General features: G+C 35.5%; 51 protein-coding genes and 9 pseudogenes (2 of these 60 running past the window's edge). 7 read left to right on the forward strand and 53 right to left on the reverse strand.

Annotated elements, in window-relative coordinates; all coding sequences use genetic code 11:
- The 28 genes and pseudogenes from sigG to LC087_RS05665 form a co-directional block, all read right to left on the reverse strand.
- Positions 1–717 carry the 5' portion of an RNA polymerase sporulation sigma factor SigG gene (gene sigG, locus LC087_RS05535; protein ID WP_226538418.1) on the reverse strand. It extends 63 nt beyond the left edge of the window, so 717 of the gene's 780 nt are visible here — the first part of the coding sequence; the start codon lies at positions 715–717; its stop codon lies off the left edge, out of view.
- 231 nt (positions 718–948) lie between these two features.
- Positions 949–1,662, reverse strand: a complete 714-nt coding sequence (gene sigE / locus LC087_RS05540) for an RNA polymerase sporulation sigma factor SigE (RefSeq protein WP_226538419.1) — start codon at positions 1,660–1,662, stop codon at positions 949–951.
- A gap of 48 nt (positions 1,663–1,710) precedes the next feature.
- A complete protein-coding gene (spoIIGA, locus tag LC087_RS05545; RefSeq protein ID WP_226538672.1) occupies positions 1,711–2,622 on the reverse strand; it encodes a sigma-E processing peptidase SpoIIGA in 912 nt (303 codons plus the stop codon).
- A 499-nt stretch (positions 2,623–3,121) separates the two neighbouring features.
- Positions 3,122–4,252: pseudogene (gene ftsZ, locus LC087_RS05550) on the reverse strand (cell division protein FtsZ).
- 44 nt (positions 4,253–4,296) lie between these two features.
- Entirely contained in the window at positions 4,297–5,589 is a 1,293-nt protein-coding gene (gene ftsA / locus LC087_RS05555) for a cell division protein FtsA (RefSeq protein ID WP_226538421.1), read from the reverse strand.
- 161 nt (positions 5,590–5,750) lie between these two features.
- The gene (locus tag LC087_RS05560; protein WP_226538422.1) at positions 5,751–6,119 is read right to left on the reverse strand and encodes a small basic family protein; all 369 of its coding nucleotides are present in this window, start codon (positions 6,117–6,119) and stop codon (positions 5,751–5,753) included.
- Complete coding sequence (locus LC087_RS05565; RefSeq protein ID WP_226538423.1) at positions 6,119–6,841, reverse strand: DUF881 domain-containing protein; 723 nt, start codon at positions 6,839–6,841, stop codon at positions 6,119–6,121. Before LC087_RS05565 ends, LC087_RS05560 begins: the two co-directional genes overlap by 1 nt.
- A 16-nt stretch (positions 6,842–6,857) precedes the next feature.
- Entirely contained in the window at positions 6,858–7,592 is a 735-nt protein-coding gene (locus LC087_RS05570) for a DUF881 domain-containing protein (RefSeq protein ID WP_226538424.1), read from the reverse strand.
- Entirely contained in the window at positions 7,546–8,346 is an 801-nt protein-coding gene (locus tag LC087_RS05575) for a cell division protein FtsQ/DivIB (RefSeq protein WP_226538425.1), read from the reverse strand. The genes LC087_RS05570 and LC087_RS05575 overlap by 47 nt, the downstream gene beginning before the upstream one ends.
- Positions 8,347–8,478: 132 nt before the next feature.
- A complete protein-coding gene (gene murB, locus LC087_RS05580) occupies positions 8,479–9,393 on the reverse strand; it encodes a UDP-N-acetylmuramate dehydrogenase (RefSeq protein ID WP_226538426.1) in 915 nt (304 codons plus the stop codon).
- A 39-nt stretch (positions 9,394–9,432) separates the two neighbouring features.
- Complete coding sequence (gene spoVE, locus LC087_RS05585; RefSeq protein ID WP_226538427.1) at positions 9,433–10,533, reverse strand: stage V sporulation protein E; 1,101 nt, start codon at positions 10,531–10,533, stop codon at positions 9,433–9,435.
- A 76-nt stretch (positions 10,534–10,609) separates the two neighbouring features.
- Positions 10,610–11,959, reverse strand: a pseudogene (murD, locus tag LC087_RS05590) (UDP-N-acetylmuramoyl-L-alanine--D-glutamate ligase).
- Complete coding sequence (gene mraY / locus LC087_RS05595) at positions 11,960–12,934, reverse strand: phospho-N-acetylmuramoyl-pentapeptide-transferase (protein WP_306020282.1); 975 nt, start codon at positions 12,932–12,934, stop codon at positions 11,960–11,962.
- 104 nt (positions 12,935–13,038) lie between these two features.
- Positions 13,039–14,507 (reverse strand): annotated as a pseudogene (locus LC087_RS05600) (UDP-N-acetylmuramoyl-L-alanyl-D-glutamate--2,6-diaminopimelate ligase).
- 174 nt (positions 14,508–14,681) lie between these two features.
- The gene (locus tag LC087_RS05605) at positions 14,682–16,598 is read right to left on the reverse strand and encodes a stage V sporulation protein D (protein ID WP_306020284.1); all 1,917 of its coding nucleotides are present in this window, start codon (positions 16,596–16,598) and stop codon (positions 14,682–14,684) included.
- Between the two features lie 615 nt (positions 16,599–17,213).
- Positions 17,214–18,605: a penicillin-binding protein gene (locus LC087_RS05610; protein ID WP_306020286.1), complete on the reverse strand. Its 1,392-nt coding sequence runs from the start codon at positions 18,603–18,605 to the stop codon at positions 17,214–17,216.
- A complete protein-coding gene (locus tag LC087_RS05615; protein ID WP_306020288.1) occupies positions 18,580–19,341 on the reverse strand; it encodes a penicillin-binding protein 2 in 762 nt (253 codons plus the stop codon). The genes LC087_RS05610 and LC087_RS05615 overlap by 26 nt, the downstream gene beginning before the upstream one ends.
- 15 nt (positions 19,342–19,356) lie before the next feature.
- On the reverse strand, positions 19,357–19,716 hold the full coding sequence (locus LC087_RS05620; RefSeq protein ID WP_226538433.1) for a cell division protein FtsL: 360 nt from the start codon (positions 19,714–19,716) through the stop codon (positions 19,357–19,359).
- Between the two features lie 43 nt (positions 19,717–19,759).
- Positions 19,760–20,698: a 16S rRNA (cytosine(1402)-N(4))-methyltransferase RsmH gene (gene rsmH, locus LC087_RS05625; RefSeq protein WP_226538434.1), complete on the reverse strand. Its 939-nt coding sequence runs from the start codon at positions 20,696–20,698 to the stop codon at positions 19,760–19,762.
- A 44-nt stretch (positions 20,699–20,742) separates the two neighbouring features.
- Complete coding sequence (gene mraZ, locus LC087_RS05630) at positions 20,743–21,174, reverse strand: division/cell wall cluster transcriptional repressor MraZ (protein WP_226538435.1); 432 nt, start codon at positions 21,172–21,174, stop codon at positions 20,743–20,745.
- A gap of 128 nt (positions 21,175–21,302) precedes the next feature.
- Positions 21,303–21,824: a bacillithiol biosynthesis protein BshC gene (locus LC087_RS05635; RefSeq protein WP_306020292.1), complete on the reverse strand. Its 522-nt coding sequence runs from the start codon at positions 21,822–21,824 to the stop codon at positions 21,303–21,305.
- Positions 21,825–21,833: 9 nt separating this feature from the next.
- A pseudogene (locus LC087_RS19890) lies at positions 21,834–21,881 on the reverse strand (hypothetical protein); the annotation flags it as partial.
- The gene (gene bshC / locus LC087_RS05640) at positions 21,865–22,464 is read right to left on the reverse strand and encodes a bacillithiol biosynthesis protein BshC (RefSeq protein WP_306020293.1); all 600 of its coding nucleotides are present in this window, start codon (positions 22,462–22,464) and stop codon (positions 21,865–21,867) included. The gene bshC (LC087_RS05640) and the pseudogene LC087_RS19890, both read right to left, overlap by 17 nt.
- Positions 22,421–22,984 carry a bacillithiol biosynthesis protein BshC gene (bshC, locus tag LC087_RS05645; RefSeq protein WP_306020294.1) on the reverse strand — a complete coding sequence of 188 codons (564 nt, stop codon included), beginning with the start codon at positions 22,982–22,984 and terminating at the stop codon, positions 22,421–22,423. The genes bshC (LC087_RS05640) and bshC (LC087_RS05645) overlap by 44 nt, the downstream gene beginning before the upstream one ends.
- 154 nt (positions 22,985–23,138) lie before the next feature.
- Positions 23,139–24,044 carry a 2-dehydropantoate 2-reductase gene (locus LC087_RS05650; protein ID WP_226538437.1) on the reverse strand — a complete coding sequence of 302 codons (906 nt, stop codon included), beginning with the start codon at positions 24,042–24,044 and terminating at the stop codon, positions 23,139–23,141.
- 507 nt (positions 24,045–24,551) lie between these two features.
- Positions 24,552–26,081 carry an acyl-CoA carboxylase subunit beta gene (locus tag LC087_RS05655; protein WP_226538438.1) on the reverse strand — a complete coding sequence of 510 codons (1,530 nt, stop codon included), beginning with the start codon at positions 26,079–26,081 and terminating at the stop codon, positions 24,552–24,554.
- Positions 26,081–26,305, reverse strand: a complete 225-nt coding sequence (locus LC087_RS05660; RefSeq protein ID WP_226538439.1) for an acyl-CoA carboxylase biotin carboxyl carrier protein subunit — start codon at positions 26,303–26,305, stop codon at positions 26,081–26,083. The genes LC087_RS05655 and LC087_RS05660 overlap by 1 nt, the downstream gene beginning before the upstream one ends.
- Before the next feature lie 38 nt (positions 26,306–26,343).
- Positions 26,344–27,690: an acetyl-CoA carboxylase biotin carboxylase subunit gene (locus LC087_RS05665; RefSeq protein WP_226538440.1), complete on the reverse strand. Its 1,347-nt coding sequence runs from the start codon at positions 27,688–27,690 to the stop codon at positions 26,344–26,346.
- 173 nt (positions 27,691–27,863) lie between these two features.
- Here LC087_RS05665 and LC087_RS05670 point away from each other — a divergent pair, with 173 nt between their 5' ends.
- Positions 27,864–28,331 (forward strand): N-acetyltransferase, encoded by a 468-nt coding sequence (locus tag LC087_RS05670; RefSeq protein ID WP_226538441.1) that lies wholly within the window; start codon positions 27,864–27,866, stop codon positions 28,329–28,331.
- Positions 28,332–28,372: 41 nt separating this feature from the next.
- On the opposite strand, the pseudogene LC087_RS05675 reads toward LC087_RS05670, so the two are convergent.
- The 4 genes and pseudogenes from LC087_RS05675 to LC087_RS05690 all read right to left on the reverse strand — a co-directional run bounded on the left by LC087_RS05675 (position 28,373) and on the right by LC087_RS05690 (position 30,718).
- Positions 28,373–28,971: pseudogene (locus tag LC087_RS05675) on the reverse strand (RsfA family transcriptional regulator).
- A 170-nt stretch (positions 28,972–29,141) separates the two neighbouring features.
- Positions 29,142–29,873: an enoyl-CoA hydratase/isomerase family protein gene (locus LC087_RS05680; RefSeq protein ID WP_306020772.1), complete on the reverse strand. Its 732-nt coding sequence runs from the start codon at positions 29,871–29,873 to the stop codon at positions 29,142–29,144.
- 100 nt (positions 29,874–29,973) lie between these two features.
- Positions 29,974–30,148 (reverse strand): annotated as a pseudogene (gene rpmF, locus LC087_RS05685) (50S ribosomal protein L32).
- Between the two features lie 42 nt (positions 30,149–30,190).
- Positions 30,191–30,718 carry a YceD family protein gene (locus LC087_RS05690; protein ID WP_226538445.1) on the reverse strand — a complete coding sequence of 176 codons (528 nt, stop codon included), beginning with the start codon at positions 30,716–30,718 and terminating at the stop codon, positions 30,191–30,193.
- Positions 30,719–30,882: 164 nt separating this feature from the next.
- On the opposite strand from LC087_RS05690, the pseudogene LC087_RS05695 reads away from it, so the two are divergent.
- Positions 30,883–32,128, forward strand: a pseudogene (locus LC087_RS05695) (nucleotidyltransferase).
- A gap of 53 nt (positions 32,129–32,181) precedes the next feature.
- Here LC087_RS05695 and LC087_RS05700 read toward each other — a convergent pair.
- A complete protein-coding gene (locus tag LC087_RS05700; protein ID WP_264189758.1) occupies positions 32,182–33,195 on the reverse strand; it encodes a SepM family pheromone-processing serine protease in 1,014 nt (337 codons plus the stop codon).
- 375 nt (positions 33,196–33,570) lie between these two features.
- Between LC087_RS05700 and ylbJ the strand changes: the two genes are divergently transcribed.
- Positions 33,571–34,773, forward strand: coding sequence for a sporulation integral membrane protein YlbJ (gene ylbJ / locus LC087_RS05705; RefSeq protein WP_226538447.1), 1,203 nt, complete (start codon positions 33,571–33,573; stop codon positions 34,771–34,773).
- An 81-nt stretch (positions 34,774–34,854) separates the two neighbouring features.
- Here ylbJ and coaD read toward each other — a convergent pair whose 3' ends face one another.
- From coaD to LC087_RS05720, 3 genes are all read right to left on the reverse strand, one after another.
- Complete coding sequence (gene coaD, locus LC087_RS05710) at positions 34,855–35,340, reverse strand: pantetheine-phosphate adenylyltransferase (protein WP_226538448.1); 486 nt, start codon at positions 35,338–35,340, stop codon at positions 34,855–34,857.
- A gap of 1 nt (position 35,341) precedes the next feature.
- Positions 35,342–35,908 (reverse strand): 16S rRNA (guanine(966)-N(2))-methyltransferase RsmD, encoded by a 567-nt coding sequence (gene rsmD, locus LC087_RS05715; protein WP_226538449.1) that lies wholly within the window; start codon positions 35,906–35,908, stop codon positions 35,342–35,344.
- Positions 35,909–36,283: 375 nt separating this feature from the next.
- Positions 36,284–36,556 (reverse strand): YlbG family protein, encoded by a 273-nt coding sequence (locus LC087_RS05720; RefSeq protein ID WP_226538450.1) that lies wholly within the window; start codon positions 36,554–36,556, stop codon positions 36,284–36,286.
- A gap of 339 nt (positions 36,557–36,895) precedes the next feature.
- Between LC087_RS05720 and LC087_RS05725 the strand changes: the two genes are divergently transcribed.
- On the forward strand, positions 36,896–37,219 hold the full coding sequence (locus LC087_RS05725) for a hypothetical protein (protein WP_226538451.1): 324 nt from the start codon (positions 36,896–36,898) through the stop codon (positions 37,217–37,219).
- Here the strand turns inward: LC087_RS05725 and LC087_RS05730 are convergent.
- The 5 genes from LC087_RS05730 to LC087_RS05750 all read right to left on the reverse strand — a co-directional run bounded on the left by LC087_RS05730 (position 37,216) and on the right by LC087_RS05750 (position 40,027).
- Positions 37,216–37,665, reverse strand: a complete 450-nt coding sequence (locus LC087_RS05730; RefSeq protein WP_371932685.1) for a YlbF/YmcA family competence regulator — start codon at positions 37,663–37,665, stop codon at positions 37,216–37,218. The genes LC087_RS05725 and LC087_RS05730 overlap by 4 nt on opposite strands.
- Positions 37,666–37,726: 61 nt before the next feature.
- Positions 37,727–38,131 carry a hypothetical protein gene (locus LC087_RS05735; RefSeq protein ID WP_226538452.1) on the reverse strand — a complete coding sequence of 135 codons (405 nt, stop codon included), beginning with the start codon at positions 38,129–38,131 and terminating at the stop codon, positions 37,727–37,729.
- A gap of 78 nt (positions 38,132–38,209) precedes the next feature.
- A complete protein-coding gene (locus tag LC087_RS05740) occupies positions 38,210–38,449 on the reverse strand; it encodes a YlbE-like family protein (protein WP_226538453.1) in 240 nt (79 codons plus the stop codon).
- Positions 38,450–38,464: 15 nt separating this feature from the next.
- On the reverse strand, positions 38,465–38,827 hold the full coding sequence (ylbD, locus tag LC087_RS05745; protein ID WP_226538454.1) for a YlbD family protein: 363 nt from the start codon (positions 38,825–38,827) through the stop codon (positions 38,465–38,467).
- Positions 38,828–38,947: 120 nt separating this feature from the next.
- A complete protein-coding gene (locus tag LC087_RS05750) occupies positions 38,948–40,027 on the reverse strand; it encodes a CAP domain-containing protein (RefSeq protein ID WP_306020306.1) in 1,080 nt (359 codons plus the stop codon).
- Between the two features lie 274 nt (positions 40,028–40,301).
- Between LC087_RS05750 and LC087_RS05755 the strand changes: the two are divergent.
- Together LC087_RS05755 and ytvI are read left to right on the forward strand one after the other, a co-directional pair.
- Positions 40,302–40,662 (forward strand): annotated as a pseudogene (locus tag LC087_RS05755) (YugN family protein).
- Positions 40,663–41,451: 789 nt separating this feature from the next.
- Positions 41,452–42,510 carry a sporulation integral membrane protein YtvI gene (ytvI, locus tag LC087_RS05760; protein ID WP_226538457.1) on the forward strand — a complete coding sequence of 353 codons (1,059 nt, stop codon included), beginning with the start codon at positions 41,452–41,454 and terminating at the stop codon, positions 42,508–42,510.
- Between the two features lie 65 nt (positions 42,511–42,575).
- Here the strand turns inward: ytvI and LC087_RS05765 are convergent, their stop codons facing one another.
- The 8 genes and pseudogenes from LC087_RS05765 to cyoE form a co-directional block, all read right to left on the reverse strand.
- Positions 42,576–43,739: a GNAT family N-acetyltransferase gene (locus LC087_RS05765; RefSeq protein WP_226538458.1), complete on the reverse strand. Its 1,164-nt coding sequence runs from the start codon at positions 43,737–43,739 to the stop codon at positions 42,576–42,578.
- A gap of 116 nt (positions 43,740–43,855) precedes the next feature.
- Positions 43,856–44,316 (reverse strand): annotated as a pseudogene (locus LC087_RS05770) (DUF420 domain-containing protein).
- A gap of 29 nt (positions 44,317–44,345) precedes the next feature.
- Positions 44,346–45,236, reverse strand: a complete 891-nt coding sequence (gene ctaG, locus LC087_RS05775) for a cytochrome c oxidase assembly factor CtaG (RefSeq protein WP_226538460.1) — start codon at positions 45,234–45,236, stop codon at positions 44,346–44,348.
- Between the two features lie 244 nt (positions 45,237–45,480).
- On the reverse strand, positions 45,481–45,813 hold the full coding sequence (gene ctaF / locus LC087_RS05780; protein ID WP_226538461.1) for a cytochrome c oxidase subunit IVB: 333 nt from the start codon (positions 45,811–45,813) through the stop codon (positions 45,481–45,483).
- A gap of 3 nt (positions 45,814–45,816) precedes the next feature.
- Positions 45,817–46,440 carry a cytochrome c oxidase subunit III gene (gene ctaE, locus LC087_RS05785; RefSeq protein ID WP_226538462.1) on the reverse strand — a complete coding sequence of 208 codons (624 nt, stop codon included), beginning with the start codon at positions 46,438–46,440 and terminating at the stop codon, positions 45,817–45,819.
- Positions 46,440–48,311 carry a cytochrome c oxidase subunit I gene (gene ctaD, locus LC087_RS05790; RefSeq protein ID WP_226538463.1) on the reverse strand — a complete coding sequence of 624 codons (1,872 nt, stop codon included), beginning with the start codon at positions 48,309–48,311 and terminating at the stop codon, positions 46,440–46,442. Before ctaD ends, ctaE begins: the two co-directional genes overlap by 1 nt.
- 24 nt (positions 48,312–48,335) lie before the next feature.
- Positions 48,336–49,409, reverse strand: coding sequence for a cytochrome c oxidase subunit II (gene coxB / locus LC087_RS05795; RefSeq protein ID WP_226538464.1), 1,074 nt, complete (start codon positions 49,407–49,409; stop codon positions 48,336–48,338).
- Between the two features lie 179 nt (positions 49,410–49,588).
- Positions 49,589–50,527: a heme o synthase gene (cyoE, locus tag LC087_RS05800; RefSeq protein WP_226538465.1), complete on the reverse strand. Its 939-nt coding sequence runs from the start codon at positions 50,525–50,527 to the stop codon at positions 49,589–49,591.
- Between the two features lie 543 nt (positions 50,528–51,070).
- On the opposite strand from cyoE, the gene LC087_RS05805 reads away from it, so the two are divergent.
- Positions 51,071–51,973 (forward strand): COX15/CtaA family protein, encoded by a 903-nt coding sequence (locus LC087_RS05805; protein WP_226538466.1) that lies wholly within the window; start codon positions 51,071–51,073, stop codon positions 51,971–51,973.
- Between the two features lie 37 nt (positions 51,974–52,010).
- Here the strand turns inward: LC087_RS05805 and pyc are convergent, their stop codons facing one another.
- The 4 genes from pyc to glsA all read right to left on the reverse strand — a co-directional run.
- Positions 52,011–55,451 (reverse strand): pyruvate carboxylase, encoded by a 3,441-nt coding sequence (gene pyc, locus LC087_RS05810; protein ID WP_226538467.1) that lies wholly within the window; start codon positions 55,449–55,451, stop codon positions 52,011–52,013.
- Positions 55,452–55,513: 62 nt separating this feature from the next.
- Positions 55,514–56,686, reverse strand: coding sequence for a putative lipid II flippase FtsW (ftsW, locus tag LC087_RS05815; RefSeq protein ID WP_226538468.1), 1,173 nt, complete (start codon positions 56,684–56,686; stop codon positions 55,514–55,516).
- 298 nt (positions 56,687–56,984) lie between these two features.
- Positions 56,985–57,266 (reverse strand): Fpa/YlaN family protein, encoded by a 282-nt coding sequence (locus tag LC087_RS05820; protein WP_226538469.1) that lies wholly within the window; start codon positions 57,264–57,266, stop codon positions 56,985–56,987.
- 83 nt (positions 57,267–57,349) lie between these two features.
- Positions 57,350–57,671, reverse strand: the 3' portion of a protein-coding gene (gene glsA / locus LC087_RS05825) for a glutaminase A (RefSeq protein WP_226538470.1). Its footprint extends 608 nt past the window's final position; 322 of the gene's 930 nt are visible here — the last part of the coding sequence; the start codon falls outside the window, past its right edge — the gene reads right to left on this strand; the stop codon is at positions 57,350–57,352.

A 57,671-nucleotide genomic window follows, 5' to 3' on the forward strand; every position in this document is an offset into this window, starting at 1 on the left:
TTGAGAAATTCCTATTTCCTCTGCTACTTCCATTTGAGTTTTCCCTTGAAAAAAACGTTTTCTTAATATTAATTTTTCTCGATCATTTAACCTTCTCAATCCTTCTTTTAAAGCGATTTCCTCAATCCATTGTATATCCTTATTTTTTTCATCTCCTATTTGATCCATGACAAAGATTGGATCTCCTCCATCGTTATAAATAGGTTCAAATAAAGAAACAGGATCTTGAATGGCATCAAGAGCGAAAACAATCTCTTCATGTGGAACATCTAACACTTTTGAAATTTCTACTGCTGTTGGCTCCCTTGAGGTTTCACTCATTAGCTTCTCCCTTACTTGAAGAGCTTTATAAGCAATATCTCGTAGTGACCTTGAGACTCGAATGGGATTGTTATCACGTAAATATCTCCGAATCTCACCGATAATCATAGGAACGGCATAAGTTGAAAATTTCACATTTTGTCCTAAATCAAAATTATCTATTGATTTCATAAGACCGATACAACCAACTTGAAAAAGGTCATCAACATATTCTCCTCGATTATTAAACCGTTGAATGACGCTAAGAACAAGACGCAAATTACCATTTACTAGCTTTTCTCTAGCTGATAAGTCACCGCTTTGCATTTGTCTAAATAGTTTTCTCATTTCTTCATTTTTTAAGACAGGGAGCTTTGATGTATCTACTCCGCAAATTTCTACCTTGTTTCTTGTCACATCTTTCCCTCCCAGTAGTACGGTTGCTGTCAAAAATAAGTATCTCCTTAGGAAGGAAAAATATGCATAGGTATGATTTATAAAAAAACTTCATTAATGAGAAATTGACTATTAGTACGTGTTGAAAAAGTAGGGAAAAAGGACGGTGAATCGAAAAGCTAAAGCCTTCTTTCTTATTTTTTGTAAAAAATAGTCTATAAACATTTTTTATTGTCTAACATGTGTCATTAATCAAACCATCTTGTTAAATTCCTTTCTTAACCTTTTAATAATACGTTTCTCTAACCTTGATATATAAGACTGAGAGATCCCTAACATGTCGGCCACATCTTTTTGCGTTTTTTCTTCTTCTCCTTGCAATCCGAACCTTAATTCCATTATTTGTTTCTCTCGATCATTAAGCTGGTCTAACGCTTTTACCAATAATTTCTTATCTACATTTGCTTCAATATCTTTTGTAATAATATCATCGTCTGTCCCGAGAACATCAGAAAGCAATAGTTCGTTTCCATCCCAGTCAATGTTTAACGGTTCGTCAAAAGAAACTTCCGAACGTACTTTATTATTCCTTCTTAAATACATGAGGATCTCGTTTTCAATACATCTTGATGCATATGTAGCAAGTTTTATTTTCTTTTCCGGATTAAAAGTATTGACAGCTTTGATTAATCCGATAGTCCCTATACTAATTAAATCTTCGATATTTATCCCTGTATTTTCAAACTTCCTAGCTATATACACAACTAAACGAAGGTTTCTCTCAATTAATATTGACCTAGCAGCTTCGTCCCCTTTAGGTAATTTTATTAGTAAAATCTCTTCTTCTTCCTTTGATAAAGGAGGAGGAAGCGCCTCACTTCCGCCTATGTAATAAATTTCATCTGTTTTTATTCCAAGCTTTATAAGAATTTTGTACCACCAATATGTAAACTTAATCTTTTTCATGATGGACTCCCTTCTATTTTATTAATTTATGAGTAAACTATTAATAAGTTAAAGATGTGGTCCTACTTGGGCATCTTGAATCATTTTAGGATGAATAATACATGAAAATTCTTCATTAGAGGACATTTTGACAGAAGACAATCCGATAAGCCCTCTTTTCACATGATGCATTTCTCCGTTATGAATAATCATAAAAGAAGTAGGTTTTACAGCTAATAAAAACTGATTTTCTTGACCTACCACTCTATATGGAATGACCCGTACTTTATCCATCCAAAATGACATATCTTCAGAGATTAAATCTAAATCATTGGTTTTAGCTAAATGAACGAGTGGATCTGGAATTTGTTCGACCTTATTAACGTCAAGAATAGCAACTGGAGCTCTTGTGATGGGGTCATGCAACTGATTTCCAGAATCAATTAACCCACGAATATTCATTTTGAAGTGTTCCACTTCAATAATGACGTCTACGATTTGGTCATAAAAAATTTTTTTCGTTTCTACCTCTTTCATTCGTCTATGTGCAAAAAACCAAGCTAGCGGAAACCCAAGCACAACAAAAAACCAACTTACAGGGTCTCCAATAGAGGAAGAAGACTGCGAATAAAAAGTTGTTGTAAAAGGATCCGCTTGAAAAAAAAAGTACATCCCAAGCAAGGTCCCTCCCACAATAAAAGAAACAAAATAAAATGATAATAGAGCCTGGAAGAAGCCTCTCCACTGTCTAATACCAAAACAAATGATTACCATAACTACGGAAACAAATATTTTTATTACAGGGTGGTTCACTACATTAGAATAAGGTGTAAACAAAAAGATAACAGCAATGACGCCAACTAAAGACGCTAAAAAGACTCTATATGTTTTTACTTTCCTCTTTAATAATAGTGACGTTAAAAAAAGGAGCATTCCATCAAATAAAAAATTTAAAAGTAAAATTAGATCTAAATAAATCACCAATGATTTGACGTTCCTCCTCTTTAATGTGTCACTAATAAAAATCTTTGTTAATTGGCATTCACCCATTTGAATCTTTATATGAAGATAAAAACTTAATAAAGTTTGAATTGAATACAGTATAAATGAACTTCAAAAAGGAATCTGTCATATGTTGGCGAAATCATCAAATAATTTTTGGAAGATTTATAGGAAGAAGAATATAAGGAATTTAATTAAAGAAAAGCGCAAGCACCCGTTTAGCAACGAAGGGGCTTGAGCACTCCGTATGAGATAAAGGAAACACGAAAAGCCGCAGGCTTCGATGTTGACTTATCATAAGGAGGAGGGCGAAAACTTACGAGTTGCTGGGCAATGGAGCTAGACAAGAATTAAAACCGCAAGCTAAATAAGGACCTATTTATATACTTTCTTACTCTGAAAAAAACAATGAGAATTATTTTCCCATGCTAAAAACACCTCAGCCAACATGATTGGGTGAGGTGTTTTGGTCGATTACTTATTTTCTCTTATTTCGGTTTCTCAAGAAAGTTGGGATATCAAGCGTATCTTCTGCATTTTGAGAAGCTCTTGAAATCATTTCTTCAGAATCCTCTTCTTGTTGTTGATACTTCGCTTCTCTCTTAGGAGAAGAAGATCTATTTGGGATGGATCGACCGACTGACTTTGTGACTTCTGCTTCTACAAAACCAGTAGCGATGACTGTCACAACAATTTCATCTTTTAAATTTTCATTAATGACGGAACCGAAGATCATATTCACATCTTGATCAGATGCGGAGGCAACAATATCTGCTGCTTCCTGAACTTCAAATAAACTCAAGTTTGTTCCACCTGTGATATTCATAATGACACCTTGTGCACCATCAATAGCTGTCTCAAGAAGTGGACTTGAAATAGCCTTCTTAGCTGCTTCTTGTGCACGATTTTCACCAGTAGCTACTCCAATACCCATTAAAGCGGATCCTTTATTAGACATAATCGTTTTAACATCTGCAAAATCCAAGTTGATTAGACCAGGAGTTGCAATGAGATCTGAAATCCCTTGAACACCTTGTCTAAGTACATTGTCAGCCTCACGAAAAGCTTCTAACATTGGTGTGTTTTTATCAACAATTTCTAACAATCTATCATTCGGAATAACAATCAATGTATCTACCGCTTCTTTCATAGATGCAATTCCACCAGCAGCTTGGGTACTCGTTTACGACCTTCAAACGTAAATGGTCTAGTAACTACTCCTACCGTTAATGCGCCAAGCTCTTTCGCTACTTCTGCAATAACTGGAGCAGCACCTGTTCCAGTACCACCACCCATTCCAGCAGTTACAAAGACCATATCTGAACCTTTTAATGCTTCTTCTAACTGTTCTTTACTCTCTTCTGCGGCTTTTTTTTCCTATTTCAGGATTTGCACCTGCACCTAGACCACGAGTTAATTTTGCACCAATCTGCATCTTAGTATCAGCTTTAGATAAATTAAGTGCTTGTGCATCTGTATTTACAGCAATAAAATCAACGCCTTGAACACCATGTTCAATCATTCGGTTTACAGCATTATTGCCTCCACCGCCAACTCCGATCACCTTTATTGTAGCTAGTCCTTCAACATTTGTATCAAATTCCAACATTCGAAATCCTCCTAATCCATCAAATGACTCCATTTCCGTTCTTATTACTCAAAAAAGTAGCCAAAAAAATCTTTAAGCTTTCCACCAATTCGATTGTCTTCTTTTTTTGGATTCCGCTTTACTTTTTGTTTTTTTGGTTGTTGGTTTGGGATATTGCCTGCATGTACTGCTTCTGCTTCAATCGGAGAGCCTATCGTTCTTCCTTGTAATTTTGCATTTTTATAGGCAAACTGAATTAAGCCAACTCCTGTCATAAATTGCGGTTCTCTTATACCTATATAATCTGGAACTGCTATCCGAACATTATTTCTAAAAACATCCTGTGCAAGCTCCAAGACACCTGGTATATTAACAGAACCTCCAGTTAATACAAACCCACCTGAAATATCCTTTACTCCCATCCTTTTAAGTTCACGATGGACCATATCAAATATCTCTTCCAACCTTGCCTCTATTATATTTGATATTTCTTTCTGGTTAAACGATTGTAATTGATCTGAACCAATCATGGAAACTTCGAATAACTCATCCTCTGAAGCATAGTGATAAAAGGCGTGTCCATGTTCTAATTTCACTCGTTCAGCATCTTCAGTCGATGTTTTTAATCCAATCGATATATCTTTTGTGATGTGTTCTCCACCAACTGGAATTACTCGAAAATCTTGTAGTAATCCATTTTCAAAAAAAGAAATGGTCGTAGAACCTCCTCCTACATCAATAAGAGCAACTCCTAAGTTTTTCTCATCCTTTGACAAAGCAACAGATCCTGTTGCTAAGGGTTGCAGGGCAATATCCGTAATTTCTAGGCCAGCCCTTTCAACACATCTAAGTAAATTATGTAAAATTGTTCTTGATCCAGAGATAATCGTCCCTTGCATTTCAAGCCTTACACCAAGCATCCCTCTAGGGTCTGTAATTTCATCTAATCCGTCTACAATAAATTGTTTAGGTATGACATCGATTATTTCTCTTTCAGGGGGTACTGATATTACTTGAGCCGCTTCAATCACCCTATGAACATCTTCATTTGAGATTTCTCGACTCTCACTTGATACAGCAACAACTCCATGACATTCTTGTAGTTGAACATGATTACCTGTCACTCCAACAATTACTTTATTAATTGGGAAATTAATCATTCTTTCAGCTTGTTCGACCGTTTTTTTTATAGAATGAACCGTTTCATCTATATCAACAATCGAACCTTTTTTTATTCCACTCGATCTGCAATTCCCCACACCAATAATATTTAAAGAATCTTTATTCATTTCACCAATAATCACTTTTACATTGGATGTACCGATGTCAAGACTAACATAAATTTCATTGTTGTTCATTCTATGGCACCCCCTTAAATTCATTTTACCAACAATTATGTTAATCAAATCAAGAACTATATTTGAGATGGCTACTTCAAAATTGTTTCTTTATGTTATTTGTTATTTGAACACTTACTATCAGTAAATTCAACAAATATATAATATTCCCTTTTAAATTCTCAACTTTTTTTTGCATTTTTTCTTATTAATTGCCATTTTGAAATGAGCATTCTTCTTATTACTGCTATGTTTCGAAAAAGCCTCATTCCAAAAGCAAACACTGCTACTAAATACAAGTCTACACCAAGATGTACGCCTAGAAAAGCTAAACTTATTGCCAATAGCATATTGAATAAGAAGCCCGTTATAAAAATGATTTCATCATAAATATTTTGCAAATATGCACGAACTCCACCAAACAGAGAATCTAGACATGCAAGAATAGCAATTAACAAATAGTTAGAGTACTCGGAGGGTAACTGGATATCCGTTATTAATCCTAGAGCAATCCCAATCATTAATCCTACGATGGGTAATATCCAAACCATCAACTTTCCCCCCCTTCAGAAAGAGGCGATAAGTATTTGACAGTAATTGGTTCATCATACGCAGGGATCATGATTTGCTCGATTGGTTCAGTAATTTCAATTGATAGATTATCAACGGCAAAATCCTCCTCAATAGTCGAAGCTAAAAACCTATTAGAAAGTTTTTCAACATCATCCGTCAAAATGTTTATCTGAATTGGAAAGGAATTGAGACCATATCCATCTAATTTCGTTACGCCATTTATATCCCTTATAACAGTAGAATTGACAACTCTTCTATTATTAACGGCGATTTCTTCAGCACCAAAAGAATTCAACTCATTAATTAACTTTTGCATGATTTCCGGAGAAACGTAACTTACTTGCATTCCTAATTGTTCATTGAACAACGAATCGATGGTAACTTTAACCCCTTCCCCTTCGACTTGAGTAAGACCTGCTTCAACCTTTAGCTGTTCTAGAGTTTCCTTTAGCGCTTTTTCAGGGCTATCATTCATTTGCGTTTCATAATTCGCAATAAGTTGTTCATACTTATAAATATCTTGTTCAAGAGTTCGACTTCTCTCTTGTTCTTTCAATAAGTCCTCTCGTAATTGCCAAATATTCCTTGTATCTCTAATCTCAGGTTGATTTACAGAATAAAATTGGACAACGAATAAGAATCCAACGACTGTTGATAATAAAGAGAAAGTTATCAATTTTCTGATCTTCGCACGTTCCAAAACACATCACATCTCATCAATTTCTATTTTCCACTGGATTCATATGTACTTCTTTCACTTGTTCAACTTTAACAGCAATATTGTCATAAGTAAGTTGATCTACAACTCCCCCCGATATTTCCAATGCTGCATCTAAGGTTTCTACATCTCCAATTGCAGATATAGTAAAAGGGGCTGAATATTGATTCCCATCTATCGTAACTACGGGTCCATTGCAAAATAAATAAGAATCATGAACAATTCTTTGACCGTTTACAGACACCGCATTTGCACCTGAAATGATTAATTCATTGATCACTTGAAAAATATGACCTTCATGTACAATGTAGTTATTAACATTATCTCCTTCGGGAATGTATGAAGAATCTTCTAAAGTTACTTTCACACCTTGGCCTGTAACAGCGATATCTCCTAAATACATACGATATCGTTCCACCTCTTCAACAAGGTTATAATATAGCTTCTCTTCATCCTTTAACGTATCTTCAATATCTTTTACTTCTTTTTGTTTTTCAATTAACTCCTTTTCTAGCTCCTTATTTTTTTTCTCTTGTTTTATTAAAAGCTCCCTTTCCTCATACTCTTTTTGCCATTGCTCATTTTTCAACTCATCAATTGGTTGCTCCTCTTTCATAGACTGATAAGAAAATGAAACGACAAATCCAAATACAAGAAAAGAAAACGACAATGCCACGAAAGTTCTATTACGTTTCACCGTCACCCTCCTCTTGATTATCAAGATCAATTTCATTTCCTCGATCTAGAGGGGTGTATATCTGGCCTACCTGTAGATCAATAACTCCTGGTTGCAAATAGCCCTTCTCATCCACGATTTGCTGTAGAAATAAAGGATATGCAATCATTTGGGAGGAAAGATCACGGACATAGACTTTCACTTCTATCTGCTCATTCATATATATAGATATAAAGTTCGGGTCTTTATCCGAGAAACTAATTTCAGACATAGAATTACGTACACTTATAGGGGTTTTTATTAATTGACTTGCTAGTTCTTGTAATTGCTCATTACTTGTCCACTTTTGTACGATTGGCCCATTTTTAGTTTGAGATTGTTGTTCACTAAGCAATTGACCATTCTCTAATATCGGCCATTTTTCATTATCTTTTACTACAAATCCTACAACTTGATATTCATCTATTTGGATTTCCACAGTATGGAGAAGTTTTTTTGTAGCGGTCACCTTTTTTATAACCTCAAGTCTACTTATATCATTTTCAATGGTAGCCTCTTTTAAATTCCAAAAACCTGATTGATTAATATGTATATTACTTGTTTCTAGGATCGTTTCCTGATCAATCATATCATTTCCACTTATAATCACTTCCCCAACCTTGCTAAAGGGGGAATTTAAATAAATAATAGCTATCAGAAGTAGAAAGAAAACGGATAAAAAAGCAATAAACCGTCTATTGGCTTTTTGTTTTCGTTGTTGTTTAAGTTTCGGGAGACGATCCTCTAACAAAATTACTTTTTCTTTTTCCAATTTTCACCAATCCTCATTTTAAAGAAACAAATCGGCTGACTCCTATAATTTCCAAGAGCAACCGCCCTGATCCGAGTCAGCCTATTATATAGGTCATTATATCACAAGATAGGTAAAAAAAGGGGAGGATATTCAGGATTTCCTCCTTACAATTTCCACCTCTGTTTCCATGCTAATGTTGTATTTATCCTTAACTACTTGTTTAATGTATTCGATAAGGTCTATTACATCTTTAAATGTTGCATTTCCCGTATTAACGATAAAATTTGCGTGCATTTCAGAAACCATGGCACCACCCATTTTCAATCCTTTTAAACCAGCTTTTTCAATTAATTGACCAGCAAAGTAAGGAAGTGGATTTCTGAATATACTTCCGGCACAAGGTAAATTCCAAGGCTGTGTTTCTTTTCGATAATCCTTGTTCTTTTGCATATCCGACTTAATCTTTGTTACTTCCCCTTTTTCTAATTGGAAAACTGCTTGTATACATATTCCAGGTTTCTTCTGTTGTAGGATCGATGTTCGATACGAAAATTCCATTTCCTCATTGGTTAACCATTCTATTGAGCCATCCTCAAATAAAATTTGAGACTTGACTAAAATATTAGATATATCAGAGCCATGCGCTCCTGCGTTCATATAAACAGCTCCACCTACTGAGCCCGGTATCCCACTGGCAAATTCTAAACCTGAATATCCTTTTCGACTGAGGAGTGTTGACAAAGTAATGATAGAGAAACCACCACCAACTGTAACAATCCCTTCTTCTGAAAGCTTTAAGTGATCAATGCCATTTGAAAGTTTAATCACAACACCCTCTATTCCCAGATCGTCTACTAGTAAATTCGATCCTCTACCAATTACCCTCCACTTAATGTTGTACTTATGTAGTATTTTCATCATAATTGGAAAAGAATCAACATTCACAGGCTCGATAAATAAGTCTGCAGGACCTCCAATTTTCATAGTTGTATGCTGACTCATAGGCTCATTTACTAAAAGGTTGCCTATATTAGCTTCACGAAGTTCATTCAATAATTCTTTCATAATGACCTCCAAATAAAGACAGAGTTTACACTTGCACATTTAAAAACGAGAATATCGACTAACATTGAGTAAAACACCGACAGCCATCAGCATTAATGTTAGAGAAGAGCCGCCATAACTTAAAAAAGGAAGCGTTATACCAGTAACAGGCATTAAACCCGTTACCACTCCTATATTGATCATAACTTGAATAGCAATCATTGCAATAATGCCAACTGCAATAAAGGTTCCATATAAATCTGGAGCTCCGAGGGCAATGCGAATGCCTCTCCAAAGCAATATACTAAACAATAAAATGACAAACGTCCCACCAATAAATCCAAGCTCTTCTGCTAAAATCGCGAAGATAAAATCTGTTTGCGGTTCAGGTAAATAAAAAAACTTTTGTCTACTTTGTCCAAGACCAAGACCAAGTAAACCACCCGGACCGATCGCATAAAGAGATTGAATGATTTGGAATCCGGTATTTAATGGATCCTCCCATGGATCAAGAAATGAGGTAATTCTCTTCATTCGATATGGAGCAGAAATAACCAGACCAATAAACCCAATGATCCCACAAACACCAAGGAACATAAAATGACTTAATCTCGCTCCTGAAACGAAGATCATCGTTACACAAGTTCCTACCATGACCGTTCCTGTCCCTAAATCTGGTTGTAGCATGATCATAGCAAATGCTAAGAATACAAAAGACAAAGCTGGGGTTAAACCTTTTTTAAAAGACGTTATTTTCTTTTGATTCTCAGATAAATATTTTGCTAAAAAGGCAATCATCGCCAGCTTCATAAATTCAGAAGGTTGAATTGAAAAAGCACCAACTCCGATCCAACTTCTCGAACCGTTCCTTTCCATCCCGATTCCAGGGATTAAAACAAGAATAAGTAATAAAAAACAGACTAAAATAAGGGCGGTTGACCAAGATCTCCATGTCCAATAATCAACATTCATGATGAAGAACATAGCAATTACCCCTACGCTCGCAAATAAAAGTTGCCTTTTAAAGAAATAAAAGCTATCGTCAAAATTAAAGTCAGCCCAAACTGCACTAGCACTGTACACCATGATAAGACCAACAGTTAATAATAATAATGTAATAATAATCAATAAAAAATCTGGTGTTGATTTTTTAATGTTCAAGTGATACACCCCATACCAAGTATTAGAGGCACACTATTTATATTGTAAAAATTGAGTATCCACTATGTACAAGCCTCTATTTTAGCTTATGCACAGCATTGATGAACATGTCTCCTCTTTCTTCAAAAGTTTTGAATTGATCCCAACTAGCACAAGCAGGGGATAAAAGGATGATGTCACCAGACTCTGAATTGGAGTATGCTTCTACTACAGCCTCTTCCACATTATCGACACGTTTAACCACTTGTATTCCAGACTCATTTGCCACACGCTCAATTTTCTCAGCGGACTCACCAAATGTAATGACCACTTTCACATGATTAAAATACTTCTTTAGTTCATCAAATTCATTTCCTCTGTCAAGACCTCCTGCTAGAAGGATCGTTGGTTCTTGAAAAGACTTTAATGCTTTAGAAGTAGCTAAAATATTCGTTGCTTTAGAATCGTTATAAAAGCGACGTCCATTGATCTCATTAACAAATTGCAACCGGTGCTTGACCCCCTCAAAAGAAGCAAGAACCTTTTGAATTGCCCTATTGGAAACGCCCTTCGTTTTAACTGCAGCTATCGCAGCCAAAATATTTTCCAAGCTATGTTCACCAGGTAAGATAATATCTTTTAAACAAACCACTTGTTCTTTTTGATAATAAATCGAACCATCCTCCACATACAAATCTGATAGCTGGTCATCCTTTGTTGTAAAAAAAGATTTTTTGTCCACTACTAGCTGCGATTAAATTGGTAACTGCTTGATCATTTTTATTACCAATAGAAATGTCATCTTCTGTTTGATTTAAGAATATCTTTTGCTTAGCACGTTCATAGTTTTTTCGAGTATGATGATAGTCTAAATGAGCATCAAAAATATTTAATAAAACAGCCACTTTTGGTTTAAAAGTGCTTGTTCCTTCCAGTTGAAAAGAAGATAACTCCATAACTAAAATATTGTTATCTGTTGCTTTCTGTGCTACTTCACAAGCAACGAGTCCAATATTTCCAGCCATTAGAGGCTCCTTCCCATCTTCTTTTAACATTTCATATATGAGTGTCGTAGTAGTTGTCTTCCCGTTTGATCCAGTAATAGCAATAATCTCTGCATCGCATATTTGATAAGCAAGTTCTACTTCCGTAAAGATAGGTATGTTTTTAGCTAGCGCTTGTTCAATTACTGGATTTGAATAAGGAATACCTGGATTCTTGACAACCACTTCAATTTGTTCATCCTGAATGATATTTTCGGGGTGACTACCACATATCACCTTTATTCCTATCTTCTTTAATTCAATGGCATGTTCATTTCTGCTGCTGAATCATTTACAACTACATCTGCACCTAGCTTATGTAATAATTTCGCTGCTGCTAATCCACTTTTTGCAAGACCTAATACGAGTACTTTTTTCTGACTATATTTTTCTATATGCTTCAATTACAACCACACCTCAATATAAATTCCACACATCGCAAGTAACAATCCAGCTATCCAAAACGTCACGACAACTCTCCACTCGGACCACCCTATCAGCTCATAATGATGGTGCAGCGGACTCATTTTAAACACTCTTTTTCCTGTTGTTTTAAAAGAAATCACTTGAATAATAACCGATAACGTTTCTGCAACAAATACGCCACCAACGATAATTAATAAAAGTTCAAGTTTAGTAAGAATAGCAACTGCAACAATAGAGCCCCCTAATGCTAACGAACCAGTATCACCCATGAACACTTTTGCTGGGTGGGCGTTAAAGACTAAAAATCCTAACACTGCGCCTACAACAGCAACAGAAAAGATCGCTACATCATATTGGGACCCGTTCCATGCTAAAACAGCAAAAGCTCCAAAAGCAATTGCTGGCGTTCCTGATAACAAACCATCTAAACCATCAGTTAAATTAACAGCATTCGATCCACCTACAAGCATAAGAATAACAATAAACATATAAAATACTCCTGTATCAAAGCTAAAATCAGTTCCTGGTATATGTATCAAGGTAGATCCTTCCATCGAACGATAGACAATATAGAAAATAACCGCAATGATTATTTGTCCAATCAGTTTTTGCCTTGATGTCAATCCTAGATTACGTTTCATAATGACTTTAATATAATCATCTAAAAAGCCTAGCAAACCATAACCAAGTAACACAAATAACAGTAAAAACATTTCCAACTCTGGTTGAAAAAAGGTATAAGTCATGATTAAAGTTGCAAAAAATATCGCAATAATAAACACAATTCCCCCCATGGTTGGGGTACCTGTTTTTGCTTGATGAGATTTGGGACCTTCATCACGTATACTTTGACCAAATTTTAACCTTCTTAAAAAAGGAATAAAAAAGGGCAGGAGGAGAACAGTGACGAGAAAACTTACTAAAATAGTAAATAAGATCACTTGTTGTAGCATCCATTATACCCTCCTATCTTTATAAAAATATGACATGTTGCTCTATAAAACTCCATTATTGTATCCACTCTTCCTTGCTAAATTTTCATCTATTCGAACGGGTTTTAAAATCTTTTTCCTTCTAATATTTCGATGGCGACAGCACGATCATCAAATGAATAAGTTTCATTCCCAATAATTTGGTATGTTTCGTGTCCTTTACCAGCAATGAGGACAACATCTTCTCTTGTTGCTTTACTCAGAGCAAATTCAATTGCCTCTTTTCGACTCTCAATCAAGTGGTATTTCTCCCCCCTTCACTCCTGCTTCCATATCGATAAGGATAGACTTTGGGTCCTCTCTTCTTGGATTATCAGAGGTGAAGATGGCATAATCAGCTTTCTCTACTGCAATTCTCGCCATTTTTGGCCGTTTAAGTTTATCTCGTTCTCCTCCACAACCAATCACAACGTAAACTTTCCCTGTTGAAACTTGCTGAGCGGTTTGGAGCACATTTTCTAAACTATCTGGCGTATGAGCATAATCCACTATGACAATGGGCTGCGCAGGGTTATCACTTTTCACTAATTCAAAACGTCCTCTTACAGTTTCGAGCTTATGAAGCGCTTGTTCAACTATCTTTAACTCCACTTTAGCGGCTAAGCATGCAGCCACAGCAGCTAAAATATTATAAATACTAAACTCTCCCACAACAGGAACCTTAATCAAAACGTTTCCTTTTGGGGTACAAAGTTCAAATGTCGTCCCTTCTGCATTCATTTGAATATTCTTAGCCATAACGTCTGCTTCATTTTTTATTCCATACGTTACAATATCAACGGCGGTCATTGAAAAATAGTAATCAGTTGCAGCGTCATCTTGATTGAAAATAGCGACCTTCCCATCATATGTATTTCCTAACTGTGCAAATAACAACCCCTTAGCATTTCGATACTCTTCCATAGAGCCATGATAATCTAAATGATCTTGCGTTAAATTAGTAAATACCGCTATATTAAAATCACATCCATGCACTCTACCTTGATGGAGGGCATGAGAAGAGACTTCCATCACAGCACTATCTATATTAACATTAGCCATTTCTGAAAATGTTTTTTTGTAAAGTTAAGCTTTCAGGGGTCGTATTAACTGTATCCGTCAATTTATCATCGATTTTAATGTACATAGTACCTATTAATCCAGTTTTTTTATTCGCCTCTGTTAAAATTTGATCGATAATATGCGTAGTCGTTGTTTTTCCATTGGTACCAGTAACTCCAATTAACTGCATTTTTTTAGTAGGCTCATCGTAAAAAATACTTGAGAGCTTTGCCATAACCCTTCTACTATTATTCACCACAATCACAGGTACAGGTATATTTTTTAATGGTTTTTCAGCCAAAATAGCTACGGCTCCGTTTGAAATGGCAGAATGAACAAAATCATGTCCATCAACAGTATAACCTTCTATACAAATAAATAAGGTGCCTTCTGTAACTTTACGTGAGTCCATTTCAACTGAAGAGATCGTAGGGTTTGAATCGTTGATAAGTTGATAATTATTTAGTTGGTCCAAAAGTGTAGATAATTTCATGGTGCCCTATCCTCTCTTTAAAGTGTATTAAACAAGTAATTAGAAATGTATTCTATAATGAAAAATTAATAAATAGCCTTTTTCGTTGCATCCTCACTATTTTATCTTAAATTAACCGAAAGTGCTATATGCTTATTGAGAGTGTATAAATTGATATACAATTGTAATCTAGTATTAATCACTCAAAAAAACTTTGATCGTCGAGCCATCTTTTACTTTTGAGCCCGCTTCAGGTAATTGTTGTACGACTCGGTCCCCTTCACCGCTTGTTTTAAGGGAAAAGTTAATCAGTTGATTTTGTAATTCTCTTTTTGTTAACCCAATTAAATTAGGAACCTCCACCATTTTTTCTTCATTCCATTTATATTCTTTTTCAATTTGATTCTCTCTTGGTGCAACCTCTAGAGCCCTTAATGAATCTTCAATAATATTTCCAACAATAGGGGCCGCTACCACACCACCAAATTGGACCGTTCCTTTTGGGTTATCTATAGCCACATAAACGACAATTTCAGGGTCATCTGCTGGGGCAAAGCCAATAAAGCTAACGATATGGTTGTTTTCTAAGTATCTCCCATCTTGCGCTTTTTGAGCAGTCCCTGTTTTCCCTCCTACTCTGTACCCATCAACGAATGCTTTTCCGCCTGTTCCTTTTGCGACAACAGATTCCAATGCACCCCTCAATTCCTTTGAAGTTTCCTCAGAAATAACTTGACGCTTTTCTTTCGGTTCGTTTTCCATAATAACCTCTCCTGTAATAGGATTGATCCATTTCTTAGCTACAAAAGGCGTATATAGCGTTCCTCCATTAATTGCCGCTGATACGGCAGCTACTTGTTGTATAGGGGTTACGGATACTCCTTGTCCAAAAGCGGTCGTGGCAAGTTCAATAGGACCAACTTTTTCTTCTTTAAAAAGTATACCCTTTCCTTCTCCTTGTAAATCAATTCCGGTTTTTTCACCGAAGCCAAATTCATGAATATAGTCAAATAATAAATCCTTCCCTAACCTTTGTCCAAGTTCCACAAAACCTGGGTTACAGGAATTTTGGACGACTTCTAAAAATGTTTGTGAACCGTGTCCACCCTTTTTCCAGCACCTTAGCTTCGCGCCCGCCACTTCTATATGACCGGGATCGTAAAATTGATCATTCTTTAAATCAACCTTGTTTTCTTCAATTGCGGCAGCTAAAGTGATAATTTTAAATGTAGATCCTGGTTCATATTGGCTCCATATTGGTAAGTTTCTGTTATAGACATCCGCATCAACTTCTTGATAATTTTCCGGATTATAGGATGGACGACTCGACATTCCTAATATTTCTCCCGTATTAGGATCCATGGCGATGGCAATTGCACCATCAGGGTTATACTGCGTTTCGGCAATATCCAATTCTCTCTTAATAATGGATTGAACTTTTGAATCTACCGTTAGCATTAAATCGAGTCCATCTTGAGGTGGGACATAATCATCAGCTTCGTTCTTCATTTTTTGCCCTTTTGCATCAGAGTAGATTTGAACATATCCCTTTTTTCCTTGTAATTGCTCTTGATAAGTTAACTCCAATCCATTTAACCCTTGATTATCAATACCTGTGAAACCTAGAACATGAGATAAGTAATCTCCGAAAGGATAATACCTTTTAAAGTCTTCTGCAACATAAATACCTTCAATATCTAAATCTTGAATTTCTTTTACTTGCTCCTCCGTTATTTTTCTGCCCCCTTTATTAAACTTGACCATAAAATCTTTCTGGGTCAAATATTGATATGCTTGTTCTTCTGACATATCAAGTATAGTGACAATTTTCTTTGCCACCTGAGCAGGGTTTTCGATTTGTCTTGGAACAGCAAAAACGGTCGGAGCACTTTTATTGGTTGCATGCTCGACCCCATTTCGATCAAGTATTTCTCCTCTTTTAGGTTGGAATGGAACATTCCGACTCCATGACTCTTTCGCTAAAGAAGTAAGTTTATCACCTATGAAAAACTGAACATAGCCCAAGCGAATATCAATGATAAAAAAAATGAAAAACCCAATCAACAAAACAGTTACTAGTCTTCTGCGCACGGTAACATTCGAGACTCTCATATAAAGATGAAACTCCCCTCTACTATTGTAGTTCCATCATATGCTTGACCCAAAATGAGTAGAACTAAGAAAAGCGGAAGCGACCGTTTAGCGACGAAGGGGTTTGAGCACTCCGTATGAGATAAAGGAAACACGAAAAGCCGCAGGCTTCGATGTTGACTTATCATAAGGAGGAGAGCGAAAACTTACGAGTCGCTGGGCGCTGGAGCTAGACAATAGAAAAGCGGAAGCGACCGTTTAGCGACGAAGGTGAAAAAGGAACGTCAACTAAGAACAGTCACGTCCTGTGACTAACGTTGACGCTAGAACCTCCTGTTCATCGCCGTATGAGATAAAGGAAACACGAAAAGCCGCAGGCTTCGATGTTGACTTATCAAAGAAATGGAACATCATCTAAAGGCACCCACGTCGTGTGGGCAACGATGATGCTAGCACTTCCTGTGCGTCGAAAAACTTACGAGTCGCTGGGCGTTGGAGCTAGACAATAGAAAAGTGGAAGCGCTTTGAACAGCCACGACAAGCAACTAACGATGACTCTAGCACTTCCTGTACGTCGCAAAAGAAAAAATGCCTTACGTTTCCGTAAAAGCATTTTTCTAAAATGGGGGTACTCTCTTACTCTAAGGTTACCGCTAGTTTATCCCCTTCTTTTAGTTTCACTCCTTCTTTAATGGACTGCTTGGTTACATATCCAGTTCCTTCAACAGGTTGAAGATCAATATCAACTAATTTACAAAAGTTTTCTACATCCCGATATGACCAACCTGTCAAATTTGGCATAGTTGGCTGCTCTGTCACTAGAAATAATTTACTTTTTAGCAGAAGTGGAGAATCTCCTTCTTCAGGGAACTGTTGAACAACTTTTTTTCCTTCTCCGATCACAATAGGCTGAAGGTTTTTCTTTGTTAGCTGTTCTGAAATCGTTTTAGGGTTTTTACCCCTATAATTTTCGATAGTAATTTCAGTAGGTAAGCTTGATTTAGAATCACTAGTCGTACTTGCCTCTAAATAACTTAAGCTTCTTTCTAACACTTGATTGAAAACATCTACAACAGCTTTTTTCCCATCGTGCTTAGGATCTTGTGCCATAACATACATGACAAGCTGAGGATCATCCTTTGGTGCCAGACCTAAAAAGGAATAAATATATTTCCCTTGTTCTATCTTTCCATCTGTATACATTTGAGCGGTACCTGTTTTACCTGCAACTTGATAGTTTTCATTGTAGTATGCCGTTCCCGTACTACCGTTCGTATCTGGATCACCATCAGCCTCTTGATCAACTACGCGTTCAAGTAAATCTCTTACTTGCTTTGCCGTATCAGGACTAACAGGTTGTCCAGCTTGAGTTGGTTTTTTTTCTTCAATTATTTCACCTGTATTTGAATCCACAATCTTTTTAATGAGAAACGGCTTCATCATCTTCCCGTCATTTGCAATCGCTGTAAGTGCTTGGATTTGCTGAATAGGCGTAACGGTGATGGATTGGCCAAACGAGGTGATGAGCTTCGTTCGTGTATCAACGTCCTCGCTCGGAAACATACCTGTTTGTTCATCCTCCAAATCAATACCCGTTTTCTTTCCAAAACCAAAGCGATCGAGGTATTGAAAGTATGTATCAATCCCTAGTTTTTCATTGACTAATATCGACATGGCCACGTTAGAAGATCTCTGAAACCCTTGATCAAACGTATATTTTCCGCCATCGTATTTTAAAGTGCTATGGTCATTAATGGGAGCTCCTGCTACTTCAGTATAAGAACCCGATTGAAACGTTTCATTACCATTATATTTCCCTTCTTCAATTGCCGAAGCAACCGTAAAAGTTTTCATCGTTGAACCAGGTTCAAAAGCATAATATACAGCATCGTTATGATAGTTAGTAATATCACGTAAATTAGGATCGAACGAAGGATCATTTGCCATTGCTAATATTTCGCCGGTTTTTGGGTTCGCCACAATGCCAATCATTTTTTCTGTCTCATATTTCTTTGCTCTCTGCCTCATTAATAGCCGAATCTAAATACGTTTGTATTTTATAATCGAGAGTTAAATAAACATTTGCTCCATTATCTGGTTCGTTTATTTCGATATCTCCATTAGGAAATAAAAATCCCAATTGATCACGTTCAACAATTTGATAACCATCTTGACCTGTTAAGTATTCTTCTAGACTTTCCTCAATACCAATGATCCCCTTTTTCTCTTTATCACTATAAGCACCAATTACATGAGAAGCAAAGACACCATTTGGATATGTCCTCGTTGAATTTTCCCTAAAATCAATTCCTTTTAAGTGTAACGACTCAATTTGCTGTTTTGTAAAATAAGAAAGCTTTTTACTTAATTCTATTTGATATTTTTTCGCTTCAATTGCTTGATCAAGTTGTTGAATGACCTTGTTTTCGTCCATTGATAAGTAAGGGGCTAATTGAGATGCAGTTTCGACGGTATTAACAACGTGTTTTTCCTCGCCATTTGGAAAACCAGCTGATCTTGATGGATCCACGTAGGCGATCAACGTAAAAGTCGTCTTGTTCCCTGCGACTACTTCACCGTTTCGATCATAAATGACCCCTCTATTTCCAGTAATTTTAATCCTTTCATCATATTTTTCAGCTGCCTTTTCATCTAACGAAACATTGTTTATTTCTCCCGTTAACTGTATGTATAAAAAACGACTAAAAAAAATTAAAAAGAGCAACATAAATATTAATGATAATATTGCTGCTCCTCTGTTCATATTTTTATTTTTTTTTCATTCATTCTTCGTTCCTTTATCATTAATTGATGTAATATCAAGGCCTAACTCCTCTGCTTTTTTCAAAATTAATTGCGGATTTTTTAGTTCATCGATGTAAACAATTAATTCCTCATTCGCTTTTTCTTGCTTGCTAATATCCGCTTCAATTTGCTGCAGCAGCTGATTTTCCTTGTATAAGATTAAGCTGTTATTAATGATTTGAACAGAAGCTATTAAAACGACGCCTAGAAAAGCTACAATCAAGAATTTCTCACCTATTGTAATATCCCTTTTCTTTTTTATCGTTATTTTCTTCGTTTTAACTTGTTGACTTTGTTCCTGTTTTTGTTGAATCTTCGTCGCTAAATTATTCACACGCTAGCCCCTTTCTATTGGAGAGTACAATATAAAAGCTCTATTAAAACTTAAGTCTTTCTGCGATTCGAAGTTTAGCAGACCTTGCTCGATTGTTATTTTCTAATTCTTCATCAGAGGGAAGAATCGGTTTTCTCGTTACTAGCTTAATCTTTGGCTTGAACTCTTCTGGAATAACAGGTAAACCAGGTGGGAGTGGGGGTGGTTCACTGACCTTTTTAAACGTGTCTTTACAAATTCTATCTTCCAAGGAATGGAAAGTGATGACACAAACCCTACCTTGAACATTAAGCAATTGTAACGATTGTTCAATTGCCTTTTCAAACACCCCAAGTTCATCATTAACAGCAATGCGAATCGCTTGGAAAATTCGCTTGGCAGGATGTCCTCCCTTTCTTCTTGCAGGAGCTGGAATTGCGTCTTTTATTATTTCGACCAATTCTCCAGTTGTTTTAATCTTTTTTTCTAAACGGGCTTTCTCAATTTTTCTAGCAATTTGCTTTGAAAACTTTTCTTCTCCGTATTTAAAAAAGATTTTTACTAAATCTTCATACGACCATTCATTCACCACTTCGTAAGCACTCAAACTAGCTTGTTGGTCCATTCTCATATCTAATGGTGCGTCTTGGTGATAACTAAATCCTCGCTCAGCTTCATCAAGCTGTGGTGATGAAACACCTAAATCAAACAAAATGCCATCGACTTTATCAATTCCTCGTTCTAATAATTCATCTTTTAAATGTGTAAAATTACTCTTAATCAACGTAACTTGGTCCATAAAGGGCGTAAGCTTTTCTTTTGCGGCCTTATGGGCCATTTCGTCTTGATCAAAGGCAAATAAATGCCCTTCCTTGGACAGTCTAGCAGATATTTCATAGCTATGACCTGCCCCTCCTAACGTACAATCTACATAAATTCCATCAGGTTTAATATTAAGGCCCTCAATAGCCTCATCAAGTAATACTGTTTTATGTTTAAACAACGTTGTAACCACCTTTTAATATGTAAATGAGTCTGAGATGCGAACTATAAGTCAAAGTCAATCATGTTTTCAGCAATCTCTTCAAATGAACTTTCTTGCTCGTTTACATATTGTTCCCAAATCTCTTTACTCCATAATTCAATTCGATTAGAGACTCCTATGATGACACATTCCTTCTCTAACTTCGCATAATCGATCAGCGATTGGGCAATATTGACTCTGCCTTGCTTATCAAGTTCACATTCGATTGCACCTGAAAAGAAGAAACGTGTAAAAGCACGGGCATCTTTTTTTGTTAATGGGAGAGTTTTTAGTTTTTCCTCGATGATGTCCCATTCCTTCATGGGATAACCAAACAAGCATTGATCGAGTCCACGAGTAAGAATAAAAGAAGAACCTAACTCAAGTCGAAACTTAGAAGGAACAATCATTCTTCCTTTAACATCAATTGTATGATTATACTCGCCCATGAACATAGCGTTCCCACCTTTTAGACATATGCCCCACTTTACACCACTTTGTCCCACACCTATATTTTACACTGTATTGAGACAAAAAAAAACCCTTTAAATGACAAGGGTTTAAAGTTTATATCTTTTATACGTTAAAGCCGAACGATATAATGCCTACCATCAAATTTTAAAGACTGACTTTGGAGTTCTTGAAGAAAAGAAAATCCATATTTGTTAATATAATAAAAAATATTCCACACTCTTTCTTGTGGAGAGTTTTTTGGTTTTATCGACGTTTCAATTCTTTTAAACTTAGATAATTGCGTATTATACTTTTGCATCTGTTTTTTTTCAACTTCTTTCAAAAAGAAGTCAAGTTGCTCTTCAATAAAAAAGGAATTTTTCTTAGCTACACCCAATAAACTTTGATCCATTTGAAGCGCCTCTTTTTGCAAGGATTCATGTATTGAACGAATTTTAGTTTTGGCCACTTCAAATAATGGATGAAAGTTTTTAATCTCTTGTTTCTTTTTCCATCTATTCATCAAAACATTTATCGGCTCATTTATTACTTCTTCTATCGTTAAGTTTAGGTCCCCTAAATCCTTCTCAATCCCTCTTTCCACAATCGTAAAAGAAGCCCTGGGAACAACAATCGGCATCTTTAACTGCATGCTATGAAAGACTCCCTTAAGTTCAGCCCAATAATTGATTTCACCTGGTCCAGCTATAGAATGCTAAAGTAGGAAATATACATTCTTGCATAATCGGTCTTGTTACAACGTTATTGCTGAATTTTGCAGGATGTTTCTTCAGTAATTCAATGAGCTCTTGATCCGTGAATTCTTGTTTATTTGGCAATTGAAAGAGGTTCTTTTCATTATACAAAAGAAGTTCACGTTCTTTATTTTGTATAAAAAAAAGCTGTGAGCTGTTAGGTTCAGAATCAATGATCGTTTTAAATCCATTTTTAACTAATTCCTTCTGTTGAATAGAAAGAGTTTCATTAATATGTTTTGATTTTTTTATGATCTTTTCAAAAAAAGGGACTTCTACTGTTCGTAACTTCGGCGAAGCTGAATCACACAATACAAGACCTGTGTCTTTAAATAAATCAAAAATGATATAGTGAAAAAAATCACTGTACGTTCCGGACTTTTGTAATGCATTAAAAAGCTGAGCACGGGTAACATTCGTAAATTCTGTTTCCCCATAAGTAGACAGCAATTCATCTATCCAGTCCATACAAACTTCTTGATCTATGTTTTTACTAGAAATCATTTGCTTTGATTGATTGTGATGAGAAAGAGCCATTTTTTTTTATCTTTTGTTGATGAACATGAAGATGATTAATTTCATCAAAATCATGATCCTCCCCTGCCACCCAAAAAATAGGTATAACAGGTTTTCCCAATAGCTCTTGCTGCTGTCTCGCAAGAGTGATAATTGAGATGATTTTATGTATCGTATATAAAGGTCCTGTCAGGAGACCTGCTTGTTGCCCTCCAATAACAGCTACACTTTCTTTATCAAGCAACATTTCAATATTATTTATCGTCTTTGAAGAAGCTCCGTATTTACGATTATGATTTAGTAAATAACGAACAAGTTGTTCCCGTGGATAACCATAGTTCATTACATCTGTATATCTCTTTTCAAACTCACTTTGATCATGAAAATGATAATTGAAGTATTTTTGATAATCTAAACGGTTTTGAAGATAATCATTGACAAAAGGTATTTGATGTATGATGGCGGGAGAGACATTCAATCTCCATTTATGTACCTTCCCTTCTTTAATAAATATGTATAAAACCATGTTTGAGTATATCATTATTTCCCTTTTAACAAAAAAAGAACGACTTCAACATGAGAAAAATCTACACCTAGCTCTTTTTTTGTAAATATTAAAACCAGCCAACTTATATGTTAAAAGAGCCTCTAGCTAAATTAGCTAAAGGCTCATAAAAGTCAAAAAAAATATTGCTTTATTCCCTACTTTCTTCTAACCCTTTAATACCGTAATAACAAAAATGAACAATTGGGCTATCAATGTTTTTCTTTTTAGCGAGCATTATTAAATAACCTAAAATAGCATCTACTTCTGTTTGTCTACTATTTTTTATATCCATCAGCATTGAAGAATGATTCAACGCTGTTTTTTCACACACTCCCTGAATATAAGCATATAACTCTTCTTCCACTTGATGCAACTCTAATAAATGAATGACTTCTTTAAATAATGAATCGGATAACACTTTAAAGTTATAGTTTTGAAATAATTGTCCATTTCTTATCCCAAACATAGCCGTCAGTGGATTGACAACTGAATTTACCAATAGTTTAGAATGCAGCATATCTCTCCAATGGGCTCCTTTAACAATTGGAAAGAAGGTATGGGTACTATATTCTGAATATAAAGGTTCAGTCAAATTAGGTTGGTATGGAGCAATCTTGATTTGTCCAACTCCTCGGTGAATGACTTTATGATCGTCTTTTTTCACAACCCCATGCTCAACAACACCAACGTAAATTTGATGGTGGATAAGTTTCGAAAAATACTCCACATGAGCCATCCCATTTTGAATAAATAGGAGCTTTTTAGGAGGCATATTTTTTAATCTATCAACTATTCCTGCTAATTGGTGTTGCTTTACGGCAATTATTAAATACGGTTCGGAATATACTTCATCTACCTTTGATAATATGGACGCATGATACCATTCGTGATCTCTCTCTAAAAATATCCCTTGTTCAATTAGCTCCTTTGATTGATCTTGTCGTTTCGTATATACGGTGACATGATATTGTTCACTTAAATAAAAGGCTGTCAATAACCCTACCGCTCCTGCGCCAATGATCCCAACTTGCATTGCTTTCACCTCAATAGTCATTTTAACGGACTCTTCTGACCAAGTCGAGAACTAAAAAGCATCGTCGTTTTCATATTACAACGACGATGCTTTACTTATAGAGGTTGTTCAAAAAGTCATAAAAAAATTACTGTCGAATAACTTTGTTGGTTTGCTTTTCCGCTCCTTCGACGCACACGATGTGCTAGCACAGGCGTTAACCACACGACGTGGTTGCTTTTAGCCTGTGATCCGTCATCTGTACGTACACTGTGAGTGCTTCGATGCCCAAGGACGGGCTAGCGCAGGCGTTGACACAGGACGTGACTGAACTTAGCCTGCGTTCCTTTAAGCAGTCGCCTCGTTCTTGTCTAGCTCTATCGCCTAGCCACTCGAGGTCATAAGCTACGATTTCATGAAAGGTAAAGAGCACCTTTCAAGGTAATCGCATCTTATGCTTGTCGTGGCTGATCAAGTCGATGACGCTTTTCTAATTCTCGGCTCTTTTTCCCCTACTTTTTGAACACGCACTTATAAGAAACTACCCAATCACACAGGGTATACTGGGTGTTTCCGCTCAGTGAAGGTCATTCTTTTAGATGAATATAACCGGTATCTCTCAATTAGCTCTGACCTTAAGTCAGAAGCAGAGACGATTTGATCGACGATTAGCTCTGAAGCTAATTTAAAAATATCTATATGGTCTTTATATTCTTGATGTTTTTCATCAACAAATTGTCGTCTGTCTTGTTCTTTTTCGATTTCGTTTATTTTATTAGAATAGACTGCATTCACGGCTGCTTCTGGTCCCATAACAGCGATTTGGGCTGTTGGTAGGGCAATAGTGCAATCAGGTTCAAAGGCAGGTCCTGCCATAGCATATAAGCCAGCTCCATACGCTTTTCGAACGATTACTGAAATTTTCGGAACAGTAGCTGAGCTAACGGCAGCAATAAGTTTAGCTCCGTGTCTTATGATTCCTGCTCGTTCGACTTTTGTTCCAATCATAAATCCTGGAACATCTGCTAAAAAGAGGAGAGGGATATTAAAAGCATCACATAATTGAATAAACTTTGATCCTTTATCGGCAGAATCTACAAATAACACCCCCCCTTTCACTCTTGGTTGATTAGCAATTATCCCCACAGGATTCCCGTCCATTCTCGCAAAACCCGTAATGAGCTCCCTTGCAAACAATTGCTTGATTTCAAAAAATGACTCTTTATCTACTAGTCCCTTTATAAAATCATACATATCAAAAGGAATATTTTGATTTTGTGGAATGATACTCTCCATATCCATATCTTGCGGAAGTATTGCTTGTTTTTTCGGTGGTGTCCCTTTAAAATTAGCCGGAAAATAGCTTAAATATTGCTTAGCTAAAGAGATGGCCTCTTCCTCAGTAGCTGCTAAAATATCACCACACCCAGAAACTTCGCAGTGCATTCTTGCTCCTCCCATTTCTTCTAAGGTCACCCTCTCGCCTATTACTTTTTCTGCCATTCTAGGAGACCCTAAATACATTGATCCATTTCCTTCAACCATTATGACGACATCACAAAAAGCAGGGATATACGCTCCGCCAGCGGCTGAAGGTCCAAATAAAAGACAAACTTGAGGCACTTTTCCTGACAATTTCACTTGATTGTAAAATATTTTCCCCGCCCCGCGTCTATTAGGAAACATTTCAATTTGATCTGTAATTCTTGCCCCTGCTGAATCCACTAAATACAAAAGTGGCGCTTCCATTTTTTCTGCTACTTCTTGAATACGAATGATTTTTTCAACCGTCCGCGCCCCCCATGACCCAGCTTTTACCGTGGAGTCATTCGCAACCACACAAACAGATTGACCCTTAATTTCTCCTATCCCCGTCACGACACCATCAGCGGGTAAATCACCAGATTGATAGTTGGCAAACTTCCCATCCTCTTGAAAATGATCTAGTAATAAAGATAACCGTTCCCTCACAAATAATTTATTTTGAGAGGTTAATCGCTCATGATATTTTTCATGACCTCCTTGTTCAATCTTTTTATGTCCTTCTTCCAACTTTGACGATAACTCATTAGAAATCATCACGATTCCTCCTTATTCACAGTCATTAAAAGGTCACCTTCGTTAACAAAGTCGCCAACTTCAACCATTAACTTCTCTACTAAACCCGTGATTTGTGCCTCAATTGGGATTTCCATCTTCATAGATTCGATCACAACCAGCTCTTCTCCTATTTCGATACGTCCAGCCACATTTTTATTAATCTTCAATATTGTTCCGGCCATTTGTGCTTTTATTTCATACATCGACATTCATCCTTTTTAACGTTTTTTGAATTCGTTTTCTAACGTCTCGCTTTTTTTATTGCTTTATCTTCGAGATAAGTCGTATAGTGCTCGTTAGAAAGAAAGACAGAGTCATTTAACATGGAGAGTAAAATAGGTTTATTTGTTTGAATTCCCTCCACCACAGTAGAATGTAAAATTTCATTTGCCTTTTGAATCACTTCCCTTCTAGTTGATCCGTGTATGGTTAGTTTAGCTACTAAAGGATCATAAAAGGGAGTAACTTGATCATTAGGTTTATATGTTTGATCTATTATTAAGCCTTCAGATGTTGGAATAGAAAAGGTATGTATAAAACCAGGTGAAGGTATGAAAGAATTAGGATCTTCCGCATAAAGACGAAATTCCATAGCATGTCCGTTATAATGGAGTTCATTAAATTGGTGAGGAAGTTTATCTCCTTTTGCAATTCGAAGCTGCCAATCAACAATATCTATTTTAGTGATCGCTTCTGTCACTCGGTGCTCTACTTGCAACCTTGTATTCATTTCTAAAAAATAAAATTGACTATTTTGATCAACAATAAATTCTACGGTTCCAGCGTTAACATAGTTAACATGCTGTGCAGCTATTAAGGCCGCTTCACATATTTTCGTTCTTTCTTCATCATTTAAAAATGATGGTGCTTCTTCAATTACTTTTTGATTTCTTCTTTGTGTAGAACAATCTCTGTCATATAAATGAACCACTTGACCGTAATGATCTGCTAAAATTTGCACTTCTACATGACGAGCATTCTCAATAAATTTTTCAACTAAAAGGTCTTCTGAGCGAAAATACACTTTTGCTTTTTCTTTAATCGAATGATAAGCATTTTTTAATTGTTGCTCATCTACGCACTTTTTCATCCCTATACCTCCTCCACCACCACTCGCTTTCAGCATTACGGGATACCCAATCTCTTCTGCAAGACTAGCAGCATCGGCAAAGGAAGATATTTTTTTATTAGTACCTGGTAGTACAGGCAAGTTAGCCTTTTCCATCATTTTTCTTGCCTCTAATTTGTCTCCCATCAGAGCAATTGTCTTTGAATCAGGCCCAATAAATATCAAGTTTGCTTCTTCGACCATTTTTGCAAAGGAAGCATTTTCAGATAAAAAGCCGTAGCCAGGATGAATAGCATCTACCCCTTCTCTTAAAGCAAGCTCAATTATTTGCTCTGCTTGCAAATACGATTTATTGACAGGCGGGTCCCCTATTCTATAAGAATAATCTGATTCTTTCACGTAAGACAAGGATTGATCTGCGTCAGAGTATATCGTAACCGTTTCTATATTTTGCTTTTTACAACTTGCAATAATTCGGCTGGCAATTTCACCTCGATTGGCAATCAATACTTTTTTCAACCATATCCCCCCAAACAAAAATCATTCACTTCTATATTCGACAGGTTTATTTTAATTCCTTTTATATTTGGAAACGCTTTCTTTACGGATGACAAGTTTACTTGAATTGTTATATACTAATAATAATCATAATTTTATAAAGATTTTGTCTTAACTAAAGGGGAGAGTACACGATGGAAGTTAAAAGACTACAAATAAATTATAAAACTCTTGAAGAGTTTAAGAAGTTTAAAGAATACGGGCTACAAGAACTTTCTATGCTAGAAGATCTAGAAAACAATATGGTTGAAAACACAACCGAATCTCCTTTTTATGGTATTTATTTCGGAGGAAAGCTAGTTGCTCGAATGAATCTCTATAAAATCGATAAAGAATTTGATCAATACTTCGAGCCAAAACAAGATTACTTAGAACTTTGGAAGTTAGAAGTCTTACCTGATTATCAAAGAAAGCAATTCGGAACATCATTAGTAAACTTTGCAAAATCATTTCAATTACCTATTAAAACAAACCCAAGAATGAAGTCAAGGGCCTTTTGGGAAAAGAGCGGATTTGTACCAGTTCAATATAATATGATGAGAGACCGAGGCGAAAACCCGCTAGTTTGGTTTCCTAATGGAGTCAAGGAAACGGAAATATAGTTGCTTTAAAAAAGACCGTCTATTATCGGTCTTTTTTCTTTTCATTTTTCCACCCTCTCTAAATTACCGTTTTTATCCATTTGGAACTTCACCTTTGATTCCTTCTCTTCTTCTTGAAACACAACCATCTTTCTAGCTCTCTCCATTATCTCAATCAACGACCTGTAATCCTCTTCAACTGAACGTAGGTGAGTTAACAATTCTTCCTTTTCCTTTCTCAAGTAATTCAGGTGATTTTCGTATTCAACTAATTTTTGCTTTAACTCTCATTCTCTTCTTGTAAATCTCTATTTGATAAAGAATCTTCAAAACTTTTAAGGTAGTCAATGACTTCACTTAACGAAATATGATTTATATTTGGTACAGTATGGTTTCTATTTTCCTTTACTTTGTTTTGATTTGAGAATGGCTTTCGTTGTTCTTTTCTTTGTTTTTTCGCAACTTCAATTCCCGTTTTATACTGTTTTCGAACATATGAATTCCATCTAAAACCACAGGCAGCAGCTGTTCTAGAAAGTTTTTTCCCCACCTCTTCAAATGCCCCTAATTGTGTACCACCTTCACGAATATGTCTTAAAACAACCTCTGCCAAAAATAAATCCTCATCTTGCGTCCATGCATCTTGCCTAGTTGTCGTCACTTTTATTCCCCCCCACCATTCTTCACTTATGGTGTATTTATATGCGACTAGTAGATTAGATAGACTATGTAATCATGAGGACAAATACTATAATGATGCAAAAAAGTGGATGTATGATATTTAAAAGTTCTCTTTTCTTATCCGAAGTAAAGTAAGATATTAAAAAATAACTATTTATTTTTAGAAATGAACTGCTTCACCGCTTGATGATGTTCATCAGATTCCCACAGCTTTGCGCAAGCTGAAATCTCTTTAAATACTTTTTCTTTCACTTTTTTCTCTTCCCATTCTGAGATTTTCAACAATTTATATGCTGCTGAAACTTGAGGAGATTCACCAACGATTGAAAATACTTTTGCATATGCAAGATCGTAAAATGCCTCTTTAGGTAACACATCCGTAGCAAAGCCTTTTTCTTTAGCCTCTTCTGCACTAATCACACTCCCTGGCAAAAGCAATTGTAACGCTTGATCATAGCGAAGCTTTTCAAGTAGCATCGTCGCACCTCCCCAACCTGTTGTAATTCCTAAATTTCTTTGGATAAATCCTAGTCTACTTCCTTCACTTACGATACGAAAATCACAAGAAATAGCTAGTTCACACCCTCCTCCAACAGCAGCTCCATCAATTAGTGCAAATGTTGGGCAAGATAAAGTTAGAAGTTCATACAAAATACCACCCATTTTTGAAAGCATTTGATAGGCTTCTTTTTCAGTATATAATCGATGAAATTCTCCTAAATCTCCACCGGAACAAAATGCTTGTCCGCCTGTTCCAGCAACAATAAATGCACGTACGTTCTTTTCGTGATTCATCTTTTGAATTGCCGTGTTTAAATCCTCCATTACTTTTGTATTAATGGCATTGCGGCGGGTAGGACGATCAATAGAAAATTGCCAAATGCCTTTATCAACTTCCCTTTAAATGACTTACCAAGGTAAACACTCCCTTAAATCATAAAAAGCACAAGGAGACCCCTGTGCTTTTTCATGAAAAAATATTTTATTTTTCAACAACTTCTTTACCTTTATAACTACCGCATTCTTTACAAACACGGTGAGCTAATTTCATCTCGCCACAGTTCGGACATTCTACCATGCCTGGAACTTGTAGTTTGTAGTGTGTACGACGAGTTCTTTTTTTTCATTTTAGAAGTTCTTCTAAATGGTACAGCCATTGTTCCCACCTCCTTAAAGAAAGAAGTATGTGCTCCATCATGCTATTCGGTATCATCATTATTAAGTAAGTGAGCTAACTTAGCAAGCCTTGGGTCAATCTTCTCCTGCTTGTTTTGTTCATTCACCACTTGCCAATCAACACCCTCTGAAGGAGCCTCTTCATTTTGTTCACTATCTTCACTAATTACTTGTATCGGTATCTCAAGTAAAACCAACTCACGTACAATAGGAGAAAGGTCAATTACATCTCCTTTTACAAGGTGATAATCTTCATCATCTTCTTCCATACCATACGGATTTTGTTCCAATAGGAACGTTTCCGTTGATTCTATTTGAAAAGGAAAATCAACATCCGCCAATGTCCTCGCACAAGGAAGCACCATTTCTCCTGTTATAACTAAATGAAAAGTAATTTTATCAGGAGATATATCGGTACGTCCTTTTACTTGAACAGGCCTTAACTGGCGAAGATCTTGATGACCCTCTACAAGATCAGGAAATTCAGTTTTTTCATCAAAAATAAAACCTTTTTTTTGTAACTTTAATAATTCAATAATTGTCCATTTCATGAATATCACCTCAAGACAACAAAGGTAATTATAGCCTTACACAATGTTTTTGTCAATATATTTTCTTTACACTCTTGTTCTTATTCATTTACTATAAAGATACTAACATTCACACTTTAACTTATCAAAAGTAATGATACTAAAACGAAGGGATGTTATGATCAATGAAATCCGTTGGAGTTGTCGTTGAATATAACCCATTTCATAATGGTCACTTGCATCACGTAAAACAAGCTAAACTACAGTCTAAAGCAGATGTAGTTGTAGCTGCTATGAGCGGTAATTTTCTTCAACGTGGAGAGCCTGCTCTTGTATCGAAATGGTCTCGGACAAAAATGGCGCTTAAAAATGGCGTCGATATTGTCATCGAACTCCCTTATGCATTAGCTACACAACATGCAGAAATTTTCGCAAAAGGAGCTGTTTCTATACTAGATAGGCTAAATTGTCATTCTATATGTTTCGGAAGTGAGCATGGTGAAATCAATGACTTTATCCATACATATAAATGGCTCAAAAAAAATGAGGAAACGTTTCATGAGATCATTAACCAACACATATCTACAGGATGCAGTTACCCTACTGCATTATCTAAAGCTTTTAAAGAATTACAACGATTTTCTGAACATAAACTTGTTGATTTAGCTTTACCTAACAATATTTTAGGATACCATTATGTACATGCTATTTACGAACAAGGGTTGTCTATCAAACCTTATACCGTTTCACGTTTAGGTAGTAGTTACCACGAAAGAATTCTACCCGAGTCAGAAATTGCTAGTGCAACAAGCATCCGTAAAGCCTTATTTAAAGGCAGAGAACTAAATAAATTACAACGCTTCATGCCGAATAAATCTTTTGAAGAGCTAATGTATTATCAGCAAATTGAAGGTACGTTTCATGATTGGGAAACTTACTTTCCTTTGTTAAAATATAGTGTTTTATCAAAGACTACCCTTGAACTAAAAAAGATTTATGAGATGGAGGAAGGAATAGAAAATAGAATTATTAAAACCATTCGGTCAGCCCATACATTTAATGAGTTTATGGAAAAATTAAAAACGAAAAGGTATACATGGACAAGGTTACAACGAGTATGTACACACATATTAACTAACACGACAAAAGATGAGATGATCCCTCTATTGAAAAATTCATCTGTCCCCTACTTGCGCCTTTTAGGAATGTCTAAACAAGGACAAGAATATATGAACAAACAAAAAAAAATCTCTATCAGTTCCACTCGTTTCAAAGCTATCTAACCAAGTTCATCCTCTACTTGAAATAGATATTCGTGCTGCTAATATTTATTCATTTGCCCTTGATGAACCTAGACGTTCTTTATTTATACAAAAAGAGTTTTCACAGCCTCCTATTAGATATAATGAACAACAAGGAATAGTTTTATAACGTAAGAAAAAGAGCACTCCTTAATTATTGTGTGCTCTTTCTTTTGCATATAACTAATTCATTTCTTTTAAATAATTAACTGCTTCTTCAAACGTATCTACAGGTACAATATTCATATTAGAATTAATATCCTTTGCCGTTTGGAGCGCAATTTGATAGTTTGAGTCTTCTACCCCCATTTCATTAGGTGCAAAGAAAATATCAACCCCTGCCTCATCAGCTGCCACCACTTTTTGATGTATTCCACCTATGGGACCAACAGTTCCATCTTGATCAATCGTTCCTGTACCAGCAATCGTGTATCCTTTAGAATAATCTGTTTCTGTCAACTGATTGAATATTTCCAAAGATATCATAAGACCTGCGGAAGGACCTCCGATCGTTGAAGTGTTGATTTCAACGTCAGGACTAACATGCACCTCATAATCGTTGATTAAACTAATGCCCACTCCAATTCTACTTGAGTCTTCAGAAAACGTTGATAGATTGACTTCTACTTCCATCTCCTTGTCATCACGCTCCAACGTTAATAAAATCGAATCGCCACTATTTAACTCATTCACATAGCTTATCATTTGCTCAGAAGATTGTAATCGCTGTCCATCTACTTTAAAAATACGATCGCCAACTTTTAGTTTTCCTTCTGCTGGCATTCCTTCAAATACTTGACCTACAATTATCCCATTAAAATCGAGATCAACCTCTCTATTCGCTTCCTCATACGCTAAAGAAATGGCCGCGTCTTGTGAAGATTCCATCATATACAATTGTCTATCTAAATAATCTTCATCTGACTCATTTTCGTATTTTACGTCATTAACTGGATATATTTCATAAAAGGATTGTAAATTTGCCCATACATATGTATAGGGATTCGCACGACCAATACTAACGGTCGTTAATGAAAAGCTACCTTCCCCTTCAAATCTTTCTTCAACCTCTACAATTCTATCCAACTCTTTTGTTATTCCTGGTTTTGTAATGTAGTACGGTAGTTCAATCAAATTTATACTCAAAAGGGCAGTAAATATAAGTGTAAGTATTGCTAGTTGCTTTATTTTTTTCAAGATCCTTCTCCTTCCACATACTAAGCAATCATTTGTTTTTTTTCGTATGTTCTTTTTTATTCTTCTTTATTACAGGTCTAAATGCGCACCTTCCATTCGTATATTATTTATAAGTGCTTGTTCAAAAACTTAGGGGAAAAGAATTGTAAGCTAATACATAAGTTTAGCCACATATACGAGTAATTGTTGATTCTAGAACACCCTGGTTATTGCACATCAAGGCCATCTTTAAACTTTTTGAACAACCTCTATAAGTGTTTTTAATCACTATTAATAGTGTATCCTGATTAGTTATATGTGAACAAGAGTAACATTAATGAAATTCATTGTTTTTTAGTCTTTTTTCTCTTAGCTATATGGTAAGGGGGTCCTTTTTTGAGAAAGGTGAAAATCTACTTATATGCATTATGTTTAATCATTGTAACAGTTGCTGTCATCTTACACCCAAATGCTGTTTTAGAAGCCTCAAAGCGAGGATTAAAAATGTGGTGGGAAATTGTTTTCCCTTCACTATTACCTTTTTTTATTTTATCCGAAATCTTAATTGCATTTGGTTTAGTCGCTTTTATAGGTGTCTTACTTGAACCACTGATGCGACCCCTATTTAACGTCCCTGGTCAAGGAGGATTTGTATGGGCAATGGGGCTAGTCTCTGGATTTCCTGCTGGTGCCAAGTTAACAGCTAGATTACGTCAGGAAAAGCAATTAACTAAAATAGAAGCAGAAAGATTAGTCTCTTTCACAAATTCATCAAATCCGCTGTTTATAATTGCAGCCATTTCTATCGGTTTTTTTGAAAATAAATACCTAGGTCTATTACTAGCTATTTGTCATTATTTAGCTAATATATCAGTAGGACTGATCATGAGGTTCTGGAATAAACAAGATGATTATCGTCATAATAGTCAAGCTCGCCCTTCAATCGGTAGAGCATTCGAGGCACTTTATTTAGCGAAAGAAAAAGAAAAGAGACCCTTTGGAAAAATATTAGGCGATGCTGTCACTCGTTCTGTTGAAACACTACTTTTAATCGGTGGATTTATTATCTTGTTTTCCGTTTTAAATCAAGTGTTGTCCATCATTCATTTTTCAGATTTAATCGCTAAAGTTATCGAGCTTGTTCTTTACTTTTTCACCATTGATACGAACCTTTCATTACCAGTTGTAGCAGGGTTGTTTGAAATCACTCTTGGAGGGAAATTGATTTCCAGCATTCATTCTGCTAGTCTCTTTGAGCAATTAATTGTAACATCCTTTATTTTAGGATTTAGTGGATTTTCCGTACAAGCTCAAGTAGCTAGTATACTAGCTGAAACAGATATTAGCTTCAAACCTTTCTTTATAGGAAGAATTCTTCAAGGTTGTTTTGCTGCTTTTTTTACTGTTGTTTTATTCAAGCCTTTATATTTAAACCTTCATTCAACAAATGAAATACCTACTTTTCTTCATAATACAACCGTTTTTGTTACTAATTTAAATATTCTTAAGGTTGGTCCTGTTTTTACCATACTTTTTTTAATCCTTTATATCATTATTTATGGAAAAAGAGTTTTAAACGATCTTTCCAAAAAGTCATAAGGAAAAACTTAAAACAAAAAACAACCTCATGAAGAGATTGTTTTGAGTAAATAAAAATATAACGTTTATTCAATTAGTCGTTCACTTAATGGTTGATTTTTCCCATAGTGCTTTCTCCACTTGGGAAGGAACAAGAGCGCGAATGTCACCTTTATACTTAGCAACTTCTTTAACAATACTTGAGCTTAAAAAAGAATATTGATTGTTTGTCATCATAAAAAAAGTTTCAATTGTCTCATCAAGTAAGCGATTCATTGATGTTCCTTGCATTTCATATTCAAAATCTGACACGGCTCTTAAACCTCTTAAAATGACATTGGCTCCAGTTTGTTTGGCATATTCTATTAATAACCCTTTATGAGAATCAACAACCACATTCGGGATGTCTATCGTAACTTCTTTAATTAATTGACAGCGCTCTTCAACAGTAAAAAGAGGCTTTTTAGAAGAATTATTTAAAACACATACATATACTTTATCAAAGATTTTTGCCCCACGATTAATAATATCTAAATGGCCATATGTAATGGGGTCAAAACTTCCCGGACAAACAGCTATTCTACTCATATTATTCCTCCCGATTGTGGTTATGCTGAAATAAGGTTACCACCGTTGTTCCATATTTTTCTGACTTCACTTTTGTAAAGTTGGCTATTTTATTTGGGAGTTCAATATCAGAACTATGTTCTGCGATAATATATCCTTGATCATTTAACAGTCGATGATCAGCGATAATTTTAATGAGTGCTATAAGTTTTTGTTTTTTATAAGGCGGGTCAAGAAAAATTAATTGAAATGTCAAATCTCTTTTTGAAACCGCTTTCAATGCTCGTTCTGCCTTGTTCCGATACACCTCTGAATAGTCATTTAATTGACATGCGTCAAGGTTATCTTGAATCGTTTTAATTGCCTTATAATCCATATCAACAAATATGCATCGATCTATCCCACGAGATAAGGCTTCTATTCCTAAACTACCTGTCCCACTAAATAGGTCTAAGGCAACTCCACCATTAAAATAGGGTCCTATTATATTAAACATTGCTTCTTTTACTTTATCAGTGGTTGGTCTTGTAAGTTTCCCAGGTACAGCCTTCAAAAACTTACCTTTACAACTTCCAGATATCACTCTCATACATTTTTCACCACAACTTAACAATTTCCTTCATCTTGCAGTCATAATAGTACCATAGTGGTCAAATCATGACAATCTATATTTTAAAGAAAAGCAAAAGCGACCGTTTAGCTACATTAAACTAGGAACAACATCTCCCTGCCTAAAAATTTTAAACAAGGTTTAAATAGTTTGTATAGTAACTAAGATTTTGGTCATACTTACTATAGACAGCATCAAACGATGTTGTTGCCAACCGCGGAGAAGACTTACGTTTCCCCATAAGTTCTTCCTCCGGTTTCTCCTCTCCCTTTTCCTTCTTATTTTAAAGCTGATGCTTTTAAATATAGAAGGACCCTGCATTGAGCAGGGTTTTTTTATTGTATTAAAACCTTATCAAAGACCCATCTTATAATCATATTCTTTCGCTTTGTCAAACTTTGATTCGAATTCTAATTTAATGTTTGGTTTTTGAGAGACCTCTACATATTTTACATAAGAGTAAGAACTTATTTTTTCTACTATTTGCTCAACATTACTTTTTTCTGAATAAATAATGACATATTTCATTTTTTTTGATATATAATGAACATTGCCAAACCTTCTTAACGATTTTGCGTGTTTTAGGGAATGTAAATAAACAGCAATACCTTGTCGTTTTTCAAACATCTATAGATCACCTACTTCGTTCAAAATTCTTAATGATAAATACCCTATTAGGAAGAAATACTAAAAAAAAGCTCATGCCGTTTTGCTCACACTTGGGGCTGATAAAAGGAAGATGTTCTATAACTTTTTGTTCTCAGTGACTATTTCTGAAAACCCACTAATACTAGCGGTCATCAATGAAATACAGCTACCCGACAAAATTTTTAAATCCTTAACTTTTTTTAAATACCCAACACGGACTATATTTGATACTTCTGTCTTGTAAAAACGATAAATTAGTGATAAGTAAACACTATTTCATTTTTATCATTCAGCAAAACTTATGAAGGGAATAGAAATATGAATCCACTAGAAGAAATATGGAATAAATTTATTCTAATTATACAGGAAAATAAAAATATTTCAGATGTGAATATAAAAAACATTACAGGAACACCGTTTCTATATATCAACTCCTATGCGAACAAACAAACCATCTTGCAAATCATTAATGAAGCCTCTCAAAAATCAATGTATAAGAAAAAGGTGACGAAACAAACAACATTTGTACGTCACCAAGATGGACTGTATGTTTTTCGTCATCGATTTTTTGTGCCACAAGAAAAAATGTTTTGTTGTGGTAATGAGTGTGTCGATTGTGTTAGATATAAAAGAAGGCGTTAACTTGCTTTACAACCACAACTTCCACCAGATCCACATCCTCCTCCGCAACTTGAGAGAGAATCAAAAAACGGATTACCTGATGGAACTTTTATTTGTTCTGAAACAGAGTAACCAATGATTCTACTAATTTCATCCAGCAGATTCTGAAGCTCGTTCTCTGCTACTTTAAACTGATAAACCTTCTCATGTAAATCAAGCTCTCTCTTGACTAAACGGACTTGTGTAGAAATTTCTTTATAATCAGGATGGTATTTTCCAAACCTTTGGACCTCTTCATATAATCCTTTATAATGAGTGAATTTATTTATTAATTCCATTGCTCTCTCATCTTTATATAAGCTATTAAAAGCTTCGTAATAATTTTTAACAACCTCAGAGCTTAAAATCATTTGTACAATTGATTCTGTTTCTTCTAAAAGCATCAAATGATCACTTGTAACAGTTATCAAGTGAAACACCTCCATCAACATTTTACCATGATAGAGTGTTCATCACAAAAATATTTCCTTATTTAATCTTTACTGACCATTCTTTCTCTAGATTTGTTTGGTTCGGACGTTTATAGATTAGTTTTAAACGATGCTCTCCCTTTGGTATATCCTTCAATACAAAGGCTGCTGTTTGAACATCCTCCGCTTTATTCCCATCCACATACAATTGCAAACGCCCTTTGTCTTTTTGAAAATTATAATTTGGGATATAACATTCGATATATATGTTATTCCCCCTGACATGATGGTTGACATGAAAACTCTTACTCATGTTTGTCACTTCTTTCACTTGATTTGAAAGAGCGATCGTTTTCAAAGGGTCTATTTCGAATTTCGTTTCAGGCGTAGGCTTATCATTTGTACAAGCTGCTAAACAACAAATTAAACTAATAAATATGACTAAACGAATGTGCCTTTCCATCCTACTAACCTCCTTTAAGGTAGTATGGGCGAACAGAACAGGCAACATTCATTTCTTCATAAGATGTTGGCAAAAAAATTAATCCTTCAAAGAAAATGATGACAACATTCCCATCATCATTTTAGCCATTTCTACTGAATTAGAAAAGTTGGACACCATGTGTGGAATCGTCTTTTCATATGCATTCATCATTTCTATTTGAAGCTGCTCTAAACTTTGTGGGTTTCTATTAATCACTCGATACCAATGGGGATTCTCACGAAGATACCTTATAATATCTGGATTTTCATAAATGTAGTCTAAAACGTCCTTTCTCATCTTTTCACCCCAACATTAATCCTTTCTGAATGAAAAAGGACTTTTTGGTTGTTTACTGGATGAGGATTCTTTTTGGAATTGACTTATGAGCCCTTGTATGTTTTCAATTGTATCATTCATTTTATACAACTGTTCATTCAGCAGTTTTGTATCCATATTTTTAAATGCCGTTAATACTGAAGTTAATAACCCAGCATCCTTTGTATCCTCTTTATCATCTTCACTTGCATATTCTACCCAATACTCATCATCCTCCCCTAATATATACCAGTCTTCAAAAAGATTCTTCCACTTTTTATTTCCTTTTCTCACTTCTTCAATTAGTTTAGGATGTTTTCTAACAAAATCTTTAAATTGTTCTACTTGTTTTTGGGCCATATTTTTTTCACCTCACACCAAAATTATCCCTGTACTATACAATATGTTTTCATAATATTGATGTGTGCCTATTTTCTTTTTTTGTCAGCATCTTATTGATGCCCCCAATCCCCTATCTTTTCACTCACTTATTGAAGAAAAATCTATCTGTTTAATAAAATTTTGTGTGTAATATTTCTCATGAACACCTACCCCAAGATGAGTGTATTCATCGTTTAATAACGTTTCTCGATGACTGCTACTATTCATCCACCCCTCTACCGCTGCTAAGCCATCAACGTAATGAGCAGCAATGTTTTCTCCTGCAATTTGAAAAGGAATCTTTGAAACAGTTAACCGATCAAGTAAAGAGCCACTATTCGGAGATTGATGCGCAAAGAAATTATGGTCGGACATATCTTTAGAATGTCGATCAGCCATTTCAGACACTTCTAAATCCCACAATAATTCCATCTTATTATGTCTCGCTCTAATTACATTCGTAACATCAAATATTTGCTTCTTTAATCCTTCTTGAATATAGGGCCAATCATCTTGTTCCACTTTATGTTCTGGAAGCAATGTGCCACGATATGTTAGGTTGTAAGGTTTATGTTTTATTAAAGTTGGGCCATCTAACACCCTTATACTAGATACTCTCTTCGTATTGCTATCAATATATAACTGTACAAATGTGTCTTCTATAGATAATAAGGGTCTAACTTTTAGATCCTCATCCGATAATGAAAATTGATAACGACTCCCTTCCTCTTCTAATTCAACCGTATCAGATACTGTTTGATTCTTTTCTATTTCTTCAATCAAACTATTTGGTTTTAAAGGTGAGATATTTAGAGTAGGACCTATTGCAAATAGAGTGACGACCTTTTGATCACGCACACCTACTTGAAAATAATTCTCTTCATCCTGTGGATATATCCACCACTCGTACCCATACATTGAAGGGTCGATCCTCAAAGGATCACCATATTGTTCTATTACTTGGTTGCTAGTTTGTCCAATTAAGGTTAGTAAACTTTCCTGCCCTATTTCTATTTTATTTTCCATTTGCTTATTCTCTTCACCTTCAGATAATGGAACGTTTTCTATTGGAGGCTTTTCTGTTTCAAACTGGGTAGGAAAATCAAAGAAAGACATGGCAAGGAAGAGAGTGACAGCCAACAGTAAAGGAACAAAAACATTTTTAATTATGACCTTCATTTTCATCCTCCTAGTAGAATATTTATAGATATTATCCATTGATCTTATATAAAAATGGAAAGTCAAAAGTTCTCCTGAATTTTTCAAATCAATTCCGCATACTAGTCGTATTTTATGTAATTACAAGTGATTCCCTAATGATAAAACATATTTATTTTTATCATTATTATAGTTTTCATTTCAGGCTTTTATACTTCCCTCCTTGACTATAATTGCAACTGCATACTATTATTAAGAAGGAACTACCATTAGGAGATTGTTTAGGGGGATCTATATGAAATTTGAACACTCAAAGGTCGAGGGCTTAACAATTGAACTTGATAAAATGAATTACATATGTGAAGAGCTCGGATTAGTTCAAGCAGGACAATGGGATTACGAAAGAATTACGTATGATCGTAAGTTAGAATACAAAGGTGATGTTTTTTATTTACGTGTTAGAGGTTATGCTGTTGAAGGTGATATAGGTGGTAAATTTGCTACCATTAAAATATTAACACCTCTCTTAGGTAAGCATTACTATCCTCATGGAGTAGAATATGGCGAGGGGAGAACATTTCCCTGAGCCCATTATATCAACTTCTGAAAGTATATTAAAAAGACTAGAAGAGTCTATTCAAAAAGTAAATGGCTAAAGAAAGATAGACACCCATATAAGAAAGGCGCAAGCGCCCGTTTAGCAACGAAGGGGCTTGAGTACTCCGTATGAGATAAAGGAAACACGAAAAGCCGCAGGCTTCGATGTTGACTTATCATAAGGAGGAGGGCGAAAACTTACGAGTTGCTGGGCGCTGGAGCTAGACAACGATGAAAGCACTTTCTTATAAAGGACAAAGTTTATACATTCTTATCTTTTAAGAAAAGTGCAAGCGCCCGTCTAGCGACGCAGGTGCAAAGGAACGTTAACGTTAGTCACGCCCTGTGACTAACGTTGACGCTAGAACCTCCTGTTCATCGCCGCATGAGATAAAGGAAACACGAAATGCCGCAGGCTTCGATGTTGACTTATCGTAGAGAAATGGAACATCATCTAAAGGCGCCCACGTCCTGTGGGCAACGATGATGCTAGCACGTCGTGTGCTTCGAAAGCATCACCAGTCGCTGGGCGCTGGAGCTAGACAAAAATAAAAGCACCATCCAAATAAGGACCTGTTTATATACTTTCTTACTCTGCAAATAAGGACCTGTTTATATACTTTCTTACTCTGTAATAGAAGCCTGCACATGAAAAAAATACATGATCAATTGTAAAAAGAATGAACTTAGGTTCATTCTTTTTTAGTTATGATAGCATTCCTAACGGCAAAATGATTGTTTTTTATATCCCTTTCATAATATAATTTAATAAGGATAATGTTCTTATAAGAGGTCAGATTACAAAACACTATTTGTCATATAAAAAAAATAGAGAAAGGGGGCTTCTCTTGACTGCATTTTTTAAGAGAAAGCCTGTAATCATTACGGTTGTTATTATCTTATTGGCGATCTTCACATACTTTATTCTTCCTATCTCAATACCTTTAATTCTAGCTTTATTAACAGCACTACTACTTGAACCAACCATTCAAATGTTACGATCAAAATTTAACATTAAACGTAACATCTCTGTAATGATTACTTTCATTACTTTTTTACTTTTTATAAGTGTAGTTACTTTCTTTATTACAACTAAAGTGGTTGGTGAAACAGTAGAATTTATGGACGATGTACCAGTCTATGTATATGAATTAACGATCGTTTGGAATGATATCGAAAAAGCCTTCTCAAACACTGCGCAGGACTTACCTGAAGAAGTAGTAGATTCTATTACAGAAGAAATGAGTAACTTTGTTAATAACAGTGTCAGAACGATTAGTAGTTCAGTGAATATAGATAATGCAAAAGCAATATTTACAAACATTCCTAATTACTTAGTGAATCTTCTTGTTTACCTTATTGCATTATTCCTCGTCATGCTGGATCTTCCTAGGATAAAGCTGAAGTTTTATAGTTTTTTTACAGAAACAACTACAGAAAAGGTGAATTTTTTATTTAAGAGAATTAAAAATGTCGTTTTTGGTTTTATAAAAGCACAATTTTTAGTCAGTTTAGTTATATTCTTGGCGTCATTTATTGGACTTCTATTCATTACTCCTGAAATAGCCCTAGTGATGTCACTTCTAATATGGATCATTGATTTAATTCCCCTCATTGGCTCTATTATTGTCTTGGGCCCTTGGACAATATTTGCCTTTATATTAGGAGACGCTGTAATGGGAACAAAGCTTGCAATATTAGCTGCCGTCCTTTTAATTATAAGGAGGACACTTGAACCTAAAGTGATGGGAAGCAATATAGGCTTATCACCATTAAGTACGTTAATATCCATGTTTTTAGGATTAAAATTATTCGGCTTTTTAGGTTTTTTCATCGGTCCTTTTATTCTTATCATTTATAATTCCTCTAGAGAAGCAGGCATTATTAAGTTTAACTTTAAAATTTAATAGGAAAAAAGCTAGGAGGGGATATTTTCCTCATAGCTTTTTTTATTTTTACAGTTCAAGAATATTTAGAAAAAGTCATAAAAGAATGAACAGTTTCGAGGTATTAGTTTATCTAGACTATCAACTGCCTTCTTGTCACCAGTGATCATCCCTATTTCATGTAACTGTTTTGCCGTCTTGTATCCTAGTAGTAAAGCCGTTAAAGGGCCAATTTCAATTGTGATTCCTCTTTTAGGAAAGCAACTTTGATTTTCTTTCAAAGGGTAAAAAGTGTTAACACCATCTTTAATAGCCAATGTACCTTCATTCCATTTAGCAAACGGGTCTTTAATGTGAATAAAGAAAGGTTCATCTAATGTATGAAATGTATATTGACTAAAAAAAGAGGCAACATCCACTATTCTTCCCATAAAATAAGGTTCGACCTCGGTCTTCACTTTCGGGTTTGCAATCATAAAAGGAAAGTGATCGTGTGGATTCATGCGTAGTTTAACCTTTGTGACCATTGAATCATGCTGACAAACAAAATTCCATATGCCTATTTTTGCATCTGATGTTAGAGAGACAAATTCCTCTACCTGTAATTCTTTATTTTCAATTTTGTAGAGGATATACCCTAATAATTCTCCTTGTTTATTAAAATATCCAACCATATTTAAATCAGATATGACTGAATCTTTCCACCAATCGTCGTTACGAACAAGCATACCATTAAATGTTGATGCATATTGTTCATAAACTCTCTTTATTTCCTCTAGATGTTCAATCGTTACCCTTTTGATAGACCCTACATCATGATGAGTAATTAGATGAAGATCTTGTACAGGTATCTCGATCATTTGAAATTCCGAAAAAAGTTCCCAGCCAAATCTTCGATAAAATGAAACTTGAAATGGATGTAAAAAACTAATTGGAATATTTCGTTCCTTTAACATACACAGTGATTCTTGAATTAATTGTTTAACTTTTTTCTTTCTTCTCTGCTCAGGCCAGGTCGCTACTCCTGCGACTCCACCCATTTTCCATTTCTCACCCTTAAAAAAGACTTCAAAATTGATCATATGTAATTTAGCAATTAATTGATCTCCCTCAAAATCGCCAATAATGGTTTGACGCTTAAGTTTTTCAATAATTTTTTCTTTTCTCTCATCAGAGAGTTTATATTGAAAGGCATACTCTGATAAAGCAATAGCATCTTCTATATTTTGTTCTTGAAGAATTTTAATCAAAACCTTCTCTCCTTTCTTTTTAAAATGAATGACACAAATTTTGCTTATTATAACACAAATCAATTCTGAGTCTGGGTAAAATACATAAAAAAACGGCTAACTTTTAAAGTTAACCCTTAATACCCTAATATTGCACGGATAACAGATGTTGTCTCCCCACCTCTATAAAAAATAGAGAAGTAGATATACGGCCACACCAGTTGAGGCTGTAAAAAACCATATAATACTTGTAACAGGCCCAATTTTTTTATGTTTCTTATAGTTTTCTTTATATCCTAAATAAAGAGTCACTAATCCAAATACGGCTCCTGTTGTTGCTAAAACAATATGAAAAATTAAAAATATCGTATAATACGTCTTTATATCGTCAGGACCCCCCAAAAGATGTGTTCCCTATAAATATAGTCCTAGATAAATATACGATAAAGAATGTTGTCGCAAAAATAGCAGCCCAGAACATCGTTTTCTTATGGGCTTCAATTTTTCTTTTTCTTATCAGAAACCAGCCAATAGCTACAAGAATTGCACTAATAACAATACAAGTAGTACTAATCGTTGGCAAAAGGGGTAATGACATTATATTCATCCTCTCTCTACCTTCTAAGATTAAAATTGTTCGGCATCTTCTAGTGTATCAATTTTTTGCTCTTTTCTTGCCCATTCAAAGAAAACATACCCTAAAATAGAACCATATATGATTTCTTGTACAATTTTCATAATGACTCCACCTGTTCGCTGATCATCAAGAGGAGACATTGTTGAAAATAATTCAGGACCAGACAAGGTTAAGTTATTTAGAGTGTCAGTCGGTACGCATAAGCTTAAAGCCTCAACCCAAGTCGCGGAGCTTGTATACACATCATAAAGTGGTGCACTAGAAAATATAATTAATGCGCAAGCTGGTGTTAATAGCATACCATCGGCAAAGATGTAACCGATCTTTTTTAAACCATGTAATTGCTTTTCTTCATCCACTCTATTTAATAAAGGCCACCACATGAATAATGAAGAAATAAATATAACAATCGTTATCATAGCATGTAATGCTTGATTCGTATTTAAAAAATCAAATAGCATTGGAATGTGGTAAAACGAAAACAAGAGATTGAACATAATTAACGCAATCAAAGGTTTCGTACCATAATGAAACAACTGTTTAACAAAAGGTAGGTTGATAACAGATTTCCATAGCCAAACAGGTATCCCGAAAATCAACAACGGTGGTACCATTAAATAAAGAATCGACATCGAAATCATATGAGCTGTTAATGTAATATGTCCTAGTAAATCGACTGGACTACCTTTTGAAATATAGAGCATGACCATAGCTAATATGAACAATAGTTTTTGTTTTAACGGAACAGGTGTTGAATTTTTGAAGTCTTTACGCCACGGTCCAATAATTAAAAAATACAAAATAGTTAAAGCCACAGTAAAACCTAAATATTCTGGACTCCAAAGGGCTCGTGGTCCAAAAATCTCAATATTTTGAAACATTCTATCAACTCCTTATGAGCTCTTTCACATTATACCGTTTCCTTTTAAAAAACTCCAATGAACGTTCTTTGACAATTAAGAAAAGCGAAACCGACCGTTTAGCGACGCAGGATGAGGAACGTCAACTAAGTACAGTCACGTCCTGTGACTAACATTGACGTTAGCACCTCCTGTGCATCGCCGCATGAGATTAAAAAGGGGACACACCTAAAGTGTGACCCCTTATTTTTTATTCAAATTGTTCTTACCACCATATAATTGTCACAAATGCCAATACCGTCACTAAAGCTACAACAACACCTGAATATAAAAAGATAGCTGGCGCCTCATGACCTTTATGACTCATATGCATAAAGTAGTATAACTGAAAAATAACTTGTATAACAGCAAGTAAGATTAGAAAAGGAACGATAAACCACTCGCCTATCCCTTCATACCCAGCGGCTAAAAATGCAACCAATGTTAAGAAAATCATAAGCCCAAAAGTGATAATTTGATGTTTCATTTCTTCTGCACTTTTTTTACGTCGATATTCTAGGTCCACTTTTGGGTTACCAGTACTGTTTTGTTCGACCATCTGCTATCCCACCATCCCCATTAAATATACGACCGTAAAGATGAATACCCATACGACGTCGATAAAATGCCAATAAAGACTTGCTACATAAAACTTAGGAGCATTATATAGGTTTAATCCACGTTTAGAATTACGAACCATTAATGTAACAATCCAAAGTAAACCAAAAGTTACATGACCACCATGCGTACCAACAAGAGTGTAAAAGGCTGAACCAAGTGCACTTGTTGTGATCGTAAAGTCATCATGATGAATATACTCATAAAACTCATAGATTTCTAATCCTAAGAAAGCAGCTCCTAATAAAACCGTAATTCCAAGCCATAATTGCATTTTCTTAAAGTTAAAGTTCTTCATATGATACATCGCAAACACACTCGTCAAACTACTCGTTAAAAGGAGCATCGTTGCAATAAACACGACAGGTAAAGAAAACAGTTCCTGAGTTGTTGGTCCACCTGCATTTTGATTACGAAGTGCTAAAAAGGTAGCAAACAAGGAAGCAAACAACACCGTTTCTCCACCTAAAAATAGCCAGAACCCTATAAACTTATTTTTCCCTTCGAGGGTAGCCTTTTCAGGTTGAGAAGGAAATGTTTCAGCTGTCCATTTTTCTTCAGCTTGCATTATACTTCGCCCCCTTTTTCTTCTGAGCTATTTTCTAAATCCTCTTTATGAATATGATATCCATGATCATCGATAATTGATCTAAAGAACATTGCACCTAAAGTGATGAGTAAACCTAGTATAATAACGGGTAGACCCCAACTATAGTCACTACGATATAAGAATCCAAAGGATGCTACAAACAAGCCAAATGACATGATAAAAGGTAAGATCGAATTATTCGGCATGTGAATATCACCTAGTGGTTCAGCAGATGTTAATCCTTTTTTTCCATCCATCTTCTCAACCCATAAAGCATCTAAACCACGTACGAGTGGCGTTTGCTTAAAGTTATAGAACGGCGCTGGGTTAGAAATTGCCCACTCTAAAGTACGACCGTCAACCCAAGGATCTTGAGGGGTCGGCTTGCCTTTAATAGCTGTATACACAACGTTATATAAAAGAACAATTGTTCCTGCAGCCATAAAGAAGGCACCAATCGAACTGATCATATTTCCTGTGTTTAGCCCTTGACCATCTAAGAATGTAAATACACGTCTTGGCATCCCCATTAACCCTAAGAAATGTTGAATAAAGAACGTCATATGAAAACCAATGAAGAAGAGAACAAATGTAATTTTTCCTAACGTTTCATTCAACATTCTACCAAACATGAGTGGCCACCAATAGTGAGCACCAGCAAATAGAGCCATTACAACTCCACCGATGATAACGTAATGGAAATGTGCAACTACGAAGTAACTATCATGATATTGATAGTCAGCTGAAGCACTTGCTAACATAACCCCTGTAACTCCCCCCATAACAAATGAAGGGATAAAAAAGACAGACCAAAGCATTGGAGTCGTAAACTTAATACTTCCACCCCAAATGGTAAATAGCCAGTTGAAAATTTTGATACCTGTTGGCACGGCAATTGCCATTGTCGCTACTGCAAAGATAGCATTAGCTACAGGTCCTAAACCAGTTGTGAACATATGATGTGCCCAAACCATAAATCCTAAAAATCCGATTAAAACCGTTGCGAATACCATTGAAGCATATCCAAACAGTCTTTTTCGAGAAAATACAGGAATAATTTCCGAGAAAATACCAAACGCAGGCAATACTAAAATATATACTTCTGGATGCCCAAAAATCCAAAATAAATGTTCGAATATTATTGTATTTCCTCCAAGTGTTGGATCGAAAAATGCCGTTCCAAATAAACGATCAAACATTAACAAAGCCAAACCAACCGTTAATGCTGGGAAAGCAAATAAAATAAGTGCTGAGGCAACAAATGTTGTCCAAGTGAACAATGGCATTCTCATAAAAGTCATACCAGGTGCTCTCATGTTAATAATCGTAACTAAAAAGTTTATTCCAGCAATAAGTGTACCTATTCCTGAAACTTGCAAGCCAAGCAAATAAAAATCAACCCCATGGGAAGATGACTCAAGAGCTAATGATGCATATGAAGTCCACCCTGCATCAGGAGCACCTCCTAAAAACCAACTAAGATTCAAGAAGATTCCTCCGAAGAAGAATAGCCAAAACCCTAATGAATTTAAAAATGGAAATGCAACATCACGAGCACCTATTTGGATTGGTACCACAGCATTCATAAATGCAAAAAGTAGTGGCATTGCGGCTAAAAATATCATGGTCGTGCCATGCATTGTCATTAATTGATTATACAAACCTGCACTAACGAAGTCATTATTAGGCTCCATTAATTGAATCCGGATTAGCATCGCTTCTAATCCACCAATGAGGAAAAAGATCCCTCCTGCTACCAAGTAGAGGATGGCAATTTTTTTATGATCGACAGTCGTTAAATAATCCCAAACCGTCGCTCCAAATCCTTTTTTTTGAGTTAACGTACTCACAGTGCTACCTCCCTTTTAATGCAATTATTCATTCTCAACGGATAAACTTTGTAAATAAGCCGTTAAAGCATCTATTTCTTTTTCATCAAGGTCTTGATAAGTTCCTGTCATTAAGTTTCCAGGTTTTATTTCACCTGGGTCTTCTAACCAAGTTTTAATATTTTCTACATTATTTTCCCTAACACCTGCTACCATTTCACGGTCTGCGAAATTAGATAAGTTAGGACCTGTACTTGATTGCTCCGGAGAAATAGCGTGACAACCAATACAGCCTTTATCAGTAAATAACTCCTCACCCTGCTTTGCAAGATCAGTTGTAGCACTTGCTTCGTAGTTCTGCATGTTTGAAGCCCAAGCATCAAATTCATCGCGAGAAACAGCTTTAACTTTAAAATCCATTAATGCATGAGACGGACCACAAAGCTCTGCACATTTTCCATAAAAAATTTCTCCCGCTTCTTCAGCTTTTTGTTGATCGAACTCAAGCCAGAACTGATTTTCGTTTTCAGTATTGGTATCCATCTTTCCTCCTGCAGATGGAATCCAAAACGAATGCTTTACGTCCGTAGAAATCAGGTTAAAGTAAACTTTCTCGTCTGTCGGTACGTATAAATCTTGACTTGTAATAACTCCATATCCTGGGTATTCGAATTCCCACCAATAAAGATTGGCTGTTACATTAACAACTAGCGGATCTTTCCCGCCATTTTCTGAATCAGCAAGTGCTTCTTCCATCGGTGTAACATCAGCGAATTTGAATACATAGGAAACAACTGGTACAGCAAGGACAAGTAAAAGTAAAATAGGAATAACAGTCCAAATTATTTCTAACTTATGGCTTCCTTCTACTTGTTTAGGAATACTTTTGTCCCCTTCACGTCTTCTAAATTTCAATACAACGTAAATGAATATGATTGTCACCACTACGACTACAAAACTCATCATTAAGGTACTTAAGACCATAAGTGAGTATTGATCACTTGCGACTTCTCCCGCAGGACGAAGTGTAGACAAAAATGGCTCCCCACAGCCAGCTAGGAACAGTGCCAGCATTGCAAAGAGTGCAAGTGGACGTCCTTTTGTTAGCCACTTTTTCATAGTTCAATCAAACCCCTCTTTCGATATATTCATTCTCTTAAGCAAGAACGATAAAATAATTCTTATTTGTCGAGGAAGACCCTCAATTTATTTAAACTCTTTTATAGATGCTGTTTGAAAAGTCATAAGGTAAACCAATATTGAGACTTTCCCCACGAGCTTCCATGAAGGAGTTTTTCCTAATTCCAATTAGCAGTAAAGATTACCATTGCTACAAAAAGTATAGTTAAATAATTTAATGAATAAACAAACATTCTTTGTGACCACTTAATATCATCTTTTGTTTTGAAACCAGATAGTGCAAGAACAATCCAGCCTATATTAAGGATCGTTGCCAAAACAATAAATCCAGTGCCTAAACTAAATAAGTAAAATGGTAAAGGCAATAAACAAATGACCCATATAGTCATCATTCTTTTCGTAACAGCAAAACCATATACAACAGGTAGCATAGGAATGCCAGCTGCCCTGTATTCTTCAACCCGCTTCATAGCGAGTGCTAAGAAATGCGGAGGCTGCCAAAAAAACATAATTAAAAATAATACCCAAGCAACCGTACTTAAATCTGGGTCAATAGCCGCCCACCCAATGAGAGGAGGGATGGCGCCTGGAATACTCCCAACAATGGTATTAGTAGCGTATCGCCGTTTTGTCCACATCGTATAAACAAAAACATAAGAAAAAACGCCTACTATTCCAATAAGAGTTGCTGTTGGTGTGGTAAACATGAGTGAGACGATACCTAAAAGTATAAAAGCAATTCCTAGAGTAAGAACTTGAAAATTATTTACTTGTCCGGTCACAGTAGGACGATTCTTTGTTCGTTCCATCAATTGATCGATATCGCGATCATAATAATTATTGATTGCACATGATCCAGCCATAATTAACGCTGAACCAACTAATGTATAAAAAACTATATGGAGATTAGATAAAAAACTAAGACCCGAAAAATACATCGCAAGCCATATTCCTGTAAAGGTAGTAATTAAATTAGAATTAACGATTCCTATTTTAATCAAAGCCGTAAATGCTTGAACTAAACTTTTCGTTGATTTTTTTGATTGTTCTAACTGTTGGGGAATTGTTATTTCACTCCCTCCCCTAATTTGAGCCATAATTTTTGATCCCCCTTTTCTCTTAAAACCGACTACTTTCATTTAAAAGTGATCGTTTCAATAACATTTCTCACATATTTTAATCTAATACTTATCATACTAGAAGTTTTAAATGAAAAAAATCCTTCATTGTTATTAAATCATAATTTGACAAGCTTTTGTGAAGTTTTTATGAATAAATGTTGTCCGATTTGTGAAGTTGGTATATTTTTCATTATGGAGTAATAAGTCCGTACGACTATACTTCGATTATTTCAAGGTTTGAGACCTTATCACAATTCATTCACGAATTGTTCTCACCTATCTATTTCTAGCAAAATTTGAAACAAATATCAACTATTAAAGTGAATTTTCGTATGATTGATTTCATATCTTCTCTTCATTTAACATTTAAGTTTTGAAGTTCATACTTTATTCATTGAGTTTTCCCTGAAGTTTATGTAATATCAAGACGTGTACTGTAAGAAGGGCTCTATAAATCCTTCCTCTAATGTTATACTATAACTTTAACCCGCACATATCGCTAAAGAAGGTGAACTTAATTTGAATAGAGCAGTTAAATGGTTAGCCGTTATAACAACCGTTGTCATGTTAATGGTCTTACTTGGGGGCGCCCTTGTCACAAAAACCGACTCCGGAATGGGTTGCGGAAGATCATGGCCTCTTTGTCATGGCGAATGGATTCCTAGTAATATTTCGATTGAATTGATTATAGAATTAGCCCATAGAGTAGTCAGTGGGGTCGCAGGAATTTTAGTGTTAGCACTATCGATTACTTGCTGGTTCACTATCGGGCATATTAGGGAAACCAAGTTTTTATCCATTCTCTCATCGTTCTTTTTAATATTGCAAGCATTAATTGGAGCAGCCGCTGTGGTTTGGCAGCAATCAGACGCGATTTTAGCTCTTCATTTTGGAATATCTTTAATCTCTTTTGCTTCTGTTGTTCTATTAACTTTATTAATTTTTGAAGTAGATAAGAAATTTGATGCCACAAAGCTGAAGTTAAAGCCATTGATGAAGTTCCATATAATTGGAATTACCATCTATAGTTATCTCGTTATCTATACCGGTGCATACGTCCGTCATAAAGAAGCAAGCTTAGCGTGTCCCAATTGGCCATTGTGTAGTGATAGGGCCAATGGTATGCCTGTCTCAAGTCATGAATGGGTACAAATGGGGCATAGACTTGCTGCTGGATTAATCTTTATATGGATTTTAATCGCAACTTTTGATGCGATTAAAAACTACAAGAATCAACGTGTGATTTATTGGGGGTGGATTCTTGCTTTTTCTCTAGTATTTTTACAAGTATTAACTGGAGCACTGATAATTTTTACGGGCCTAAATTTGTTTATCGCACTTTTTCATGCTTTCTTTATCTCATGTCTATTTGGTCTCTTGTCCTACTTCATTCTACTTGTCAGCAGACAAAAGAAAGCGTAAAAAAACTGTCCCCCTTTTTAAGGAAGGACAGTTTTTTTTATATCTTCATCTTTATTAATAAATCCCCTGTTTGAATTGATTCGCCGTTCTCAATAAAGATATCTTCAATTTCTCCGGTATACGGGGCTTGAACAGTAGTTTCCATTTTCATAGACTCTGTTATGATTAAATGATCTCCTTTGGCTACCTTATCTCCTTTACTAACGAGAAGTTTAACAACCGTTCCTGGCATTGATGCACCAATATGCTGTTTATTACTAGGATCTGCCTTCGCCTTTGAGACAACAGTAGATTTTACATTCTCATCTTTGATGAGCACTTCCCTAGGCTGACCATTTAATTCGAAATAAAATACTCTATTTCCATCTGGTTGAGGTTCTCCAATAGAAACAAGTTTAACAATTAGTGTTTTTCCTTTTTCGATTTCTACTTCGATCTCTTCACCTAATCTCATACCGTAGAAAAAGGTGGCAGTATCTAAAACCGAAACATTACCAAATTGATTGAATGTTTTAATGTAATCTTTAAACACTTTCGGATAAAGAGCAAAAGAGAGGAGCTCATGGTCAGTTACAGGTCTTTTAAGCATGTCGTACAATTCATTCTTTAACAACGTGAAATCTACATCAGGCAATAATTCGCCTGGTCTGACTGTAATTTGTTCTCTTCCTTTAAGGATTACCTTTTGTAGTTTTTCTGGAAATCCTCCGTGTACTTGTCCTAAATAACCTGAGAACAGTTCAATAACTGAGTCTGGGAAGTCTAAATATTCTCCTCTTTCAAAGATATTCTCCTCATCTAAATTATTTTGGACCATAAATAAAGCCATATCTCCAACTACTTTAGAAGAAGGGGTCACTTTTACAATATCTCCAAACAGATCATTCACACGACGATACATCTCTTTCACTTCATTCCAGCGATCACCAAGCCCAACCCCTTTTGCTTGTTGTTGAAGGTTACTATATTGTCCCCCTGGCATTTCATGCATATAAACTTCCGTATGTGGAGATTTCATCCCACTTTCAAAGTCTTGGTAATACTCTCGTACAACTCCCCAATAATGGGATAGTTGTTCAACCGCCTCGATATCTATATTAGGTTGTCTATCTAAGCCCTTCAAGGCATAATACAATGAATTCATACTTGGTTGTGATGTCAATCCTGACATTGTACTATTAGCGACATCCAATATATCTACTCCTGCTTCAATCGCTTTTGCATAAGTAAAAATTCCATTTCCACTTGTGTCATGAGTATGAAGATGAATAGGAATATTTACAGTTTCCTTTAAGGCTGAAATCAAATCGTAAGCTGCTTGAGGCTTTAATAAACCTGCCATGTCTTTTATCGCTAATATATGTGCACCAGAGCTCTCTAATTCTTTTGCTAACGATGTATAGTAGTGTAAATCGTATTTTCGTCTAGACGGATCTAATATATCTCCTGTATAACATAAAGCAGCCTCTGCCACCTTACCAGAGTTTCTGACGGCATCAATAGCAAGGGTCATCCCTTTAACCCAATTCAAACTATCAAAAATTCTAAAAACATCGATCCCAGCTTGAGCAGATTTTTCAACAAACTCGTTAATAACATTATCAGGATAGTTTTTATAACCAACTGCATTCGATGCCCTCAATAGCATTTGAAGCAAAACGTTTGGCATTTGATTACGTATTGTTAATAGGCGTTCCCAAGGGTCTTCCTTGAGAAAACGGTAGGCTACGTCATAAGTCGCTCCTCCCCACATCTCAACAGAAAAAAGGTTTGGAAGGAGTTTTGCTGTTGGTTCAGCAATACGAGTTAAATCAGTTGTCCTCACTCTAGTGGCAAGTAATGATTGATGAGCATCTCTAAAGGTCGTATCCGTTAAGAGAACTTCATCTCTATTGTTAATCCAATCAACAAGACCAGATACACCTTGCTTATCTAAAATCGATTTTGTCCCCAGTGGAAATTCATCACTTTGCACTCTTGGAATGGGTGGTTTTTCAAAAATAGGTTTACTTTTCTTCCCTATACCAGGAAATCCGTTAATAGTGACATTCCCTATATAGGAAAGCATTTTAGTTCCTCGATCCTTCGGCTGAGGAAAAATAAATAATTCCGGTGTGGCATCAATAAAAGTTGTATCGTAATTTCCTGATAAAAACTTCTCATGCTTAACGACATTTTTTAAAAAAGGAATATTTGTTTTAATTCCTCTAATTCTAAATTCTCTTAAGTTTCGCGACATTTTAGCCGCTGCCTGTTCAAACGTTAACGCCCAAGTAGAAACCTTTACTAGTAAAGAATCGTAATGTGGAGTAATAACTGCTCCTTGAAAGCTATTTCCTGTATCTAAACGAACACCAAATCCACCACTGGAACGGTACGCTAAAATCTTACCTGTATCAGGCATAAAATTATTTAAAGGATCCTCTGTCGTTACACGTGACTGTATAGCATAACCTCTCGTATAAATCTCTTCTTGTTTTGGAATTCCAACCACGTCACTATGAAGCGAGAAACCAGAAGCAATAAGAAGTTGAGTTTGAACAATATCAATCCCTGTAATCATTTCCGTTATCGTATGCTCAACCTGGACTCTTGGATTGACTTCAATAAAATAAAATTCGTTATTTGCAACTAAAAATTCTACAGTTCCCGCATTTATATAGTTTACATTTCTCATTAACGTTACGGCAGCTTCGTTTATTTCATCTCTTAACGTTTGTGAAATGGACACACTAGGAGCAATCTCTACCACTTTTTGATGCCTGCGTTGAACAGAACAATCTCTTTCATATAAATGAACAATCTGTCCCTCATGATCGCCAATAATTTGAACTTCTATGTGCTTCGGTTTTTCAATAAGTTTTTCTACATATACTTGATCATTTCCGAATGCTGCTTTAGCTTCCGATTTTGCCCGATCGTATGAATCAACTAAACTATTATGATCCTTTACAATTCTCATTCCACGGCCACCACCGCCTAAAGCGGCTTTAATAATAAAAGGATACCCATAGTTATTTGCAAATTCTTTAACCTCTTCAATATTTGATACGGGACCTTCACTACCTGGAATCACAGGAATTCCCGCCTTCTCAGCTTGGTAACGAGCACTTACTTTATCTCCAAACATTTCTAAATGTTCTGAAGTGGGTCCAATAAAAATGATCCCTTCTTCTTCACAGCGTTTAGCAAAGGTGATATTTTCAGATAAGAAGCCATACCCAGGATGAATAGCATCAACATTATTTTGCTTTGCAATCTCAATAATTCCTTCAATATCCAGATAGGCATCTATTGGTTTTTTCCCTTCCCCTACCAAGTAAGCTTCATCCGCTTTATAACGGTGATACGATCCTGTGTCTTCTTTTGAGTAAATAGCAACTGTTCGTAAATTTAATTCATTACAAGCTCGAAAAACTCGAATCGCTATTTCTCCTCTATTAGCGACAAGTACTTTTCTAATTTTATTTTTCCTCATCGTATTCCTCCATAAAAAAATTAGTATAACCTATTTCACATTAGTATAACATTATCATTGTGCTAATTTGCATCTTTTGTTGAATTATGTGAAAAAGCTTCTTTATAATTGACAAACATCGAGATATTTACAAGTAAGCCCATTGAGAGAAGAAGTGTTAGTAAAGAAGATCCACCATAACTTATGAATGGAAATGTGACACCCGTAATAGGAATTAACCCTGTTAATCCCCCAAGATTTATAGAAGCTTGTATCGCCAACATACTAGAAATTCCAACAGCTAAAAGCGTACCAAAAGGATCTTTACACCTTTTCGCAACATTAAATCCTTTAAAAATTATCATTCCTAATAAACCAATCACAATCATAATACCAATAATCCCTAATTCTTCAGCGACAATAGCCATAATAAAGTCTGTATGGGCTTCAGGTAAATAACCATACTTTTGCATTCCTTCACCTAAACCTAATCCTGTTAATTCCCCATTATTAATCGCAATGTATGAGTTTACTAGTTGATAGCCACTCCCTTGCTCATCAGCAAAGGGATCAGTGAAAGAAGTGAATCTAGCCATCCTTGTATCTGTAAAAATATCATCATGATTCCACAAGATTACAGGACTAAGGATCATAAATGTAAAAAGAGCTAATACAGAAAGTTTAAACATACTTTTCCCATTCATACCTGAGCAGAAAACAATACAAATAGCGATAAAAGCAATAATAGAAGCCGTTCCAATATCCGGCTGTAGTATGATGAGTATACAAATAATACATGTAAAGATAATGGGCGGTAATAAGCCTTTTCCGACCTTATTTATGTAAGAGTGTTTCTTTTCATAAACGGCCGCTAAATAAATTATAATGCCCAGTTTGATAAACTCTGAGGGCTGAAGTTGGAAATTTCCAATTTCAATCCAGCTTTGTGCATTATTTTTAGCTTCCCCAAAGGCTAATACGGCAATCAACATAATAATGGAACCAAAGAAAATCAGTTGCTGAATTTTACTACTTAACCATAAACGGTAAGGTAACAAAGCAAACACGAAAAAAACGAATAAACCAATTAATAAAAAAATTATCTGCCTTTGAAAGAAAAAACTCGGTGTAAGGTCATACTTTGTAACAGCGGTTACCATACTAGAGCTATAAATCATCACCACTCCAAAACCACATAAAGCAAGAACCGAAACTATTAACAAAAAATCATATGATTTCACTATTTTCTTCATCATTTCAATCTTCCTTACTCAACCTTTTTGTTTTATTGTACTATAAGGAGAGATTATAAATCTATCTAGCTATGAAAGGTTGTCCAAAAACTCTTCTATAACTTTTATTAGAGGTTGTTTAAAAAGTCATTGGCTCCTTAGAAACCTAAAATATATTTTACCAAAAAAATAATGAGATGAAAAGTTATCGTCAGAATATTAAGTATTTATTAAATATTAGTGGTCCATTCAAAAATGTTCATTCCTAGTGATAACAGTATAAAAAAACCCAAACTAGTTTATCAGTTTGAGTTAGTTCTGTTTATTTTCTTGTAAATGCCTCATGTAGCGAAGATAATTCTTGTTCTAATGACGAGATAATTGACTTTCCTTCCTCTTCTGCAATTAACCCTAGTCTTACAGCAAAGTCAATCTCTCTAGATAAACCAAACATTTGGGTATCAAGAACTTCCTCATATAAAGGACATTGAGGCATTGTTAGATTATCCATCTGTACCTGTATTAACTTCATTATTTTATCTGCATCTGCTCTTAACAGAGCATAAGCTTTTTCACGGTGATTGATTGCAATATCTGAAGTCAAAAGAATCCCTCCGTTCCCCCGGGCGATTACCTAACCTATCTCTTAATATTAAATGCAAAAATCAAAAAATGCAAGATAGATCATTAAAAAATACTAAGTTTATAATTGGCAGACAGGCGTTCTAACAAGCCAATTCCTGCAATACTGTTCCCTTTGTCGTCTAAAGCTGGTCCAAATATTCCAATCCCACATAGTTCAGGGACAACAGCTAAAATCCCTCCTGATACACCACTTTTGGCGGGAACTCCTACTTTAATAGCAAATTCACCCGAGGCATTATACATTCCACATGTAACCATAAAGGTTTTACATAATTGAGCAATTTTCTCTGGGATCACTCGTTTATTTGTTGAAGGGTGCAATCCATTATTAGCAAAAACAGAAGCCGTCTTCGCCAATTCTATA

This window comes from Bacillus carboniphilus (genome assembly GCF_020524035.2).
GTDB lineage: Bacteria > Bacillota > Bacilli > Bacillales > JAIVKR01 > Bacillus_CC.

Coding starts and splice junctions, on each gene's coding strand:
- cyoE (WP_226538465.1), bottom strand. CDS start 50,527: ATGGCTCAAATTAGGGGAGGGAGTGAAATAACAATTCCCCAACAGTTA.
- ftsW (WP_226538468.1), bottom strand. CDS start 56,686: ATGATGAAGAAAATAGTGAAATCATATGATTTTTTGTTAATAGTTTCG.
- sigE (WP_226538419.1), bottom strand. CDS start 1,662: ATGAAAAAGATTAAGTTTACATATTGGTGGTACAAAATTCTTATAAAG.
- pyc (WP_226538467.1), bottom strand. CDS start 55,451: ATGAGGAAAAATAAAATTAGAAAAGTACTTGTCGCTAATAGAGGAGAA.
- LC087_RS05690 (WP_226538445.1), bottom strand. CDS start 30,718: ATGAAATGGACAATTATTGAATTATTAAAGTTACAAAAAAAAGGTTTT.
- LC087_RS05610 (WP_306020286.1), bottom strand. CDS start 18,605: ATGAGGCAGAGAGCAAAGAAATATGAGACAGAAAAAATGATTGGCATT.
- LC087_RS05735 (WP_226538452.1), bottom strand. CDS start 38,131: ATGGAAAGGCACATTCGTTTAGTCATATTTATTAGTTTAATTTGTTGT.
- coaD (WP_226538448.1), bottom strand. CDS start 35,340: ATGAGTAGAATAGCTGTTTGTCCGGGAAGTTTTGACCCCATTACATAT.
- mraY (WP_306020282.1), bottom strand. CDS start 12,934: ATGCTACAACAAGTGATCTTATTTACTATTTTAGTAAGTTTTCTCGTC.
- murB (WP_226538426.1), bottom strand. CDS start 9,393: ATGAAAGAATTATTGAATGAACTTCGTGAAGCTAATATAGGCAACCTT.
- LC087_RS05615 (WP_306020288.1), bottom strand. CDS start 19,341: ATGAACAGAGGAGCAGCAATATTATCATTAATATTTATGTTGCTCTTT.
- LC087_RS05635 (WP_306020292.1), bottom strand. CDS start 21,824: ATGCAGTTAAAGATGCCGATTGTTGTTCCCAGGGCTTCTTTTACGATT.
- LC087_RS05655 (WP_226538438.1), bottom strand. CDS start 26,081: ATGATTTCTAATGAGTTATCGTCAAAGTTGGAAGAAGGACATAAAAAG.
- ftsA (WP_226538421.1), bottom strand. CDS start 5,589: ATGAACAACAATGAAATTTATGTTAGTCTTGACATCGGTACATCCAAT.
- mraZ (WP_226538435.1), bottom strand. CDS start 21,174: ATGTTCATGGGCGAGTATAATCATACAATTGATGTTAAAGGAAGAATG.
- LC087_RS05570 (WP_226538424.1), bottom strand. CDS start 7,592: ATGAAATTGATCTTGATAATCAAGAGGAGGGTGACGGTGAAACGTAAT.
- ctaF (WP_226538461.1), bottom strand. CDS start 45,813: ATGGTCGAACAAAACAGTACTGGTAACCCAAAAGTGGACCTAGAATAT.
- bshC (WP_306020293.1), bottom strand. CDS start 22,464: ATGGCTCTTTCTCATCACAATCAATCAAAGCAAATGATTTCTAGTAAA.
- LC087_RS05740 (WP_226538453.1), bottom strand. CDS start 38,449: ATGAGAAAGGACGTTTTAGACTACATTTATGAAAATCCAGATATTATA.
- rsmD (WP_226538449.1), bottom strand. CDS start 35,908: ATGAGAGTGATATCTGGAAGTTGTAAAGGTAAGTTTTTGAAGGCTGTA.
- LC087_RS05605 (WP_306020284.1), bottom strand. CDS start 16,598: ATGAGAGTCTCGAATGTTACCGTGCGCAGAAGACTAGTAACTGTTTTG.
- LC087_RS05725 (WP_226538451.1), top strand. CDS start 36,896: ATGAATCCACTAGAAGAAATATGGAATAAATTTATTCTAATTATACAG.
- ctaE (WP_226538462.1), bottom strand. CDS start 46,440: ATGCAAGCTGAAGAAAAATGGACAGCTGAAACATTTCCTTCTCAACCT.
- LC087_RS05660 (WP_226538439.1), bottom strand. CDS start 26,305: ATGTATGAAATAAAAGCACAAATGGCCGGAACAATATTGAAGATTAAT.
- ylbD (WP_226538454.1), bottom strand. CDS start 38,827: ATGGCCCAAAAACAAGTAGAACAATTTAAAGATTTTGTTAGAAAACAT.
- LC087_RS05720 (WP_226538450.1), bottom strand. CDS start 36,556: ATGTTTGAAAAACGACAAGGTATTGCTGTTTATTTACATTCCCTAAAA.
- ctaG (WP_226538460.1), bottom strand. CDS start 45,236: ATGTTTCAAAATATTGAGATTTTTGGACCACGAGCCCTTTGGAGTCCA.
- LC087_RS05670 (WP_226538441.1), top strand. CDS start 27,864: ATGGAAGTTAAAAGACTACAAATAAATTATAAAACTCTTGAAGAGTTT.
- coxB (WP_226538464.1), bottom strand. CDS start 49,409: ATGAAAAAGTGGCTAACAAAAGGACGTCCACTTGCACTCTTTGCAATG.
- bshC (WP_306020294.1), bottom strand. CDS start 22,984: ATGATATACTCAAACATGGTTTTATACATATTTATTAAAGAAGGGAAG.
- LC087_RS05560 (WP_226538422.1), bottom strand. CDS start 6,119: ATGGTTTGGATATTACCCATCGTAGGATTAATGATTGGGATTGCTCTA.
- LC087_RS05650 (WP_226538437.1), bottom strand. CDS start 24,044: ATGACTATTGAGGTGAAAGCAATGCAAGTTGGGATCATTGGCGCAGGA.
- LC087_RS05750 (WP_306020306.1), bottom strand. CDS start 40,027: ATGAAGGTCATAATTAAAAATGTTTTTGTTCCTTTACTGTTGGCTGTC.